Raw genomic sequence first — 57,671 nt, 5'->3', positions numbered from 1 at the left:
ATCCGCCGCACCCGTCAAGCCGTCCACGACCTGCGCCGACACGGCTACACCGTGCAGGCCGACATCCGTCTCGACCCATCCCTCTCGGCCGGCCCGCCGCGCCCCGCCCGGCCAAACGGACTCCAGGAGCGCCGCAGCCGTCTCGCCCAGGCCGCTGCCGGCCGGACGACGCAGCGCTCCGCACCGCCTACCACCTCCCCGCCGGCGGCCCGGCCGATCCCGCCGAAGCCCACCTACGCTCCGACCGTCCATCTGACGGCCACGACCGGCGGGCGGTCCCGATGACGCCCGCGAGCAGCCCGGCCCCTGACGGCCCCGCGCCGACACCTTTCGAACTGGCCACCGGAGCACGTGACTTCCGCTTGCGGATGGCGGTCATCGACCGTGAGACCGAGGCCGCGCTCGACATGACACGCGACCGTTACGGCCGCACAGTCCACGCGGGCGCCGCGGCAGCCGCACGAGCCCACCGCGACAAGGCGGCAGTGGAGGCGTACGCCACCCACCTCGCCCCGCACGCCGAGGCTCTCCTCGATACCGCCCGCCTCGCGCTGGACGAGTTGTCCCCCGCCCGGCACGTGGCCGGGTGGCGGGCCATCCTGGACGGCCTTGCCGCCTCCGCCGCAGAGATCCGCCGGGCCCTTGACCGGCCGGCCGCCCCGAACTCCCAGGCCGAACGCGCTCAGCACGCGGGGCTGTGGCCGCACCTCACCGCCTGGGCGGACCACAGCCTTATCGCCAGCAACCTCGCTGACCAGCGCGACGGCCAGCACCACAAGGCTCCGCTGGCCGACGAGGAACAGCAGATGTGGACCGAGAGGGCCCAGGCAGCCCAACGGCGCGGCGAACTGGAGCTGACCGAGTCGTGGTACGCCGCCGACGGGCAGCCGATCACCCTCGCATATCTGGTCGAGGACGACGACTCGACGGTGGTCGCACTGCGCGGCGATCCGGGGGTGCCGGGCTGGCAGGTGATCGGGCACTACGCCCACGAGTACGAGGCAGGGAAAGTACTGCCGGCAGCAGTCCCGCCCGGTGTGTTGCGCGCCGATGTCTCAGCGTTCAACCGGCCCGAGCCCGTCCCCGAGATCTCTCTGCAGGAACTCCTCCGGGACGTCGTCGAGGCTCAGCACGCCGGCGACGCCTCCAACGCCCTTCTCAGCGCCACCCAGCGCGGCTACGACGCAGGACCGATGGTCCGACTCCAAGAACTCCTCGAAATCAGCGGGCAGTTCGCCAGCGCGCTGGAGACCGCACAGGGACGCCAGATCGCCGCCCGGCTTTCGGCACTGAGCCGGCAGATCGAGTTCCTCACCCGCGAAGTCGAAGACGCGGCCGAGGACCTCGGCGCGACCGTCGCCGTCTTGCCCCCGCACCGCACCCCCGTGCTGCGCGCCCGCCCGCGCCCGGCCGTGGACACCACACCGCCCACGCCGCCACCGCGCGCCAGCACGGCCGCCCGCCACCGCTAGAACCTGAGAAAGCACCCGTTGTCCCCGACCGCACCCCCGGCCCCGGCACCGCGCATCACCTACAGCACGGTGCTGGGCAGCCCGTACGTCGCCCGCCTCCTCGGCGGCACCCTCATCGGCCGCCTGCCCAACGGCATGGCGCCCGTCGCGATCCTCCTGTGGGCCACCACGAGCGGTAGCAGCATCGCCTTCGGCGGGCTGCTCAGCGCCCTGTACGGGCTGTCCTCCTCGGTGGTGCAGCCGGTCAAGGGACGCCTCATGGACCGCCACGGCCAGACCGCCGTGCACCTTCCGGCCGCCATGCTCAGCGCGGCCCTCCTGGTCGCTCTTCCCCTGACCGGGCCGTACGGCGGGCCGGGCCTCGCCACGGCCATCGTCGTCGCCGACGGCCTGACGACCCCGTCCCTGGAGGCAGGGTTGCGAACCCTGTGGCCGAGCGTGCTGCCCGACGCCCGCCTCCGGCACGCCGCACTCGCCCTCGACACCGGCACGCAGGGCCTGCTGTACATCGTCGGCCCCCTGCTCGTCGCCGCCCTCGCGTCCGCCTACAACCCCACCGTCGCGCTCACCGTCACCGCCTTCCTTGGCCTGGTGGGCACCACCGTGGTCGTGCTCGCTCCACCATCGCGACGCTGGCGACCGACGCCGTCAGCCGAGACCAAGCGCGGTGCCGCTCGTCGGCTGACCAGCCCCGGCCTAGCGCTTCTGTTCCTCTCGCTCACCGGCATCGGGTTCGCGATCGGGGCCATGAACGTGTGGTCGATCGCCATGGCCGAGCACCACGAGCAGGACATGCTTTCGGGCATCATCCCCGCCGCGTTCTCGACCGGCAGCTTCCTGGGCGGCCTCGTCTATGGACGGCGCACCTGGAGTCGGACCACCGCCGACCGGCTGATCATCGCCAGCGCCGCGTTCCTTGCCGGGTGGCTCCCGCTGGCGGTCTTGCCCGCACCTTTCGCGGCCACTTCTGCGGTCGCCGTGCCCGGTGCGTTCCTGACCGTCGTGGTCGCCTGCGCATACGTGACCACCGACGTCCTCGCCCCGGCGGGCCGGACCAGCGAGGCGTACGCGTGGCTGATCCTCTCGATCGGCGTCGGGCAGTCCGCCGGTACCGCCCTGGCCGGACGCCTCGCCGAGCAGCCGCTCGCCAGCGCGGCGCTCCCCGCCGCCGGTGCGGCCTTCGCTCTCGCCGTCCTTCTCGCCGCGCGTCGACAGCTCCGCCCCGCCGGGCACCGGCCGCGCGGCCTGCACCGTCGCTCACTCCGAGGCCGGCACAAGACGCCCTGATCAGGGCGCACCTCCACCTTCAACCCCCTTTTGAGGAGATCGAATTATGGCCGTGCGTACGCACTGGACCGTGGAGCACGCCTGTTCCCACAGCGTGGATCATGACCTGTCCAACCGTCCCGCCGACAAGCGGGCAGGCTTTGCCCGTTGGCTGGCGTCGAAGGACTGCACCGACTGTTGGAAGGCGGCGCGCGACGCCGATTCTGAGTCCAAGGAGGAGTGGCTCGCGACCAAGCGTGCCGAGGAGCAGGAGGCAGCCGTCGCCTGGGCCAAGCAGTTCGACATGCCGGAGTTGGAGGGCCCGGAGAAGGCCCTGGACTGGGGCGAGCGCTCCCGCTACCAGCTGATGGCGGCCGCGCACACGGCCCTTGTCATCGAGGGCACTTGGGACGAGGCGGACTGGGCGGAGCTGGAAGAGAAGGCCCGCTCCGTTACCCGTGCCGGATGGTGGATCGACCAGCGCGATGCCGACGGCACTGACCTGCTCGAACTGCTCGATGCGGCCAGCGAGGCGGACCGCGGGACGGAGAACCCGTTCCGATGACGGCGGGGCAACATAGCCGGGAAACGCCGGTTAGCCAAACCGGCGTTCCTCCGGACTATTGATGCTCCCACCCCGCCAGCAATCGCGCGGAAGGAACTCATGTCCCAGCCCCCGCCCACCTCGGCGTTCGCACCCACGCCCGACCCGCTCACCACCGACCGGGACATCACCCACGGCCACTTCCAGGCCGGTGACACCGTCGTCGTCCTGAAGGGAGTGGCCGGCGGAGAACTGTGGGGCGACGCGATGCGCGTCGTGGCCCCCTCCTGGCACACCCCGACCGACGAGGACGGGTGGCGGTTGCGGGATGCGACCGGCGGCGCCCAGTCATACGTCACCGCCCACCCCCGCTACCTCGTGCATCTCTCACGCCGCTGCCCTGACTGCCTGATCTACCTCCGGGCCATGGAGGACACCCTCCTCGCACGGTTCGCCGACCGCGACGAGCTGATCGACTGCGGCTGGTACACCACCACCGCCCTGGGCCAGCTCGTGCACATCGCCGACATCCGGAACGGCCGGTGATCCCCCGCCTGCACGAGCGGACCCACCGATCCCACCACCCGCTCGAAGAAGCGCTGGGTCGGCCGGTCTCACCGAACGAGGGCCTGACGGAGCACACGATCGTCGCCCACTGGCCCGGCCTGGATTACTTCACCCTGGACGACGAGCAGAAGACCTGGACGTCCGTCCAGTGGGCCGAGCACCTCGAAGACCCCTGCCTGGAGCATCCGTTCGCCGCTAGCCCCGACGACGACCGGCGGGCGATCCTGCACCTCGATGTCCGCCTTCACCCCGACGACCGGGAGCTGACCGGACCGGAGTGGGCCGAGGTCGCTTACCGGCTCGCACGGGCCGCCGGCATCGAGATCCCCGGCAAGGAACATGGCTGCCGGTGGATCGCCGTCCAGGCCCAGCCCGGGCGCCTCGACCTGATCGCCAACCTGATCCACCTCGACGGCGCGTGGCACGCTCCTCCCTCCGACAAACTGCGGCGCCTGGCACATGAGGCGCGTCGCATCGAACAGGACCTCCACCTGATCCCTGTTCAATCCGACCCCCCTTCGCGGCCCGCCGTCCGCGCAGCGCTCACGGCGTCGGCCCAGCTCGCGACCATCCTCACGCAGCTCGCCGACGAACAGGACGGCCCGCTGGCCGCGGTCCGCGGAATCGTCGAGCACACCGCGCACCGGATAGCCCGCCAGCCGGGAGCAACCGGCACCGATACGGCGCACCGCCTGGAGCTGATCGCCCGCCGCCTCCACGCCATCCAGCAGGACCTGGACACCACCGCAACCCGCCTGGTCCAGCCCCGTGCCGTCCCGGCCTCAGCCGCCATCCGGCACAACACCCACCGATCACCGTAGGAAAACGTCTCCTTGCCCCGCACCGAACGCTTCCTGGACATCCGCCGCGACCCGCACTCCGACGAACTCCTCGCCCGCGGCGGCGACTTTGAGGCGCACAGCATCCTCCAGCGCGCGGGTTTCATCGCCGTCGTCCGCGTCCACGAGACGTACCACCGTGTCCCCACCGGCATGGCCGAGGACGACGAAGTCCGTCTCGCCACCGACGCCGTCGCCCGTCTGCGAGCAGCCGGATACCACGTCGACTGCGACGCGGACCTCGAAACCGACTCTCGTCCGGCCAGCTATCTACCCCTGGGCGCCTCGGTCGCGCATCTCGCCGAGCGCCTTCGAGAGGCCACCACCACGGCCGAGGCGGCCGATGCCCTGACCGAGCTGACCGCAGCCCACGACGGCATCCTCGCCGCGCTGGAGGAAGTCCTCACCGCAACCGCCGACTTCCACGACGGGCTCGGCCAGGCAGCCGACCCCTACATCGCACGGCGGCTGCGCTACCTCGCCGACGAGCACCTCCGCGTCGTCCGTAGCGACCTCTCCGAGACCCGCAATCAGCTCGCCGACCGGCATGCACCGCATCCCGGCCGCAGCGCCTGCACCGGGGAAGTCCCCTCGACCGAGCAAGAACGCTCTGCCGTGTGCGCCTGCCCGCCCCCGCCGCGCACCCTCCCGGCACCGCCGCCCCCGGTGGCCGCCGGGCTGCGCCGCTGACTCCCATCTCGCCCAAGGACACCATGCACGACCACGACACCTCCGAGCGCCTCGCCTCCTACGCCGACGTTCTCGCCGGCGAACTCCCCGACAGTTGGACCAGCTCCCACCTGCCGGCCGACGCCAAGGACGACCTCGCCGAACTCGCCGACCGCATCTGGGACCTGGACCTGGTCGCCGCCTCTCTCGCTGAACATCCCCTGCAGCAGGCCGCCGTCCTGAGCCGACCGGACGGCGCGCAGCTCGTCCTTCTGGACCGGCACGACGATCGCGACGGCTTCCTCATCGCCGCCGTCGCCCCGCACGCCCTGCCCGACGAGGCGTTCCGCGCCGTTCCCGAGCCCAACGGCATCGCCCTGGCCGATGACCCGTTCCTGAGCGCCGAGCAGGTCGCCGGCGACCTGCTCGCCCGTTACGACAGCGCCCTCGCCCAGGTCCGCCACAACGCTCTGGGCGGCGTCCAGCCCTCCCAGCCGGACCGGGTCGTCCTGACCTGGCAGCCGGACGGCAGCATCGCCACTGCCCCCGCCGACGACCGCGCCGACGCGGTCCTCTTGGCCCACGGCTTCGTTCAGGACCCGCAGAGTGGCATCTATCGCCTGAGTGGTGACGACACCCAGGCCCAGGCCCGCGCCCTGCGCGAGATCGGCCCGCGCCTGGACGCGCTCGGTATCGGCACCGCTCTGCAGCATCCCGCAGGCCGGACCGCGCCCGCCGCCGCGCCCGCTTCCGTGCCGCCCGTCCCGGCCGGTCCTCGTACGCCGGCCACCCGGTCTCGGTGAAGCAGAAGGAGGCCGACTTCTGGGTGCTGGAGTACGTCACCATCACCAAGGACCCCCGAACGGACCTGGTCGTGGCCATCGGCGGCACCGAAAGGGCCGCCGATATCCTCCAGCGAACCGGCGGCTTCCTCTCCGCTCCCGGGCCGCGCGGGGACTATCACCGGCTTCCCCACGGCCTGCCCGTCGAGCAGCAGCGCCTGAAGGCGACCGCTGCCTCGCACGCTCTGCTAGCCGCCGGGCACAGCGTCCACCTCGACCCCACGCTGAACATGCTGGTCGCACCGGACGGTGAACGTGAAGCCGCCCTGCGCTACCTGGCCGGACTCGCCGAGCGAGCCGCAGCCGCCACAACCACCAGCGAGCTGGCCGAGATCCTTACCGAGGTAGCTGCCCCCGTCCACGGGCTGCTGCCCCTCGCCAGAGAAGTCGTCGTCCGCGTCTGGATCGCCGCCAGCGACTTCCCAGGGGCCGCGCCCGCCGGTGAACCCGATCCCATTGAACGGCTCGGAAGCACCGCCACCTCCATGAGCGAGGCCGCGCACGCCATCCTCCACGCCCGCAACCACGCCGCCCGCCCCATGCCGCGGCCAGCCACCGCATCACCACCGCCGAGCCGCGTCCAGCCCGCGGAAGCCCGCCGCCGCTGACCACGGAGAACCACATGGCCAACCTGGCCGACGAATACGGCACGGATGTCGAGATCTACATCAAGGCCCTGACGACCACCATCCACGCCGACACCCCGACCGGCGCCCCCGCCCAGCTCCACGACCTACTGGAATGCCTCGGCCTGGAGCGCCACGCCTACCCGACGGACGCACCGCTCTACATCTGGCACACCGTGCCCGAGCACCTCGACGCCGACGAGCAGAGGCGGCTGGCAACCCGCGCCATTCTCACGCTGCTGGTGACCGGGTACGAGGTCAACTGCACGCCCGACGTCTTCGACGAACACGCCTACCAGCAGGCCGTGCAGGACCTGCGTAGCCGAGCCCGCCGCCCTGCCGCGCGGCAACCGGCACCGTCCACCTCCCCCTCGCCTCCAACGCCGGCCCGCCGCATGCCATAAGCGCCTGGGTGGCCCCGGCGCCGAGCCGGGGCCACCTGCCTCATCACCCGAATCCCGGAGAAACCCGTAGCTACCCGCACGCCCCCACCGATCAGCAACCGGCTCAAGCCCCGACTCGCCACGGCCCTCTTCCGCCGCTATCTGCGCGCCTGCATTCCGACCGGCCCCGACCACACCTCCCCCCTGGCCGGCGCCCGCCCGGAGGCAGTACTGGCCGAGACACAGCGCGTCGGACAGCACCACCACCACTGACCGTCCACCGACCCGGAGGAGCATGTCCCACCCCACCCCCTACCCGGTGAGACTGGCCGACGAGATCACCCGCCAGCTCGGCCAGCTCGCCGACCACCTCTCTCAGCTTCCCCCGCCCCAGGCCGCTCAGGTCATCGCCCGGGTGCTCGACCCGGACACCGGAGTCCTGGGCGGCGTCACTCACCTCGTCGCCACCGGCAGCGTGTTCGCCAAGGACCAGGCCGAGCGAGGCGCGCTCCCCGCGGAGGTGTGGCTTGCCCTGGGCCGTGCCTCGAACGAACTCGGCGACATGACCCTCGACCTGGACGAACACAAAGACACCCTCCAGCGCGTCGGCGCCCAGCCCGCCGTTACGGCGGCGAAGCCTCCGGCACCCGCACCGCTCGTCGTCCGGCGCCGCCGGTGAAGAAGAAGCAGTGGCAGGGCTGGGGACCCGGCGAGCAGGCCGAGCAGCACTACCTCGTACAGCCCCGCGCCCTGGCCGGCGGCGGCGACGTCCGGCACGTCTCGGAGTTCCTGCGCGCCTCCGGCTGGCGGGACAAGTCCAAGACGGGCGGCCCCCTGCAGATGGAGAGCCCGGACCGTACCGTCCGCATCGCCTACGACCCTTACATCCTGCCGGGCGGATGGACCATTCACGGCCGGGCTGACGGGGCGAGCGGCGAGTGGTCGGCGCACCTGGGCCGGCAAACGCCGGTGGAGATCGTCGCCGGCCTGACCGACTCCCTCACCCGCCCCCGCTCCGCCCACGCCCCCAACGTGTGGGCCCCGCTGCAGGAGCAGAACTGGCACGCGCGCTTCGAGGGCCAGGACTACATGGCGACGAGCCCCGACGGCACCGCGTGGATGCAGTACCGGCAGAGCCCCGACGGGGCGGCGATGTGGTGGACCGGAGCGCAGGACAAGCAGGGCAACGGCTGGACCGCCAACTTCACGCCGAACACCCCGATGCACCTGGTGCAAGCCTTCTCCACCGAACTCGCCAGCCCGGACCCCGTGATGCGCCCACGCGGACGCGTGCCGATGAGCGCGCAGATCCGTACCTGGTCGGTGTCCGTGAAGCCCTCCCAGCTCAGCGCGTGGCAGCAGGCCCGCATCACGGCCGCCCGCGCCGCCACCTGGGCCCGCAATAGCGCCCGCAGCACCAGGCCGCGCACCAACACCCGCCCCTACACCCCGGCCGGCGGCGCACGCACCCGCCGCTGACAGCAACAGCCCCGCCCCGCCCCGCCCCGAGGAGCCCGATGCCCGCACTCACCCCGGACACCATCCACACCCTGACCGAAACGCTCGCGGATCTCACCGACTACCTGCGCGAGAGCCCCGACCCCGCAGAAGCCCTCGCCCTCGTCGAGCCCCTCCTCGACGAGTACACGGGCCTGCCCGTCCAGCTCGCCGACACATTGCGCGCCCTCGCCCGCGCCGTGCAGGAGAACCCGGACACGCCGCGCACGGCGCAGGGCGACCTTCTGGTCACCGAGCTGCGCACGGCCGCATGGGAACTGGCCGACCAGCACACCCTCCACTACGTGCTGGACGATCTCCGCGATCTGTACGGCAGCTCGCCGACGAGCGAGCAGGGATGCTGCTGGTGCCGCTGAGCGAACGGCAGCTCGCCGCCTTCGCCGACAAGCACGCCACGCAGATCCCGTACGACACCAGCCCCCGCCACCTCGCCGGCCCCGGAGACGCCCGCCACGTCACCCACGGTCTGGCCGCCGCCGGATGGAACGCCGTCTCCGACCCCCTGAGCGCCGAGATCATCCTGGCGAGCCCTGACCTTCGCCACAGGCTGCAGTTCGACCCGCAGTCGCGCACCTCGGCGTGGTGGCGGCTACGGGCGGAGCCCGTCGGCACCGAGCTCGGCTGGTACGCCGAGTTCGGCGAGCACGTCCCCGCCGAAGTCCTCGCCGGCCTCACCGACGCGCTCGTCGCCCAGGCGCCCGCCGAGCCGACGAGCCCGCTGGCCGTGCTGGACGCCGCAGGCTGGCTTATCGACGGCCGCGGAATTGCCTACAGCGATCATCCAAGTTGCAAGGTGGAGCGCCTCCCCGAGAACGGCGCGGGCACGGTGCCCTGGCGCGAACAGGTGCGAGTCGCCTGGCACATCGAGGTGCGCGACCTCCCCACCGACATCGGCAGCCGCGGCGCTCACCTCTGGCACGCCGCCTTCCACAGTCACACGCCCGAGCACCTCGTGACCGCCTTCGTCACCGCGCTCGCCGACCCCGCACCGTTGCAGCGCGGCATGTTCGACCGCACTGCCACCTACGGCGTGACGCAGAAGCCCAGCCCCCTCACTCCTGAGCAGACGGTCCACGCGCACGCCACGCGAGTCAAAGCCCTCCGCGCCCGGGCCCGCCCCACGCGCCGCCAGCAGAAGAACCCCGTGACGGCCCCGGCCCACGCCAGCACCGCGCAGCCGGCCGCTCGCCGCTGAACCGACAGGACCCCTCCCATCTCCCGAGACCACCACACACACCGCGACTTCCTGCGCCACCTCGATCACTACGTGCAGGACAGCAAGAAGATCCTCGACGCCTGGGACGCCTACTCCGACGAGCACACCGACCTCGATGGCTGGCCTCACGACGACCACGCCTACGGCATGCGCAAGAGCCAGCGCGACGCCGACACCGCCGAGGCGTTCGAGACGCTTCGCTACGGCGCCCGGCACCTGCTGGCCACGGCCGAGACACAGCTGGCCCAACTGCCGGAGAACGCGGTCCAGAGCCGCTGGGTCTACCAACTGGGCGTCCTGCACACGGCCCTCGACCGACTCGACGAACTGCACGAGCAGTGGCTGCTCAACCGCGACGCCCTCCCCGCCACCGCCAGGCCCGGCGCGCCGGACTTTGACGACGCCCTCGCCGAACATCACGCCGAATCGTGGAGCTACCTCGACGACTGGGCCACCCACGGCAAAGCGCTCCGAGAAATCAACACCGCAGCCCGCCGGGCCCCTTCACCCCTGGTACCCACACCGGCCCTCACACCCTCCCGGCGAACCGCGGCACGGAAGTGACGATGCCCCCGACGCCCGAGACCGTCGAGGTCGACTTCATCACCCCGCGCCACCTCGCCGGCGGGGGCGATCCCGCCTGGGTCACCGTCCCTCTCCACCGCGCCAGCGGATGGAGTTACGGCGACGACCCCCTGATGCCGCGCGTCCTGCTCTCCAGCCCCGACCAGAAAGCCCTCCTGCGCCTGGAGCCCGATCCCGACGACCAGTGGTGGACCCTGCACCACGCCGCCGAGCCGAACCGGCCCGCCTGGTATGCCAGTTTCGGCGCCCGAACCCCCGTCGAGCTGATCGCCGCCGTCACCGACGCCCTCACCGATCCAGCCGCCCCGGCCTCCGACGCGCCGTGCGACCCGTACCGGACCCTCCGGCAGGTCGGCTGGTCACCGTACGGTGACGACGGCCTCGTTTCCCCCGACAAGACGGCGTACGTCGAGCGACTGGGAACACCTGCTGATCCGGGAGCCTGGTTCGTCACCGTCACCGTCGGCACGCACCAGAAGGTCTGGCAGGCCCGCTTCGGCGCTCACACGCCGCCACCCCTCGTCGCCGCGTTCACCGCCGCGCTCGCCGACCCGAGGCCAGTGCACCGCACCGACAGCGGGCGCAGTCTGCCGACCCTCGCCCCGGACATCGTCACCCGCAAGACCACCGATGTGCTCGCCGTGTACGTCGCCGGCGCGCTGGAAGACCGCGTCCGCTCCCTCAGTGCCCGGCACACCACCACGCCGACGGCCCCGATCCCCTCGCGGCAGGCGCCGCCCAGGCACGGCCGCAGCCGCTGACCCTCCCCTCCCCTCCCCACCCGGAAGCACGTAGCCCTTGCCTCCTTCCTCCTCCAGCAGCAACACCGACGGATACGACCTCGTCCTGCGCCTCCTGCTCGGCGTGCTCGCCGTCGTCGTCCCCCTGTCCCACCTGGCCTGGCTGTCCGGCAACATCACCGCCTACCTCACCGGCACCAACTGGGCCCCCTACCAACCGACCAAGGCGCTGCTCCATCCCGAGCAGGTCTGGCCCGCCGCAGGCGAAACGTCCCTGCTGATCGGCGCCCGCATCATCCCCTTTCTCCTGTTCCTCGCCCTCGGGGCGGGGGCGGGCGTCCTGTGGGCCCGGCACAAGAACCGAAGCGGCGGCCGGAAGAAAAAGATCACCGACATGGCCAAGGCCCGGGACATCGAGCCGCTGATGGCCAAGGCGATCACCGACAAAGCCCGCTCCCTGCGCCCCAGCCTGAAGGACAGCAAGCACATCGACGCGAAGGACACCGGCATCCTTCTCGGCAACCTGCAGCGCACCCGCCACGAGGTACGCATGGGGTTCGAGGACGTCGCCGTCGCGATCATGGCGCCCCGTTCCGGCAAGACCACCTCGCTCGCCATCCCGTCCATGCTCGGCGCACCCGGTCCGGTCCTGCTGACGTCGAACAAGGCCGCCGGAGACGCCTTCACCACCGCCTACGAGGCAAGGGCCCGGGCGGGGGCGGTGTGGACCATGGACCCGCAGCAGATCGCGCACGCCGCCCGCGAGATGTGGTGGAACCCCCTCGCCAGCGCGAAAAACCTGGACGGGGCGAACCGGCTCGCCGGACACTTCCTCGCCGCAAGCGTCGATGCGTCCCAGCAGGGCGACTTCTGGTCGAAGGCCGGCAGCAACATCCTGTCCCAACTTCTGCTGGCCGCAGCGCTCGACGAGCGGCCCATCACCGACATCATGCAGTGGCTCGCCTTCCCTGCCGACCGCACTCCGCTGGACATCCTGCGTGACCACGGTTTCGCCGCGGTCGCCGCTCAGCTCAAGGGGACTGTGGAGGGGCCGCCGGAGACCCGGGACGGCATCTACGAGACCGCCCGGCAGTACGCCTCCGCGCTCCTGAACGCGGAAATAGCCGCGTGGGTGACGCCGCAGAAGGACGTCCCGGAATTCCGGCCGGAGCGGTTCGTCACGTCCACCGACACGCTGTTCCTGCTCAGCAAGGACGGCGGAGGCGGGGCCTCGGCGCTGATCGCGGCGTGCGCCGATTCGGTGATGCGGGCCGCGACCGCGCAGGCCGAACGCGCCGGCGGGCGCCTGGATCCGCCCATGCTGGCGATCCTCGACGAGGCCGCCAACGTCTGCAAAATCTCAGACTTGCCCGACTTGTACTCGCACCTCGGCAGCCGCGGGATCATCCCGATCACCATCCTGCAGTCCTACCGCCAGGGCCAGAAGGTATGGGGGGACGCGGGCATGGACGCCATGTGGTCCGCCTCGACCGTCAAGGTTATCGGCAGCGGCATCGACGACCCCGACTTCGCCGACAAGCTCAGCCGCCTGATCGGCGACCACGACGTGGAGACCACGTCCACCTCGCACTCGGAGTCCGGCAAGAGCACGTCGGTGTCGATGCGGCAGGAACGGATCCTGCCCGCCGACGCGATCCGCGCCCTGCCCAAGGGAACCGCGCTCTGCTTCGCCACCGGCATGCGCGCCGCCATGCTCGACCTCCGGCCGTGGTACCGGGAGCCCGGCGCGGAGGAACTGTCCGCGGCGTCCGCCCGCGCGTCACAAGCAATCACCGCCCGCGCCGTCGCCAAGCACACGCCGACACAGTCCGACTTCGGGAAGGCCGCATGAGCGACGCCCCGCTGCACCTGGTGCCCGTCCGATCACGCCAGGCAAAGGACTTCGTGCGGACCTGGCACCGCCACCACCCGCCGCCCGCAAGGCAGATCTTCGCCGTCGGCGCCGCCAGCCGCGGCGCATCCACACTGGCCGCTCGGATCACCGACGCCCAGCAACTCTCCAGCACCGCCCTGCGGCTGTTTCTCGCCCTCAGCCCACAGGCGTCGCGGCCCTCACCTCCGGACTTGCTGCTCCTGCACCAAGTCGCGCAGATCGCCAAGGCCGCCCAGGACGCCGCCGCCGAATGGGCCGTGCTCCAGCAGGAACTCGGTGCCGAAGAGAACGCAGAGCAACTGGAAGAAGGCGTTCCTGACGGGTGTTCTCCCTGGGCCTGCCGGGGCAGCGAACCGGCGGTTTCGCAGGACGACTTCGGGTTGACCTGTTGATACTTGATCTATTTGCTGGACCGGGTGGTTGGAGCCACGCTCTCAACGTGCTCGGAGCGCGCGACGTAGGTCTGGAATGGGACGAGTGGGCCTGCAAAACCCGCGCTGCCGCGGGACAGTTGACCATTCGGACCGATGTGGCCCGGTATCCGGTCTGGATCTTCTCCGGGCGTGTTCTGGGGTTGATCGCGTCGCCTCCGTGCCAGGCGTGGTCGATGGCCGGCAAACGCCTCGGTCTGCTGGACCAGCCGCTGGTGCACCAGGCGGTCGCGGACCTCGCCGCCGGCCGGGACACCCGCGAGCAGCTGCTGGGCGCCTGCCGGGACGAGCGCTCGCTTTTGGCCGCCGAGCCCATGCGCTATCTGCACGCCCTCAACGCCACGGGCGAGCCCGAGTGGGTGGCCATGGAGGAGGTCCCTGACGTCCTTCCGCTGTGGCGGCAGTACGCGGCCATCCTGCGTACCTGGGGCTTCTCGGTGTGGACCGGGATCTTGAACGCGGCCGACTACGGGGTACCACAGACGAGGCGGCGGGCGATCCTGCTCGCCTCCCGTATCTCAACCGCTCAGCCGCCCCCGCCGACGCACGCCCAGGTCGCCGAGCCGGAGTCGTTGTTCGGGCCGGGCCGCGCCCGCTGGGTCAGCATGGCCCAGGCCCTGGGCTGGGGCGCCACCGACCGGCCCGTGCCCACCGTCTGCGCCGGCGGCGGACCCGGCGGCGGGCCCGAGCCGTTTCCCTCCGGCTCCCGCAAAACCTTGTCCGACGCCCGCGACCGCGGCACCTGGACCCCCAGGCTGGAGCGCCCCGTCCCGCAGCCTCGCAACGGAGGGCCTGGGCAGGCAGCCAGGCACGGCACCCCGCACTGCCGGGCTGCCGACCGCGCTGGGCCAGCCTGCAGCACTGATGCACAGCGCTGGGCGTGGTCCCTGCGGAGCAACAACCAGGCCAACGCCACCGTCCGCCGTGCGGACGAGCCGGCCGGGACGCTGTTCTTCGGGCACCGCGCGAACGAATGCACCTGGGTCGCCGAACCCGCCGCCCCAGGACCACAGCATGCGCCGACCTTGGTGATGCCGGAGCCGATCCGGATCACCGCCCGCGAGGCCGGGATCCTCCAGTCCTTTCCCGCCGACTACCCCTGGGCTGGCAACAAAGGCCAGCAGTTCTCCCAGATCGGCAACGCCGTTCCGCCACGCCTCGCCGCCCACCTTCTGGCACCGCACCTCGGCAAGACCCTCACCCCCGACGACTTCGCCCTGGCTGCCTGACAGCTGCGTGCCCGCGCTCTGCCCACGCCACGATCACCAAAGGGCACCCCTATGAACCACTCCACTCCCTGGTCCTCGGCACTGGCACACGCCCTCACTGCTGCCGGGCGAGGGCTGGCCGTCTTCCCTCTCGGGCCACTCAAGCAGCCAGTCATCCGCAACCCCCACCCCGACCGCGACTGTCGCGGCGGGTGCGGGCAGTTCGGCCACGGCGTCCACGACGCCTCCACCGACTCCGACACCGTGCGGGCCTTGTTCCGGGCCGCCCGCCGCGCCACCGGCTACGGCATCGCCTGCGGACGCCCCCCACACCACTTGATCGGACTCGACCTCGATCGCAAGAACGGTCTCGACGGCATCACCACCCTCACCTACCTGGCCACACAGAATGGCTTCCACCTCCCGGATACCGTCACCATCGCCACCCCGAGCGGGGGCCGCCACCTCTGGCTCGCCGCACCCCCAGACGCGGCCATCCCCAACTCGGCCAGCCGTCTGGGCCCCGGCATCGACGTCCGCGGCAGCGGCGGCTACCTGGTCGGCCCCGGCTCCGCCAGCCCGAAGGGCGCCTACCAGACGCTTCCAGGCCACCCCAGCGACCCCGCCCCGGCACCATTGGCGCTGCTGCGCCTCATACAACCATCCCGGCCTCCGGTCGCGACCCCACCGGCGCGCAGCATCGGGCCCCGCAGCATCGAACCCCTCGTGCGCTTCGTACGCGACTCACCGGACGGACAGCTCAACAACCGCCTGTACTGGGCGGCCTGCCGCGCCTACGAAGCAGCCAACGAACCCGACGCCGCCGCCGATGCCCTGCTTCAAGCCGCCATCGACGCCGGCCACCCCGAACGCGGCGCCGCCCGCACCATCGCCAGCGCACGCAATCGCGCCCACCCCAGCCCTGTAACCAGGCCCGCGGCGCCCAGGCCATCACGACCTGCGTCCCGAGCCCTCCATGCCCCGCTCCAGCCCTGACCCCTTTGGCCACCTCGACAAGCGCCCCAGGGTCGGGTCCTCTCATCGCCGCGCGCCTTCACGGATCTGGCAGCGCGGGAGTTCATGGATGACCTGGTCCGTCCCGTCGTCCCGCCAGGCGGCGAAGTAGTAGTACGTCGCGCTCTTCTGCGGCAGGTAGCACGGGAGAGGTAAGTGGATCGACTTGCCTTATGGGTGATGCGGGAGCTACCTTCAGAAGGTGAGTCCATCGACTTACCTTACGACTCGGCAAGGAACAATGAACATGACTCGTCTTGCGGGCAAGCGTGCCCTCATCACCGGCGGCACGAGCGGGATCGGTCTGGCGACCGCGCAGCGTTTCATCGCGGAGGGGGCCGACGTGCTGGTCACCGGCGTCACCCCGGCCAGCATCGACAAGGCGCGGCAGATCCTCGGGGACAAGGTGCCGGTGGTGCAGGCCGACGCACGCGATCTCGATGCGCAGCGCGGCCTGGCCAAGCAGGTGCGTGAGCACTTCGGGGAGCTGGACGTGGCGTTCCTGAACGCCGGCGTCTCGGACTGGCGGGCGTTCGAGGACCACACGGAGGACAGCTACGACCGGCTCTTCGACATCAACGTCAAGAGCGTCTTCTTCCTCACGCAGGCCCTGGTGCCGGTGCTGGCCAACCCGTCCTCGGTCATCCTCAACGCGTCCGCCAGCGTGCACGGCGGCTACGGGCAGGCGAACGCCTATGCTGCGACGAAGGCGGCTGTCAGCTCCCTGATGCGGTCGTGGAACGCGGACCTGCTCAAGTCGCACGGCATCCGGTTCAACGCGGTCAGTCCCGGCCCGGTGGACACCCCGCTCTACTCCAAGCTCGGGATCGAGGACCCCGCGGTGCAGGCGGCGGTCTTGGAGGGGATCAGCGCCGGCATCCCGCTGGGTCGCATGGGACTGCCGGAGGAGGTCGCGGAAGCCATCGTGTATCTGGCCTCCGATGTCTCCGCCTTCGCTGTGGGCCAGGACCTTATCCTGGACGGAGGCCAAACCGTCCTCTGACAGCAAGGACGCGGCCGGGAGATGGGCGAGAGGCGTGGGTATGTCGGTGGCGGGCCGAGCGGAAACCGGTGGCGACACGTGCCAGACCGGGTATCACGCGCAAATCAAAGAGGAGAACCGCGCGCGCATCATCCGCGCCGCCCGCGACCTCTTCCTCGCCCGGGGATACGACAAGACCTCCCTCGCCCAGATCGCCAGGCAGGCCCGTGTCTCCACCGGCACCCTCTTCAAGCGGTACCCCACCAAGGCAGCACTGTTCGCGGCCGTCACCTCCGAGCAATGGCAGCTGGATGTGGAGTACGCCGCGCCGCCCCCGCCCGGTGATCCCCGGTTCGGTCTGGACCACATCGGCCGCGACTACGCCTGCCTGGTCGCGCGGCCCGGCACGGCAGCGCTGTGCCGCCTCATCATCACCGAACTTCCCCAGATGCCGGAACTCGCCGACATCGTCGGCACCGGCTTCGCCATCGACCGCGGACCCTTCTTCGACCGGCTCCGCGACTACCTGGACGCCGAAGCACAGGCCGGCACCCTCGACTTCCGTTCGGCCGACGGACAGCCCCAGTCGGCATCCGCAGTGGCCGAACAGTTCCTCGGCATGATCTGCAGCCAGCTCCTGTGGCCTCAACTCGTACGGACCGACTTCGTCCCGCCCGACCCCACCGACACCACGATCGTGGACGAAGCCGTTGCCCTCATGCTCAACCGCTACAGCCCCGGACCACCGGTTCAGCTGCCATAACCCCGATACGTCCCCCTACCGGGACAGGTGCTGCACGTGCCCTCCCGGTACCGCTGGCGTACACCTCCGGCGTTGTGCCCGGTGACGCGAGCATCGACCAGTGATCGACGAGATCCTCCAGCACGTGCGAACCCGGGGCGATGCCTGCCCTGCTGCGACGGTGCTGACCTTCTGACCGATGGAGGTTTCACATGTCCCGATCCCAGCGCGACGCCCTGGATGCCATGCTCCGTTCCGCCCCCGGAGCGAGACGCCTCCCACTGTGGCGGAACAACGCAGCGGATTCAGCGCAGTTTTCACCCGACCCTCGCCCACGAGACCGGCACGCGCCAGGCCCGGCCGGGCCGCGAGCACCAGACCCGCCTCGCCGCCAAAGGGCCGGCAACTCCGGCGGTCACGGCCAGCCGCCCCGTCAGCCGTTCGCGCTGATCATCGGCCCGCACGAGCGGGGCAACATAGCGCGGGATCGCCGGTTGGCCAAACCGGCGATCCCGCGGACCATAGATAGTCCACCGCCACCCCCTGCCCGACCGTCGAAAGGCCCACGCCCACGACCGCAGATACAGCACGAAGCGCAGCCCGCCAGGTGACAGGCAGCGGCATCGACTCACGCCGCCGCGTAGCTCGCCCGGAACAGATCCTGCGCCCGCTCCACGTCCCTCGGCGTACGAAGCTGGACCTCCAGGTCGCCCGTCCCGTGGTGGCCGAGACCGGACACGTCCCGGGTGAAGCCCGGAACGAGGTCGACGTCCTTCGGGTCGACCTTCAGGTAGACCAGGAGCTTGGTGCGCTGCGGCGGGCACAGGCAGGCGAAGTTCCGCAGCCGCTGATAGGCCCGGTAGGTCTTGCGCTCCACGCGGTTCACGCCGTCCCCGAGCCCGAGCAGAACCTCGTCGACAGCGTTCGCCAACTCCATCATCGCCGCACCCTGGACATCGGCCGCTGCCCGGGCAACTGGCTGCCGCCGTGCCCGGCGGGCCACCTGCATGCCGCCGCTCACGGAGGCCACGGTCTCAAGCCCGAGCAGGTCGCTGCCGAAGAGCCGGTAGCGGACCAGGTCGATCGACCTGCGGTGCTCGCGTACGGCGTGCACGTCGTAGCGGGTGAAGTCGCCGGCGATACAGATCAGGCGCGGGCCGCTCCACAGCACCTGGGACGCGGCCGTTGCTCCGAGCCGGTCGCGGACCAGGTGCTCGAACTCGGCCCGGTGGTCCATCAGCCACGAGAGGTAGAACAAGCCCTGGTGGATGACGCCGGGATCGACGCCGCGCTTGGTCTCGACGATGACCGGCGACCCGTTCTCGTCCAACCCGAGCAAGTCGATTCGGCCCCCGTGGACCGGCCCGGTGCTGTACTCGCTCGCCAGGAACCGGGCGCCCAGCAGCGTCTCCATGTGCGCCTCGACGAGGCCCTGCACATCAGCCTCAACCTCAGCAAGACGCGGCGTGACCTCAGTCACGCCGCCATTCGTCGTGTCCGTGCGAAACAGCTTCAGGCCCGACACCTTCCCCTCCTCGGCTCGGAGATCACCAACGCCGCTGGAGTGCGGGATTGTTTCCGCGAGAGGCTACGGAGGCGTGAAGATGGTGTGAGATCCTACGTACGGCCCGGCCGGAGAGCGCTCGCGTCCCCCGATCACCGGGAATCCGTGATTCCCCCATACGTCCCCCGCGACCCGGGGGACAGCGCCCGGAAGCTGCGTTTACGCAGGTCAGCCCCCGTAGCTCAGTGGATAGAGCACGTGCCTTCTAAGCGCCTGCTCTGTCGCGCACAGTCGCCCGCAGGGCCGATCACCCTACGAGAGAACTCAAGGCTATTCAGCAATGAGAACGAGGAAACTCGCTGCGGATACCCAATACCACGTCCTCCCTCGCGCTGATGCCATTTCGCCAGCAGCCCGGACTGCGGGGATTCTATTTCAGCGGGCTCTTCGCTGCACGATGGTCCGGGTGCGCGCGCCGAGTTGGCCTCGTCATGCCGGGCAGTCGACTGAATACACCTGCGGGTCTACAACAGACAGAGTCGAAAACTCCCCGATTGTATCCAGGGCTAGAAGCCAAACCGCTCTGCAGTGGACCTTGCGGGCCGCTTCCAGCCACTCGCGACGTGAGACAACGTCTGCCGCTCGGAGGCTGGTTCCTGGCAGGCCGACTACAGGGGCGTCGACCTCGTCGGGAGCTTTCCTAGAGCTGGGACCTTTCCTCTGGGGCAACTGCCACCAACCCGCTTGATTGTCAGAGGGATTGGCTACGATGGTTGCAGTTGTCGAGATCTCGGAAGGCAGGGTGCGTCGATGCAGGGAGTCAGCTATCGCGGCGGGATGACCGCGAGCCTATAGGGGCGCCTGGCCGGCGCTCTCCTATGGCGACGCCCGTTGGGCGGCGACGCCGTGACCCCGATCCGGCGGTGGGTTGACACCTGCCCCGGCTCTGTGACGGCGCTCTGTCGAAGTTCCGGAGGGCTCCCTTGACTGCACCCGCTTCTACCTGCGACCACCGCATCTACCACGTTGTCGTCGTAGCTCTGACCTCCATGGTCACTGGGCTCGCCATCGGGATCGGCTCCGCCGTTCTCGGGCAGGCTCCGTTCACCGCTGCCGCGTCCGGTGCGGCTGCCCTGGCATTCACTTTTGGTGCAGGCATGAGCGTGGTTACGCACGTAAGCAAGCACCGGTAGCAAGGCCCTCGCACGGGGCTGCCCATCGGGGCCGCCCCAGGAGCGCTCGGCCTGAACGGTCCGCGCTGTCGGTGGGGTGCCATGGCGCTGCCGGGTCGACCTTGGCGTCTACCTGTCACCGAGAACTGCGGCCTGCAAAGCCGTAGCGCTGCCGCGTGACGCCATGCTCGCCATGAAGCGGGATTCGGAGCGCCACGCGAGGTACCCCTGGGCCGATCGGCCAGGCCGTAAGTCCTTTGTCATAACGAATTCGCCCCACTCTGGTTGTCAGTCCCGCCCACTAGAATCGCGCCCGAGGGTCGAGCCTGGCTTCCTGAACGAGTCGACAAGAAGGCAGCAGGCAAAAGCACCCGCGAGCAGACAGAGACGGGGACGGGGAGCCGCATGCTGGATGGCCGGTGGACGACGGTCACCGAGTCCGGGTACGAGCACGAGCGCCGAGGTCTTGAGGCGATCCGCAAGCGCTTGCTGGACGAGGAGCCGTGGCGGGCCTGGTCGAACTTCTCGTTCACCGCGAACAGCGGGCACGTCCGCGAAGTGGACCTTCTGGTGGTCGCGCCGGCCGGAGTCTTCCTGGTTGAGCTGAAGGACTGGCACGGCTCAGTCCACGGCGGTGGCAATGACTGGGTGCAGACCACGCCCAACGGCACCACCCGTCGGCATGGCAATCCCCTGCATCTGTCGAACCAGAAGGCCAAGGAGTTGGCGGGCCTGGTCAACGGGGTCGCCGGCCGTCCAGGGGACCGGTCGCGGATCTGGGTCGGTGAAGCGGTCTGCTTCACCGACGACCGGCTGCAGGTACAGCTTCCGGCAGCCGACATGAACGGTGTCTTCACCGTCAAGAAGCTGGTGGAGATGCTGGCCGTGCCGCCCGGCGACGGTCGTCGCCGGATCACTGCCGAGACGTCCCGCCGAGTCGACGCGGCCCTGAAACAGCTCCGCATCGCGCCGATCCGCCGCCAGCACGATGTGGGCTCCTATCTCCTGGACGCGAAGGCGTTCGACTCCGGGCCTACGTGGGCCGACTATCTGGGCCGCCACTCTCAGCTGCAGGACCTGGCGCGGGTGCGGGTCTTCCTTAGTGAGCGCGGGGCCTCCGACGAGGAGCGGCGCTCGGTGGAGCGGGCCGCCGCCCGTGAGGCCGCAATTCTCAGCCGGTTCAAACACCCGGGCGCCGTACAGCTGAAGACCTATCTACCTTCGGGTCATCCGGCTGGGCCGGCGATTCTCTTCGACTACCACCCGGAGACCCTGCGCCTGGACGACTATCTGGTGCAGCACGGAGAGCGCCTCGACCTGCAGGGCCGACTCGCACTGGTGCGGCAGCTGGCGGAGACGGTGCGTTCCGCCCACTCGCGGCGGATCCATCACCGGACGCTGTCCGCACACTCGGTGCATGTGATTCCGCGTGACCGCGGTCCACGTGGGCGGGAGCTCGGCGAGGAGCAGCGTTGGCTGCGGCCGTGGCCGCAGATCGCGGACTGGCAGATCGCCACCGGGCAGAGCGTGAGTCGTGGCCGGCCGCTGACTCTGGCTCCGACGAATGTGTCGGGCGTCCATGTCTCGGGCCAGGCCGATCCGTATCTGGCACCGGAGCTGAGGATCCCGAAGGCCGATCCGGTACGGCTCGATGTGTACGGCCTCGGTGTGCTCACGTATCTGCTGGTCACCGGGCAGGCACCGGGTGCGAGCCAGAGCGAGGTCATGGCGCGCCTGGAAGGCGGCGAGACTCTGCGTCCGAGCGCGCTGGTCGACGGACTGCATCCGGATGTCGACGATCTGGTGGAGGCTTCCACCGCATACGAGCCGGGACGGCGGCTGTCCACCGTCGACGACTTCCTGGAAATGCTGGAGTACGTCGAGCAGGCGTTCGTCGAGGAGATCGCGGACAGCTCGGACGCTGCGGCCGGCGCAGGTGGGGATGGGAACGGCGGGTCGGCTGCGAGCGACGGCGAGGAGCAGACCAAACCGGAGAAGGATCCGCTGGAGGCAGTGGCCGGGGATGTGCTGGGCAGGCGCTGGGAGGTCGTTCGCCGACTCGGTACGGGCTCGACTTCGCGGGCGTTCTTGGTGCGGGACCTGGAGGGCGAGCCGCGGCGGAGCGGCGCCCTGCCGGTGGCAGTGCTGAAGGTCGCACTGAGTGAGGCCAAGCATACGGTCCTGGACCGCGAGGCGGACGTCCTGGGCCGTATCCACCGGGACTCCAGCATCATCGCGCTGTACGAGCGGGAGCCGCTCACGCTGGCCGGGCGGCGAGTTCTGGTCCTGGACTACGTCGGCGACAGCCGGGAGTTGAAGGACCAGGACGCGAGCGCCGACAAGGGGCCGCGCCGCCGTGAGGACACCGTGGCCCGCCAGCTGCGGGACAACGGCCGCCTGGGCATGGACCAGTTGGAGGCGTACGGGAAGTACCTGTTCGGCGCGGTAGAGCACCTGGAGGCCGAGGGCATCTGGCACCGGGACCTGAAGCCGGACAACATCGCGATCCGCATCCGCCCCAACGGCACCCGCCAGCTGGTGCTGATCGACTTCTCACTGGCCGGATATCCCGCGAAGGAAATCGAGGCGGGCACCGAGGGCTACCTCGACCCCTTCGTCGGGATCATCACACGCGGATCGTACGACGGGCATGCCGAGCGGTACGCGCTGGCCGTGACGCTGCACGAGATGGCGGCGAACGAATTGCCCCGCTGGGGCGACGGTTCGGTCACCCCGCGACAGACGGATGCGAAGGAGTGGCCATTTCCGCAGCTCGCAGCCGACGCCTTCGAACCGGCCGTCCGCGACGGACTGGTGGCGTTCTTCCGCAAGGCTCTGGCCCGGGACGTGAAGGACCGCTTCTCGGACCTCAAGCCGATGGAGCGTGCCTGGCAGCGCATCTTCCTGGATGCACAGCGCACGACGGCGCCAAGCTCTGGGCACAGTGAGAAGCCGAGTCGCGGTGCGAAGGGCGGTGCCGACGCGGTCGCCCAGCCTGCGACGGAGCCTCGGATCGGGCGGGAGGACGACGACGTCTCCGCCGAGCAGGTCCGCGACCAGCAGGCAGAGCGCGCCGACCGGAAGACGCCACTGTCGGTGGCCGGTCTGACGGTCTCCGCACAGTCGCAGCTGTTCGCGATGGGGCTCAACAACGTCGGGGACGTCCTGGAGTACTCGGCCAAGAAGTTCCTCACCGCACCGGGCATGGGCTCGCGCACCCGCGAGGAGATCCAACGCCGGCAGAAGGAGTGGAACGTCCGGCTCGGCAAGGCTGCACCCTCACCGCTGAGCGCAGCAGCCCTCAAGGCTGCAAACCAGGAGCGCACCGCCCTGGAACGGGCAGCCGCCGACGCAATCGCCGCGGCCGGTGTGGACGTCACTGCCCCGCAGGTGCTGAGCGGCCTGAGCCTGGACGCGCTCGCCGCTCGTCTGGTGCCGAGGCCGTCCGGTGGCAACGCCCGTTCCAACGCCAAGGAGCGTGAAGCCGTACGCCTGCTCCTTCGCCTGCCCGACGACGAGGGGCGACTGCCCGGCGGCCTCGCGTGGGTGCGCCAGCGGGACGTCGCCGAAGCCGTGGGCCTGACCGCAGGCCGTATCCCGCAGATCGTGAAGAAGGCACGCGAGCGCTGGTACGAGGATGCCGCCCTCGGGCTGCTGCGCGATGAGCTGGTGGAGCTGCTCGCCGAGCGCGGCCGGGTCGCTCCGGTGATCGAACTTGCCGATGCACTGATCGTCCGGCGCGGCACCCAGCACGTGGAGCGGCGCGACCGGCGTGCGCTCGCGCTCTCTCTGTTGCGGGCGTTGGTGGAACGCGAGAGCCGAGCGCTGGTGGAGCGCGAAAGTGGGGACGACGAGTCCCCGCAGCTCTTCCGCTACTTCCACGCTCGGATGCCCAAGGGCGCCGACCCGGTGATCGGCCTGCTCGCCCTGGACGTCCGGGAGGGCGTGGACGGGCCGGACACCCCATCACTGCCCGCCCTGCAGGAGTACGCGCTGAACCTGGGCGCACGTGCCGACCGGCTCGCGGCGCTCGAGTCCCTGCCGACGGCGAGTACGGTCCTCACCGAACTGGACGCGGTGCGCCGGCCGCTGGGCAGCCTGGGCTGGGATGAGCGGCGCACCGCCGAGATCGCGGTCGCCGCCTCGACCCGAGCCGCGCTCACCCCGCGCCTGGAAATCTACCCGCGCGACCTGGACCTGGTACGCGCGCTGAGGATCACCCAGGCCGGTGTGGTCGCCGTGCAGCCCGGCGTCGAGGAAGACCGCCTTCCGGGCCTGACCGTGGACGCTCTGCACAAGCGGGTCGCGACCCGCTTCCCCGACCTGGGTACGGATCCACTGGTGCCGCGCGAGCTGCCCACGGGAAGCGCCCTGGTCCGCGCTCTCAAGGAGGCCGGCTTCGAGCTGAAGCTGGCCACCCGCTACGACAAGGTCCTGCGTCTCGTCCCTGACCGCCGGTCCGGGGACGCCACCGCCGGGCTGACTTCGGCGAGTTGGGGCGCCTCAGCAGCACGTCGCTCCGCACCCACCCAGTACGACGCGGACGCGGCCGTCGCCGCCGCCGTCAAGGCCAACCAGCGGCTTACACACTCGGCGCGACAGGACGGCTTCCGGGTCCTCACCGTGCCACAGCGACGGGCCGAGGACGCGGTGCGCTGGCTGACCGGTGAGCCGTTCGGCGCTCGGCCGGTATCCCTGACTGGGCTGTTCGTGGACGAACTGCGCAGCGTGGTCGGCGAGGCTGCCCGTCCCACCTGGGAGACCGTCCTCAAGGCGGACGCCGCCGAACCGGGCAGTCGGCCCCATCAGCAGCTGCGCATCCGCACCGACAAGGCGTGGGGGCGGATCGAGCCGCGGCTGCGGGAGCGGCTGGCGGAGGCGCGCGGTCCGCTGCTGCTCACCGACACCACGGTCCTGGCTCGGTACGACGCGCTGGACCTGCTGGGGCGGCTCGCGGAGGAGGCACGGCAGGGCGGCAACCCGCTGTGGCTTCTCGTCGCACAGTCCGATCCGGCACGGGCGCCGCGGTTGGCCGGGCAAAGTGTTCCGTACCAGGCGGGGTTCGACGAGTGGATCGTCGTGCCGGATGCCTGGGTCGCCCGCAAGCACCTCGCACTTGACGCCTGACCCTCGTCCCCTGATCTTCTTCCGCTCTCTCCCACTCTCCACAGGAGCCGTACGTGATCGACCGCAAGAGCCTCCTCGCCGACCTGCAGAAGCAGGTCAAGGCGGCAGAGACCGACCTCGAACAGCAGGTCAAGGCTGTCCCCGAGGTCGGGACGCGGCTGCGCGGCGAGTACGACCAGGCCCGGAAGCTGGGCCGTACGGCGGCGACATGGAACGCCTGGCTCGGAGAGCGGATCACACAGGTTGCGGTGGCCTGGGTGCTCGGCACGGTGTTCGTCCGGTTCAGCGAGGACAACCGGTTGATCGCCGAGCCGTACATCACGGCGCCGGATGTGGCGGGGCGGGAGACCGCACAGGCACGGTACGAGGAATATCTGGAGAAGGATTCCGACCCTACGTATCGAGGGTGGCTGGAGACGGCGTTCGCCGAGTTGGGGGCTGGGCAGGCGGGGCGGCTGCTCTTCGATCAGGAGCACAACCCGCTGTACCAGATTCCGCTTTCGCACGACGGCGCTGGCGTGCTGCTCGCGTTCTGGCGCGAGCAGCGCGCTGGCGAGGGTGCGGTCGGCGCGGGCGATGAGTCCGGTGGGGGCGGCTGCCCGGTGCTCGTGCACGACTTCAGCGATCCGCTGAGCGACGACGGCACCAAGGGGTGGGATACCCGGTTCCTCGGCGACCTTTACCAGGACCTGAGCGAGGCTGCCCGCAAGACGTACGCGCTACTGCAGACGCCGGAGTTCGTGGAGGAGTTCATCCTCGACCGGACGATGACCCCGGCAGTGCGGGAGTTCGGCTTCGAAGAACTGAAGATGATCGACCCGACATGTGGGTCGGGCCACTTCGTGCTCGGGGCGTTCCGGCGGCTGTTGCGAATGTGGGCGTCGCAGCGACCCGAAGTCGGCCCGTACGAACGGGTGCGGGCAGCGTTGGAGTCTGTGCATGGGGTAGACCTCAACCCGTTCGCGATCGCGGTTGCCCGTTTCCGGCTGCTGGTCGCGGCGATGGCTTCGAGCGACATGCGAACGTTCGCGGAGGCGCGGAAGTACGAGTGGCCGATCCAGCTCGCGGTGGGCGACTCGCTGCTGCCGACTGAGCACCGGCAGGAGGGTCTGTTCGGCGACGAGCAGCTGAGCCTCGGCGACAGCGTGGAATCGGGCGACGCCGAAGACCCTTACTACGCGCTGAGCACGGAGGACGTGTTCGAGTACCCGCAGATCCTGAACCGGGGCCGCTACCACGTGGTGGTTGGGAATCCTCCGTACATCACAGTCAAGGACAAGACACTCAACGAGCTGTATCGCAAGCTGTACGACGCGTGCGCGGGTACTTACGCGCTGTCCGTCCCGTTCGCGCAGCGCTTTTTCGAGCTTGCGGTTCGGGGCGAAGAGAAGTCCGGACTCGGCTACGGCATGGTCGGCCAGATCACGGCCAACTCGTTCATGAAGAGGGAGTTCGGGACGAAGCTGATCGAGAGTTTCTTCCGGGATCAGGTCGAACTGACAGAGGTCATCGACACATCGGGGGCCTACATCCCGGGGCATGGGACGCCGACGGTCATCCTCGTCGGCCGCCCGCTGGATTACATGGGCGCTCGCCGGGCCACCATCCGCACGATCCGTAGCGTTCAGGGGGAACCAGCCGCTCCGGAGAAGGCGGAGGATGGACTCGTCTGGCGGGCGATCGTCGAGCAGGTCGACGTGCCAGGGAGTTCAACCCGATGGGTATCCGTTGATGACCTTGGTCGAGTGGGTCTCTTCGATAAGCAGCCCTGGATCCTGGCTGCTGGCGGCCTGGAAATTAACCGCGCTATCGGCCGCCACGCAACTGCCAAGCTTGAAGAGCTGCAGCGATCTATCGGCAGGTACGCACATACCGGAAACGATCCTTCCTACTTCGCACCCTCGCGAACCTGGAACCGTTTGGGTGTTACCAACGCGCACGTAGTGCCCCTGATTACCGGAGAAGACGTCCGGGACTGGAACCTGAATCCGACGACAGAAGCGCTGTTCCCATACGGTGATTCCCTGCGCGCTGAGTTGACGAGCGATACCGAGCACACCCTCTGGCGTAACCGCACACCTCTACGGAGGCGCCAGGAGCTCGGAGGGACCCCCGAGGAAATCGGACTCAAATGGTACGAATGGAGTCGCTGGCACCCGGAGCGTTTCTCGGACCCCATGGGAATTTCCTTTCCTTTCGTAGCCACGCACAACCATTTTGCACTGACTCGCGGCGGCAATGTATTCAATCGCCACGCGCCCGTAATCAAACTACGGGAGGGGTCCACAGAAGGGGATTACGTAAAAGTACTGGGGCTGCTTAACAGCTCCACAGCCGGGTTCTGGCTCAAGATGGTGAGCCATGACAAGGGCAGCCAAGGCGTAAACGAGGGCTACAAGTCGCACGTTTGGGAACGGTTCTACGAGTTCACCGGAACCAAGCTCCAGGAATTCCCCCTCCCCACGGACTATCCCACCGCCCTCGCCACCGAACTTGAGACCCTCGCCCAGACACTCTCCGCGACGACCCCCACCGCCTTGGTCACGGACTCCGTCCCCACGCCTCTCGCCCTCCGCAAGGCGCAAGACGCCTACAAATCCACCCGCGCCCGAATGATCGCCCTCCAAGAGGAGCTCGACTGGCAGGTCTACTCCCTCTACAATCTTCACTCCGAGGACCTGCGTCTGCCCGGCCTAGAGGCCGTGCCGGAACTCGCCCTCGGCGAGCGAGCCTTCGAGATCGTGCTCGCACGCCGAGTCGCCGCCGGGGAGGCCAGTGACGAGTGGTTCAAGCGGCACGGGTCCACCCCCCTCACCGAGATCCCCACCCACTGGCCCGCCGACTACCGCGCCCTCGTCCAGAAGCGCATCGACGTCATCGAGTCGAACCGCGCCATCGGCATGGTGGAACGCCCCGAGTACAAACGGCGCTGGGCCACCGAGGGCTGGGACTCCATGCGCCAGCAGGCGCTGAAGTCCTGGCTACTCGACCGGATCGAGGACCGCACCCACTGGTTCGACGTCAACGACAACCCGACCGTCACCACCCTCGCCCGGCTCGCCGAAAGCCTGTCCGCCGACGAGGACTTCACCTCCGTCGCCGAGCTGTACGCGCCCCGGCAGGACCTCGTGAAGACCGTACGGGAGCTGCTCGCCGAGGAGCACGTGCCGTTCATCCCGGCCCTTCGCTACAAGCCGGCCGGGCTGAAGAAGCGCGCCGACTGGGAGCACGTCTGGGGCCTCCAGCGTGAGGAGGACGCCGCGCCCGACGAGCCCGCCAAGCGCAAGATCCGTGAGCGGATTCCCGTACCGCCGAAGTACACCTCCGCGGACTTCCTGAAGCCGAGCTACTGGCGTGCGCGCGGCAAGCTCGACGTGCCCAAGGAGCGGTTCGTGTCGTACGGCACGGTCAACGCGCAGTCGCCGGAGCTGTATGGGTGGGCCGGCTGGGATCACCTGGAGCAGGCCCTCGCGCTCGCCTCGTACATCCAGCAGGCCGGGCTCAGCGAGGACGAACTCGTGCCGTATCTGGCCGGGTTGTTGGAGCTGCAGCCGTGGCTGGAGCAGTGGTACGGCGAGTACGACCCGGACTTCGGAGCGTCCCCGGCCGCCGAGATCCTGGCGTTCCGACAGTCAAAGCAAGGTGAGACCGGGCTGACAGACGACGCGCTGCGGGCCTGGCGCCCGGCGGCTGCCACCCGCGGACACGGCGCGAAGAAGACCGCCGCCCCGAAGAAGCGCGCCAGCGCGAAGGCCACCGCCCAGCTGTCCGACACTGACACCATCACCGACGCCACAACCGATGCCACCGCCGGCACCGACTCCGACTGAGCAGGGCGAGGAGAAGCAGACCCACCATGGCGTTCATGAGCAAGAACAACTCTCGCCCCGAAGACCGGCCGCTGCTGCGCGAGTTGATCGATATCCCAGAGTCGGTGTCCACCTCCGACTTCGTACTAAAGCTGAATGAGGCGGTCACCCCCGAGGGGGTCGAGGCTGCGCTCAAGGATTACGTCGTCACCGACCGGCTGCTCGGCAATTTCGACGAGGCCCTCGATCTGATCAAGTCGGCGCTGGACAGTCACTCGTCCAAGGCCGCCTATCTGCACGGGTCGTTCGGTTCCGGTAAGTCGCACTTCATGGCGGTGCTGTATGCGCTGCTGTCGCGGAATCAGGCGGCTCGGGCCCGCGCGGATCTCGACCCCGTACGCACGCGGCACTCCTGGCTGGACTCCGACGATCGCAAGTTCCTGCTGGTGCCCTACCACATGCTGGGCTCCAAGTCCCTGGAGCAGCGCGTGCTCGGCAAGTACGTGGAGCACGTACGCAAGCTGCACCCCGGCTGCCCGTTGCCGCAGGTCTATCTGACCGACGGGCTCTTCGAGGACTTCGCCGAGCAGCGCCGGCGGAACGGCGACGAGCGGGTGATCGAGCAGCTCGCCGACGCCGGGGGTGGCCAGGAGGACGAGTGGGGCGACTCGTTCGCCTGGACGACCGAGCTGCTCGATCAGGCGGTCGCCGCGCAGGAGGAGCACGACAACACCAAGAGTCTCGACCTGGAAAGCCCCTCCACACCACAGGACTTGAGGGCCCGGCTGGTTCAGGATCTCACCCAGACCCTGTTCCCCTCGTTCGCGCGGAACGCCTCCGAGGACGCCGACGGGTTCGTCTCCCTGGACAAGGGGCTCGGCATCATCGCCGCGCACGCCAAGGAACTCAACTACGACGGCCTCGTCCTGTTCATGGACGAGTTGATCCTGTGGCTGGCCTCCCGTATCCACGACCAGAAGTTCGTCTCCCGCGAAGCCGACAAGATCACGAACTTTGTGGAGGGTGCCGACGAACGGCGAGCCATCCCGGTGGTGTCGTTCATCGCCCGCCAGCGCGATCTGCGTGAGCTGGTCGGCGAGGAGATGTCGGGGGCCGCCGAGGCCGCCGTGCAGGACACCTTGAAGTTCAGTGGCGGGCGCTTCGACAAGGTGGTGCTCGAGGACCGGAACCTTCCGCAGATCGCACAGGCCCGGCTGCTCAAGCCCGCCACCGACGAGGCCGAGGCGAAGGTGGAGGCCGCATTCGCCGAGGCCAAGAAGCTCGGCCCCGACGTGTGGGACACCCTGCTCGGTCACGACAAGTCGACCACCGGGGCGGACGAGACCGCGTTCCGGCGGACGTATCCGTTCCCGCCGGCGTTCATGGACACCCTGGTGCACATCTCGGCCGCGCTGCAGCGCTCCCGTACCGGCCTGAAGTTGATGAGCCAGCTGCTCGTCGATCACCGCGACGACTGGCGGCTCGGGCAGCTCGTGCCGCTCGGTGATCTGTACCCGGCGATCGCCGGGGGCGGCGACAAGGCGTTCAGCGGGGAGACCAGTGTCCACTTCGAGGCCGCCGACAAGCTGTACCGGGACAAGCTGCGCCCGTATCTACTGAAAGCCAACCAGGTCACCGAGGATCAGGTCGAGGCGTACCGCCGCCACCCCGAGACCCTCAACGATCCCCAGCTCACGGCCCGCTGCCGGGACTTCACCGGTGACATTCGGCTGCTGCAGACGCTGCTACTTTCCGCGCTGGCGCCGAGTGTTCCCGCTCTTGCCGACCTCACGCTCGCGCGGCTGCACGCCCTCAATCACGGCTCCATCACCACCCGCATCGCGGGTACCGAGGTCGGCCGCCTTGAGCACAAGGCCAAGGAATGGGCGGTGAACTTCCCGGAGATAAAGGTCACCGGTACCGGGCCGGGCGCGGTGGTACGGCTGGAGCTCACCGGCGTCGACCTCGACGCCGTCCTCGCCAACGCCCAGGTCCACAACAACCAGGGCAACCGCCGTACCAAAATGCGCGCCCTGCTCAAGGACGCGCTCGGCGTCAGCGACGGGCCCGGCGGCTTCGACGCGTACGACGTGCTCGGCCTGGTGTGGAAGGGGACCGAGCGGCAGGTCGAGGTGGTCTTCGGGAACGTCGCCGATCCTGACTCCCTGCCCGAGACCACTCTGCGTCCCAGTCAGGACGACGCCTGGCGCCTCGTCGTCGACTTCCCTTACGACGAGGGCGAGTTCGGCCCGATGGATGACTTGCAGCGGCTGCGCGCCCTGCGGGAGAAACCGGGCGGTGACTCGCGGACCCTTGCCTGGCTTCCCACTCATCTGACGGATGCCTCCCGCGCCGACTTCGAGCGTCTCGTCGTCATCGACAAGGCCCTCGCGGACGAAGCCCGCTTCGACGCCGAGTACGCGCGGAGCCTCAACGCGGACGACAAGGAGCGCGCCAAGGGCATGCTCCAGTCGCAACTCCTCGTCCTCACTGAGCGGGTCAACCTGTCCCTGCGGCAGGCGTACGGGCTCGCGCAGAAGCAGGAAGGGGTGGTCGACCTCAGCTTCGAGAACCATCTGGTCGCCCAGCAGGACGTACCCGATCTGCGGCCCCCGCTCGGCGCGCCGTTGGAGTCCGCCGCCCGCGACCTGGTCGGCAAGCTGCTTGCCCAGCAGTACCCCGCGCATCCCAATCTGGACCCCGAGGGCACAGGCAGGCCCGTGAAGCCTGCCGAGATCAAGGCCGTCTTCGAGTACGTACGCAAGGCCGCCGAGGACCGTGACGGGCAAGTCGAGGTCGAGGCCAAGGACCGCAAGGTCATGGCGCGGATCGCGGGCGGGCTCGGGCTCGGCGCCATGCGGGAGGCGTACTACCGGCAGTCCACCGCCTGGCCCGACCACTTCAACGCCCAGGCCCGCCGGGACGGCGTCGCCGAGCCGACCCTGGTCAAGCTGTCCGACTGGAGTGAGCTGCCCGATCGGCGTGGACTGCCAGAGCCGCTGCAGCGGTTGGTTGCCGCCGCGTATGCGGAGATGACCGACCGAGTGTGGGTGCGTGGCGGAGCGCCCATCGAACCCGCGCCCGCACCACACGAGCTGAAGCGGGACTACGCCCTGCGCGAGCAGCAGCTGCCCAGCGAGAGCGACTGGGACGAGGCACGCAAGCGCTTCGAGCCGATGCTCGGGAAGCGGGCGCCGCAGTTGCGGCGCGGGCGGATCGTCAACCAGTTCGCCGGGCAGATAAGGCAGGCTGCCGCCGCGCTCGCGCAGGACACCGGACGGCTCGTCGGGGAGCTGGAGAAGCATCGCGACTTCCTGCGGCTCAGCGACGACTCGCCCCGGCTCGTTCTCGCCCGGCGTGCGCAGGAGTTGGTCAAGGCGGTGACCGAGGCCGGGATCGATGCGAAGTCCGTGGTGGACCGGCTCGCCCGCTTCGACCTCGGCGACTTCACCGCACATCGCTTCGGCATGTCGCTGATGAGTTCCGGGAAGGTCGCCAGCGCTCTGCAGAACACCGTCTGGGACCAGTTGAGCCTGGCCGATACCCTCGGGGTGGACGGTGCGGCGGTCCTGGAGCGGGTGCGGGACGCGGCCGCCGGCGATCCCGGTGACTACCCGGATCTGCCGGGAGTATTGACCGCCGCCGGCCGGGAGGTGCTGTCCCTGCTGAGGTCCCGGCGGACCGCGGCCGAGCAGCCCCAGCCGCCCGTCGAACTGCCGCCCAGCTCCGAGAGCGTGGATCTGAACACCGGTTCAGCCCACCCGCAGGTACTGCCGGAGCCAGGGCCGGGGCCGGGGCCTCGTACTCCATCGCGATCCGCAGCCCGCTCCGGTGGCGGGCGTACCACCGCCGCCCGAGCCGCCGCCGAACTGCAGGCGGAGATCGCGGCGCTCGCGGCCGAGAACCCGAACGCCACCGTCGAGGTCGTCTGGAAGGTCGTCGACTGATGTCCGACACGGTCACCACAGCCCCTGCGGCCGTCGGCCCCGCCCGGCTGTCCGCAGGAACCGTCCGTCAGTACGTCGCCGCCCGCAGCCGGCTCGGCGACGGCACGGCCCGCGTAATGCTGTTGCGGGCCGCTCCCTCTTGGGACGCGCCCGCGGTGCAGCGAACTGCCGGCGGACTGCAGGCACGGGTGGCCGTGGGTCCCTCGGTGCTCGCCGTACACGAGCAGATCCTGGGTCACCTTGACGCGCCGGAACCCGTCGATCCCAAGGTCCTGATTGTCCTCACCGATCGCGAGGACACCGACCTCGACCCGGGGCTGCTCGCCCGCGTTTACGGCGGCAGGATCCGGTCTGTCGACAACTGGGAAGTCGTACAGGAAGCGTTCGACGCGCGCGGCCTCGACGGGCGGCTGCGCGGCGAGAAGTGGGCGGCCGAAGCACTCCTCGACGCTGCGGCAACCCGGGGCTGGCCCTCGCTCGGTCGGGGCCTGCTCTCCCGCGACGAGGCCCTCACCCGGCTGGCCCGGCGGCGCCTGAGGATCGGCCGCCATGACACGAATCCGCTTGGCCGTCCGGCCGCACACGACGACGGGGACCGCATCGATCCGGTCGCACTGTTCCAGTGGACCCTCACCCCCGGCGGCCCGGATCTTCTGCGCGACCTGCGCGGCCCGGAAAGGACCGGTCTGGCCCGCTTCCTCTCGGAGCCCGAACAGGGCGGGTCCGCCGGCCGGATCGTCACCGCCCTGGTGGACGCCGAACACGGGGCGGACGCAGCGGCGTACGCGGTGGTGTGCGCTGCGCTGTGGGGGCACGCGGAAGCCGACCACGACCTGTACCGGGCGCGCGGGCGGGCCGAGCGGTGGCTCGGCGAGGCACCACCTGCCCAGGGTGACGATCTCGACAGGCTTCTGACCTCCTTCGGTCAGAGCGGCGAGGCGTACGTCCGCAGCCTGGTCGACCGGGGAGAGCACCGGCTCGCCGACCCCGTCCTGACTCGGGCCGCCCAGCTCGTCACGCAATTCGGGGCACAGGCTGCCGCTTCGGCCAGCCCTTTGCTCGAATCCGGACTCGACACACGCTTCACCACCGCGGGCCACGCACTCTCCGACGGAGATGCAGAGAAGGTCACAGTCGCCATCACCGCACTGGTCGAGCATGCACTCGCCGCGGACGGCACCAACCGGGCCCGTATCCAGCGGGTACGGATGGCTGCACGGTTGCGGCGGTGGCTCACGGCCGAGCCCGGATCCGAGATCGCCTCGGTGGCCGACGGCACCGCCCGTCAGATCCGCGAACTCGGCTGGGTGGACCGTGCCTTGGAGCACCTGGAGGCGGGCGGCGACGCAGACGCTGCACTCTCTGATGCGTACAGCCGGATCGGCACCCAGGTGCGCGAGCGGCGCAAGGAACTGGACCGAACCTTCTCCGAGCGGCTCGCGGTGTGGACCGCCGATGGCACCGATCCCCGCTCCATGCTCACCGTGGAGAGCTTGCTCAGTCGCGTGGTCACGCCTGTCGTCGAGAGTCCAGGCCGGCGGGTCTTGCTGCTCCTCATCGACGGCATGAGTGCAGCGATCGCCGCCGAGCTCGGCGAAGAACTGCGTGACCAGTGGGCCGAGTTCGACCCCCACACCGAAGCGACCGGCCTACCGGTCCGGCGCGCGGTGGCTGCCGCGCTGCCCACCCTGACCACCATCTCTCGCACCTCGCTGTTCGCGGGCACCCTGATGAAGGGCGACCAGAATGACGAGAAGCGGCTCTTCCCTCTCCATTCCTGCTGGAACGGGGCCCCGGCTGCCGTATTCCACAAGGACGACCTGCGCGGCCCCGACACCGGCTCGCCCTTCTCAACCGCTCTCTCCGAGGCGCTGTCCGACGAGCGCACCCACGTCGCGGTCGTCCTCAACACCGTGGACGACCGGCTCGGCAAGGAGCAGAAGCTCGGCGACGGCGCATGGGCGGCGAAGGAGATCGGCGGCCTGGAGCCGCTGCTGCGCGCCGCCCGTGCGAACGATATGACCGTGCTCATCACCTCGGACCACGGCCATGTCGTGGAGCGGCGCGGCAGCAAGCTCGATGCGGCCAGCGGCACCGTCGGCTCGGCACGCCATCGCACCCCTGGCGGACCTGTGGCACCCGCCGAGATCGAGCTGTCCGGGCCCCGAGTCGTCTGGCCGGAACCAGGAGCGCGAATCGTCGCCCTGCGCGACCACGACGCCCGGTACACCGCGCTAAAGGCGGGCTATCACGGCGGAGCGACACTCGCCGAGTTCACCATCCCGCTGCTCGCCCTGCTGCCGTTTGGCGCCGAGCCGCCCGCAGGTTGGCGCGAGCTGGGCGACCCTGCGCCCGTGTGGTGGGAGGAGGGCACCGAGGCCGCAGACGAAGTGGAGGCGGAAGCCGCTTCCGCCCATGACACTGCCACAGTGCGCCCGCAGCGTAAGCAGTCCAAGAAGTCCGCCCTGCCTGTGCCCGAGGGTGTCATCGGCCTCTTCGGCGAAGAGGAGGTGGCGCCCCCGGCACCGCAGGCACCTACTGAGCCCTCGCAGTGGACGACTACCGATCCGGCGAAGGAGACGGCGACCGCACCCGCCCCGGCAGCGGACCCCGCCACCGCGCTGGTGGAGCGACTCATGTCCACCGAGCTGTACCAGGCGCAGCTGGGCCTGCTCGCCCGTCCGCCGCGCGACAAAACGCTCCTCCCGAAGGCGCTCACCGCACTCGTCGAGGCGGGCACCCTGTCGATGACCGCCCTCGCCGAGCGCGCCGGCCAGCCAGCCACCCGCGCCCCCGGCTTCGCCGCGACGCTCGCCCAGCTCCTCAATTACGACGGGGCCCAGATCCTGGAGATCCTCCCCGACAACCGCACCTTGCGCCTACACCGGGCCCAGCTGGTCGAGCAGTTCGGCCTGTGAACCGGCACCGCCGACCCAGCCACTCGTCGAACCGACGGGACCGTGTCATGCCGGATGGGAGACTGTTCGGGTGAACGGGTTTGGATCTTCAGCCTCCGGTGCCGCCGCCCCTATCGGGGCCGTACGCCGACGCGCCGTGGTGGACGCGCTGCGGCGCGGAGCCGTCCCCGAGAGCGGACTCGACCTGCTCGCCACCGGACTCGGCCGGTTCGAGCAAGCCATCGACGAGGAACTGGACACCGTCGCCGCCGGCGGCTCGGTTTTCAAGGCCGTACGCGGTGAGTACGGCTCCGGCAAGACCTTCTTCACCCGCTGGCTCGGCGAGCGCGCCAAGCGGCGCACCTTTGCTGTGGCCGAAGTACAGGTGTCGGAGACCGAAACACCCCTGCACAAGCTCGAGACCGTCTACCGGCGACTCACCGAACGCCTGAGCACCGCGAGCTTCCCACCCAGCGCCCTGCGTCCGGTCGCCGATGCCTGGTTCTACGCGCTGGAAGAGGACGCCCTCGCGGACGGCTCGGGCGAGGAGGAGCTGGCGCAGGCGGTGGACCGGCTGCTCACCGCCCGTCTGGCCGAGGTGTCCCGGCATGCACCCGCTTTCGCCACCGCTCTGCGCGGATACAAGCAGTCCCTGGACGCCGGCGACGAGGCCACTGCCGCCGCGGTGATGGCTTGGCTCGGCGGCCAACCGCACGTCGCAGCAGCCGCCCGGCGCAGCGCAGGTGTGCGCGGCGACCTCGACCACTTCGGCGCCTTCGGTTTCCTGCAGGGCCTGCTCACCGTGCTCCGGGACGCCGGACACGCGGGACTCATCCTCGTCCTGGACGAGGTGGAAACCTTGCAAAGGGTCCGCTCCGACGCCCGCGACAAGGCACTCAACGCCCTGCGCCAGCTCATCGACGAGGTCCACTCCGGCCGTTTCCCCGGCCTGTATCTCGTCATCACTGGCACCCCCGCCTTCTACGACGGGCAGCAAGGCGTCCAGCGTCTGGCCCCGCTCGCCCAGCGGCTCGCCACGGACTTCACCACCGACCCGCGCTTCGACAACCCCCGGGCCGTCCAGATCCGCCTACCAGGATTCACCGAGGAATCGCTGGTCGGGCTCGGCTCCACCATCCGTGACCTGTATGCCGAAGGATCCCAGTCCCCCGATCGCATCAAGCAGCTCGCCGATGACGCGTACCTCACCGACCTGGCTCGAGCTGTGGGCGGGGCCCTCGGTGGGAAGGTCGGAGTCGCACCGCGGCTGTACCTGAAGAAGCTGGTTGGGGACGTACTCGACCGGATCGACCAGTTCGACGACTTCGACCCGCGCACGCACTACAAGCTGACCGTGGCAAGCGGTGACCTCACCGCCACCGAGCGGAACTTCGCCGCGCCGGCACCGGCCGCCTCGGCGGACGATCTCGACCTGGACCTTTGAGGGCCGACTCGCCGAAGCCCCATCCTCCGGAGTCCCGAACTCTGACGACCATCGCAGGAGTCACCGACGTGCAGGAGCAGCCCAGCGGTACCGACCCGGTGGACCGCCTCGACCCGGTGGTCCTGCACCACATCGTCAACACTCTTGGCTGGCCCGATTTGCGCCCCCTGCAGAAGGCTGCCGTAGGCCCGCTGATGGATGGCGAAGACGCGATCCTGCTCGCGCCGACCGCTGGCGGGAAAACCGAAGCCGCCACGTTCCCCCTGCTCTCCGCCATGCGGGAGAAGCGTTGGACCGGCACCTCCGTGCTCTACCTCGCCCCGCTCAAAGCGCTCCTGAACAACCTGGTGCACCGGGTCGACAGCTACGCCCAGTGGCTGGGACGCCGAGCCGCCCTCTGGCATGGCGACACCCCCGAGTCCGTACGCCGCCGCATCCGCACCGACTCCCCCGACTTCCTGCTCACCACGCCCGAGTCACTCGAGGCGATGCTGATCAGCGTCAAGACCGACCACGCCCACATGTTGGGAGGGGTACGGGCTGTCGTCGTCGACGAGGTGCACGCCTTCGCAGGGGACGACCGCGGCTGGCACCTGCTCGCCGTACTGGAACGCCTGGAGCGGCTGGCCGGCCATCGCATCCAGCGCGTCGGCCTCTCAGCCACCGTCGGCAATCCCGACACGCTCCTCACCTGGCTCCAGGGCGCAAGCCCCGCCGACCGGCCCGGCCGAGTCGTCGCACCCGGCGTCACCCTGCCCGCAACCACCGACACCGCGAGCGCCACCGAACTCCCGCGCCCCGCAGGGGATGTGGAGCTCGACTACGTCGGCTCTCTCGCCAACGCAGCCAAGGTGATCTCCGCTCTGCACCAGGGCGAGAAGCGGCTCGTCTTCTGCGACTCCCGCAAACAGGTGGAGGAACTCGGCGCCGCACTCCGCGCCCGCGACGTCACCGTGTTCCTCTCTCATGCCTCGCTCTCCACCGACGAACGCGCCCGTTCCGAGCAGGCGTTCGCGGAAGCACGCGACTGCGTCATCGTCTCCACCTCCACCCTGGAGCTCGGCATCGACGTCGGCGACCTCGACCGCGTCATCCAGATCGACTCCCCCGGCAGCGTGGCCTCCTTCCTGCAGCGAATCGGCCGCACCGGACGCCGCGCCGGCACATCCCGCAACTGCCTGTTTCTCGCCACCCGCCCCGACATGCTGCTCCAAGCAGCCGGCCTGCTCTCCCTCTGGGCCCGCGGGTGGGTGGAACCCGTCACCCCTCCACCCTCTCCCCGCCATCTCGTCGCACAACAACTCCTCGCTGTCACCCTGCAGGAACATCGCATCGGCGACCGACTCTGGCCCGAGCAATGGAACGGCCTCGCACCCTTCGACCGCTCCGCCTCTCCGCTCCTGTCACACCTGGTCTCCGAGGGCTTCCTCGACAGCGACGGCGGCATGCTGTTCATCGGCCCCGAGGCCGAAAAGCACTTCGGCCGACGTCACTTCATGGAGCTGACCGCCTCCTTCACCGCACCCCCTGAATTCACCGTGCTCGCCGGGCGTACCGAGATCGGCACCACGGACCCGTCCGTCCTCACTGAGGAGCGCCCTGGTCCACGGCGACTGCTCCTGGCCGGCCGCAGCTGGCAAGTCACCTTCATCGACTGGGCACGGCGCCGCGCCTTCGTCGAACCGGTCGAGGACGGTGGCGTCGCCAAATGGCAGGGCAGCGAGGCCCGCGGTCTCTCGTACGCACTGACCCGTGCCATGCGCGATGTTCTGCTCGGCAGCGACCCCGACGTCAAGCTCACCCGCCGCGCCACAGCGACCCTCGCCGAACTCCGCATGGACCGCGCACCTCACGAAGTACACCCGGCGGGCACCCTGTTGGTCCGAGACGCAGACGCCGCCCGCTGGTGGACCTGGACCGGCTACCGCGCCAACGCCACCCTCGCATCTTCCCTCGGCAACCTCGCAGACCCGGTGCAGCGCCCCACCGACACTCACATCCGGCTCCGCCAGGACCTCTCCCTCGCAGACTGGAAAGCCGCACGAGCCGAACTCCCCGACTCCCTCACGCTGCCCACGGTCGACCCTCGCGCCGTACGCGGCCTGAAGTTCTCGGTGGCCCTGCCTCCCCGTATCGCCACCGCCACCCTCGCCGAACGCCTCGCCGACTTCGACGGCGCCCTCGCCGCAGCCCAGGAGCCCGTACGGGTCGAATGGGGCGGTTGATGGCTGAGTAAGTGGCTACATTGCTCCACTTCTTAGCCTCTACTGCCCTCGACCAAGGCATCCCGGTGCACGAGGTATCCCGCTGCCTCGGTCGATAATCAATCAGGCCACGATCGATGTGCCCGGGCACCTCGTCCCGACTTCTTGGAGCGGTGCCGGTCGGTCATCCAGGCCGCTCTGCGGCCGTGTCGTCTATGTGTGGCGAGGCCGGCGCTCCGGCAGACGGACGCTAAGCCCCACTATCGGAGAGGTCTGACAACGCAGCCCTGGCCGTATTGGGTTTGCGCCAGCTTTCGTTTCCCACCGTGTTCGTTTCCGGTCACACCTTCGTGCCGCCTTGGCCATTACACCAGGTCAGGAATGGGCTCCAGCATGATGGGAGCCGGTGACTTTTAGGCCGAAAATGACTCTTGCCCTTAACCGGTGTCAGTGGGTGGGTTCATCATCATCTGCCATGACGCAGGAACCATCACAGGCCGCGAAGCGACCGTCCACGGTGGGGGCGAGTTCAGGGGCCCCGACGACAAAGCTCGTCGGTGATCTGACCACGACTGCCTTGCGAGCGGCCCGCGCCTTTGCCACCCGGCACGAGGAGCCTGCCGCATGGCGCGAGGTGTCACGGATGCACGGAGTATTCCTGAGCCTGCTCCCTCCTGCGGCAGCTCCCCCGACGCCCTCAGATTTGATTGCCGCCTTGCGACACCCCATGCGGGCATGGGTCCCGCTGCGATGGGATCTCGTTCCGAGCGAGCTCGGCTCGTTCAGCGTCTTGGGCCACGATGACCTGTTGACCGGCGAGGCAATCGAGTACGGATCCGATTACAGCGAGGCCCTCTTCGAGAACCACGAAGCAGGAATCGACTGGGTGCCACGGTGGGCTCAGCAGACCTTTGAGAAGGTCGAGCGCTCCGTCTATCTGGTTCTCTCGTCCGCGGGACAGAACGAGTACGTCGCCACACGGCAGATGCTGATCGAGGTGCCAGCAGGCACCGTTGAGCAGGTCAGCGACGAACTGCACGAGCGCGGAGCCCTGCACACCGAGGCATACGAACCGCTACCGCCTGATCGACAGTTCGTCTCCGGACAGGATGCCTGGTACGTGCCCTGCCCGGTATGCCGGTGGCCGATGCACGTGCGCGGCTCTCTGCTGGCGTGCCGGTATCCGCAGCATGTCGGACAGTTCACCATCACGCAGGAGCACGACATTGACGGGGCGCCGCGTGTGCGCGGACCCTTGCCGGCCATCGCAGCCCATTCAGCCGAGGCAGTGTGTCTGCACGAAGCCATCTGGCGCTACATCACGATTCCCGGCATCACCGAGGTGTCACTGATGGACTGGCTGGCCGAGCAGGCCGGCATCGACGTCGACGCGATCACGAAGTGGCCGCACAAGGACCGGTGGGACATCAGCGTCCGGGCTGGCAGCAGCACCTTCGAGGTGGACCTCAAGGACACCAGGTCCCCGTCCCAGATCGTCGCCAGGCCGCCGCGAGCCCGGCACGTGGTCGTGCCCGACTACCGGTCCTGGCAGGTCGCGCAGCTGCGCCGGTCCCTGCCGGCCGGGCGTTACGAGGTCCGGACCGTCCGCGCGTTCAAAACCCTTGTCGGCAAGGCTCTCAAGGAGGCGCAGTGAACGGTCGCCCTTTTGCCACGATGAGCGTGCAGCGCTTGAGCACTGTGGCCGCGCTCGCCTTGGCCGCCCGACTGTTTCCCGACCGCAGTGACAACTCCTTCCGGCACGCGACTGCGATCCGGGACGCGCACTTCCTTGTCTCCGGGCACACGCATTTGTGGAACGGCTATCCCGATCTGTCGTCTGAGGACACGCGGCGAGTCACCCGGCTCCTGCTGCACCGCACCGGGCGGCTGGCGATCCTGAGCGCCTTTCGTCGCGCCGTCGAGGAGCTGTTCAACTCGACCGAGATTCCGGAGGGGTTCGCTCTCCTGGATGACGAGCTCTACCTGGTGACTGAGTCGGTCCACCAGCGGCTTGCCGCGCTGGTGAATGAGATCCTGGAGGTCCTGGATGACCGTGCCGCCTCGCTCGACGAGGGGCGCAGCCGCCCGCTGGCCTTTGAGGGGCACTTCCGTATCGGCACGCAGATCCCGGATCCGAGTCGGCCAGGCAACGGGGTCATCCAGGCCCACTACGTCCTCGATGTGCCCCACGTCGAGACGCCGTTGCCGGACTTCGGCAAGCCTCGCGAGTGCCCCATGCTGTCCGTGCCGGTCGAGGCCCTTCGGTCGATTGCCGAATCGCTGGATCGAGCCTTCGGCCAAAGTCACCGACGTCAGAGTCTGAACCGGCTCTTCCAGTACATCCGTCACGCCGACGGCTCCTTACTCACCGAAAAGGACCTGGTGCTCAACGCCGGGCTCATCAGGGTGCTCAGCGCGTGCACCGGCTCCGGCAAGAGTGTTCTGGCGAAGTTGTTGGCCGAATGGGGGGTCCTGAACGGCTATGTGACCGGGATCGTGGTGCCACGCAATGACAGCGTGCTCGCCTTCACCCACGCACTACGCGTGGAACTCAAAGAGCTGGGTCGCACTGACGCGGTGGTTGTGCCGCTGATCTCACCGAACAGCATGCAGGCAGAGGCGGAGAAGGCCGCTCGCAGTCACCTGGAGGAGGGCCGGCTCGATGAGGCGGATCAGGCGTTTTCCGAGTTCGCCTACGGCTGCGGCATGCAGGCGAGGTCCACCAACACCCAGGACGTCGACCTGTGGCAGCCCGGGCGCGAGCGCTGCTCGGACTTCGTAGGTATCGACGCGGACACCGGCGAGGTCCGTCGCCACCGCTGCCCCTGGTACGCCCACTGCGGCAAACACCGCCACCAGCTGGCACTCGACAGCGCGAGCATTATCGTCACCAACCACATCAACCTCATGTCCGGCCGCCTCCATGTCCCGGTGCTGGCCGAGGGGAAGCTGCGCAACCACATGAGCGTCGAGGAGGCACTGCTGCGCCTCACCCATCTCCTGCTCATCGACGAGGCAGACGCCTTCCAGGCCACCGGGTTCGCCAAGAGCGCCCATCACGTCACCCTCGCGCGCTACGGCAGCCGGCAGCCCAGTGCCCTGCAAGAACTTCACGACCAGTTCAGCGTCCGGGCCGGCGCATTGATGTACGAGCTCGAGCGCTACATCCACCCCAAGATCACCCAGGCGCGATTCTTGTCGGAGAGCTACGTGAGCAACGCAGCCAACGGACGCATCGCCCAACGCGGCCCCAACGAACGCAACCGCCAGCAACTCGCGCGCCGCCGATTGATCATCCCGCGTCGTTGGGATGCCTGGTGCACCGCGCGTCTGTGGCGCACTCCGGAGGATTCCTCACCCACTCACGAACAGATCGATACTTTCCGCAAGCTGTTCAACCCGAGCGAGGAAGCCCAGCTCACGGAGGCGACCGTCCCGGCCATCCCCGGCCTCGATGACAGCAGCCAGGACCATCTGACCCGGCTGCGCAGCGAACTGCTCGACACCACGGCCCTGCGCGAGGGCGCCGATCCCGTCTTCGACGGCGCGCACGCACGGATCGCCACTGCCACAACCCCACTGCTGGACCCGGCACTTGACGATGACGACCGTGAACTCCTGGTCGACCTCCTGGTGCGACGGGCCTACCTGGAGCAGATCCGAGCCCAAATCGAATACGTGACCCGCTTCGGCACTTCCCTGAAGGCATCCGGTATCACCGCGGCCAACCAGCTGGCTGAGATGCTCGACGACAACAAGCAATGGCACGCCGCCCCGTACGGTCCGCTGGGCGCACCCGTCTTCGGCTTCACCGCCATCCACGACATCGAGGACAAGCATCGCACCGAACTCGCCCTGACCTCCTTTGCCGGCGATCCTCACGCCTACACCGCCCAGCTCGGCGACACCACCGCGCTGGCACTGTGCGGGCAACGCCGCATTGTGCTGGGACTCTCGGCGACTGCGCACATGCCCGGCGGCACCATGCACCACCTCATCACTCCACCGACCTGGTACGTGCCCGATGACATCACCGGCTCCCTGGTACTGAAGTCGCTGCCCCTGGTGGACGAGCGCAACAATCCCATCCGGATCTCCGGTACATCAGACATCCACCGGGACCAGGCCCACCAGCAGATGGGCCGCGCCCTGTGGTCCCACATCGTGCAGCATCTGAAGAAGCTGGGCAGCCGGGCGAGCACCGCGCACCGGGCCCGCATCCTCGTCGCCTGCACCTCCTACGTCGGCGCCGGACAGCTCGCCGAAGGCATGATTTCCGCCGGCGCGGACCCGGACAGCATTGCCGTCGCCGCCCGCGTCGAGAGCGAGAGCGCCGTACCGGCGCACTTCCGGCGACGCCCCGCCTGGCATGAGATCCCCTCGGATGCTCTGGAACGCTTCCCCCACCACAACAGTGCCAAGATCCTCATCGCACCACTCGCCATTGCCGAACGCGGACTGAACATGGTCGACCACAACGGGCGCTCCCTGGTCGGCGAAGTCATCCTCGCTGTCCGCCCGATCCCGCTGATGGACGAACCCGCCCAGCTCCTCGCGCTCATCTCCAGCCGCGCCTACAGCGCCCTGAGCCGCTCGCAAGATCCCGCCGAAATGCTGCGCGAACTCTCCCGCACCTCCAGCGCAGTCCACGAAGAGCTCTTCCGCAGCCACCACTTCTTCCAGTCCCTGCCCAACCAGGTGCGCCTGTCGATCGTCGCCGAAATGCTCATCGGCATCATCCAGCTCGGCGGCCGCGTACGGCGAGGCGGCGACCAAGGCGTCCTCTACCTCGCCGACCACGCCTTCCACAACACCGCAAGCGGCAGCGACCTGCCGCGACTCATCCGAGAACTGCGCCACGGCTGGGCCAAGACCGGGCAGCTCGAACTCCTGCAGAACATCTACGGAAACACCCTCACCGCGATCTTCAACTTCGCCGACGAAAGGACCAACCACTGATGGCCGCCGGCCCCACCCGCCTCTACACCGCCGACTTCCCCCTCAGCCCTGAACTGATGGGACAGGTGTGGTTCTACCCGCTCACCCCCGAGTTCGAGGACTTGTGGGAAGTCTGCGAACGCCAGTGGGACCCCGACGAAGGCTTCCGCACCCCGCACGGTGCCCTGCGCGTGGCCCTGGGCACCGCAACCGGACGCATGATCGTCTTCACGATCTCGCGGCGACGCAGCACCGGGCCCGACGAGGCACAGAGCCTGATCGTCGCCGACGGCCCTCTAGATGCCAAGCTCACCAAGCGCTGCTTCGACACGTGGCAGAAGTTGCACTTCCCCAACCTCAAGCACCAACTCCTCAGCGAGCACATCGACTTCCGCAACACGGCCTGCCGCCCCCTCACCGACGTCCTGCAGCGCGACGACGGCGGCTACATCACCGGGCCCTGGTGGTGGAAGGACGCCGCAGGCTGGGCCGCCATCCAGCAACTGGCAGCCCGCCCCATGACCGACCAGCAGCACCCCGACCAGCCAGCCACGTCCTTCCGAGTGGCGCTCGCCCACGACGCCAAACGACTCGTAGCCTGGGACTACCCCTACTACCGCACCATCTACCAGGGCCGAGCCAACGAACGCACCGGCTGGGCGATGGCCTACGTCTCGGTCACCGGAGAAACCCAACGCGGCCTGCCCGACCCCATCTTGCGCTTCGACTGCCACGTCACCCGCGTCGCCGACCACTGGCGCAACGTCAAAACCGTCATGCTCAAGCACCCCCAGTTCGACACCCTGCTGCGCGTCCCGGTCCGCCATCTCCCCCACACCGGCCCCGACGGCGAAAAGATCACCGACAAGGACGGGCGCTTCACCTGGAAGACAACTTTCCGCGGACACACCGCGGCCATCGTCCAGGCGTGCGGCCTCAAACCCGTCACGTTGCCAGTCAACGCCGACGGCGCTCTCGACCGTGTCCGTGCGGTCTTCCGCAACAAGGGCAAGCACCTGGTCGGCAAGGGCGTCGGCGCCTACTTCACCCTGCGTATGACCACCCACATCGCCGAGGCCCTCGGCGTCCAACCGATCATCTACGACGCCTCCCGCCACACCATCCCGGGCAAGAGCATCACCAGCGGCCCCATCCCCCGCGGCAAGCTGCCACAGGCCGTGGAGGCAGCCGGATGGAAGTCAGTGCGCCTGGTGGCGGTGTACTCCGCAGACAGCACCCCGCACCGGCTCCTGCGTCAACTCCGGGCGGACTACGGGATTGCGACACCTGCCGCACTGGCCGACCGGGCAACGGCTTTCGATGGGCAGATCGTCGACGTCGCCCCCACCATCACACTGGAATTCCGGAAGATCCCCGAGCTGACCATGCACGGCCGCCATGACCGCGCAGCACTCATCCGCAGCCACAGCGCCCTCCAGGTCAGCGACCCCGACCAACTCATCGCCGTCATCTGCGAGACCACCTGGGACGGCAAGCCCGTCCCCCACGACGGCAAGCCCGCCACCCGCAAGGCACTCGGAGCCACCAGGATCGTCAGCCAGTTCCTCGTCAAGACCGACGCCCCGCCTCGCGAAGAGGACACCGACTTTCCCGCCAGCGCGGCCCTGCGCCACATCTTCCAGGACGCCGGCATCATCGACGACCGTCTCTCTCGTGCCATCTGCGCCACGCCCGAGGTGTCCATGGACGCGCCGCTGACAGAGCCCGTAACCGTGGTCGGCATCCACATGCGCCGACACGTCTACAAGCGAGTACGAGGCCAGGGCTACCGCAGCCCCAAACTCGTCGCCTGCCTCGTCGCGATGCACTTCACGCCCGACGCTCAAACCCCGCCGTACACCGAGATGTACCAAAACGGGCAATGGCTGCGCATCGCGGAGGGGCGTGCCCTCTTCCACTCCTCAGAGATCGGCAGCGAACGCTGGGGGCGCAACGGCGACGGTGCTCGGGCCGTCCGAGACCACATCGAGACCGCCCTCGACAACCTCGTCCTGCCCGAGGGCAGCAACCGTGTCGTCCTCGTCCTGGACAAGGAAGGCAGCCGCAGCATCTACCCGGCCCTCGACGACAATCCCTTCCGCACCGCGCCGCACCCCGGACGCGGTCTCGCTCACGACGGCATCGACGTCGCCACCGTACGCATCGCCTTCGGACACCATGCAGCGCGGCCGGCAACCGTCTACCGCGACGGTGTCGACAACCTCACCACCATGAACCCCACCTACCGGCGCACTCTCATCTTCGAGAAGCATCACCCCCACGAGACCGTGTGGATGCTCACGCAACAATCACGTCAGCAAGCCGGAAACTCGCCCATGCTGCGCGAGGGCAACAAGCGAACCCGCGACGACTTCAGCACCCTCACCTACAACCCCATGAACAAGGACCTCCACGCCACCAGCCGCATCGAGCTCACCGTCCCCACGCCAGGCAGCTGGCGCCCCGGCGACCTCGTCGCGTTCATCGCCCGGCAATGCGACCAGGCCGTCGCGTGGGATCACCGCACGCTACGTCCGGCCCCGCTCCATCTCGCCTACAAGACCGACCAGGACCATCCCGACTTCCGCAGCCACGATCCTGGTGACGGCGAGGCGCAAGATGACGAAGATGACCTTTCATAGCCATACATGGACAGGGCCAGCCGAGCTCACTCCCGCTGGACAATGCAGTGGTGCACCACCAGCAGTCGGAAGCCTGCTTGACGTTCCGCACTCTCGTAAGTTGAAGTTCCCCCGAGATGCGGAGGAAGTTGACAGCTGGTCAGATGGGGCTCATGAGAGGACCTGTGACCATGGCTGCACCCCGGAAATACTCGCTCGAGTTGCGTGAGCGTGCGGTACGGATGTACCGCACCACCGAGCCGAAGCCCCAGATCAAGAAGCTGGCCGTCGACCTCGGCGTGCATCCCGAGGCCCTGCGCGGCTGGATCCGGCAGGCCGAGGCGGACGCCGGCGAACGCGACGACCGTCTCACCACTGATGAACGCGCCGAACTCGCGACCCTGCGCAAGGAGAACGCCCAGCTCAAGCGGGCCAATGACGTCTTGCGGACGGCCTCAGCTTTTTTCGCGGCACAACTCGACCCGACCCGGCCCAGGTGACGGCGCTCGTTGACGAGCATCCCCGTCTGGGAGTCGAGTACGTCCTGCGGGAACTGCACATCGCCTCCACCACCTACTATCGCTGGCGCCGTGCGGAGAAGGAGCCGTGCGAACGGCGGCGCCGCGACGTCGAGCTGACCGAGCGGATCAAGGAGATCCACGCGGATTCCGGCGGGAACTACGGCTCGCCGCGTGTGCACGCCGTCCTCAAACGCGAGGGCGTCCACGTGGGCCGCAAGCGGGTCGAGCGCCTGATGCGCGAGGCCGACATCGCGGGAATCAGCCCGCGGCGGAAGGGCTTCACGCGCCGCGACCCCAAGGCCACCCTCGCCCCGGACCTGGTCAACCGGGACTTCACCGCACCGGCACCGAACCGATTGTGGGTCACCGACCTCACGATGATCTCCACCGGCGAGGGACCGTTGTGGCTCTCGGCGATCAGGGACGCCTTCTCCCGCCGGGTGGTCGCGTGGGAGACCTCCGCCCGCGCGGACGCCGACCTGGTCCTGACCACGCTGGAGTACGCGCTCGCGTCCCGCGAGGTCGAGCCCGGCAAGCTCATCCACCACGCCGACCACGGCTGTCAGTACACATCCATCAAGCTCACAACCCGGCTGTTGCGAGCTGGAGTCGAGGCGTCCATGGGCTCCGTCGGGGACTCGTACGACAACGCCCTCGCGGAGAACCTCTGGATGCTCATCAAAACCGAGGGCCTCCGTGGCCGCACCTTCACCACAAGGGCCGAGGCGAACCTCGCGCTCTTCGAGTACATCGACGGCTTCTATAACTCCCGCCGCATCCAGGAACGCCTCGGCTTCCTCAGCCCGATCGAGTTCGAGGAGAAGTACTACGCCGAGCAGGCGACGGCCGAACCAACGAATCTGAACACCCGTCACCCCCTGCCGACCAGCTGATCAGCGGCTCCCGCATGACGGGGGAACCTCAAGTACCGACACCGCTTAGCGTCAGGAGCCCCTCAACGCCCGGCCACACTCATGTAGTCAATAGTGCGCCTGGCCAGCACAACTAAACACCTGACGCCCAATCAGAACGAGCTTAAAATGAGCGTCATCTCAGCGTCAAGATATGTCCCGTAACGCCCACACCGAACATAATGCGCACGAGCAAAACCGCAGTTCAGGAGCTTTTAGCTGCCGGTTCAGAGATCGCGACGCACTCCACATGATGGGTCTGCCGCGGACTGTCACGGAACCGCCTGGACACCCTCTACAACCTGGTATCTCATAGCGGGACCGTACTCGTCAGGCGAGGTCAGCTGCATCAGATCTGATCGACCCAGCCTATTCACGGCAGCACGAAGGTCACGCTATGCCTCGCCCGTGTCACTGCGACGTAGAACTTCGCCTGCTCATTGAGGACGTTGAAGTCGCGGGTCTTGTAGTAGGTGATCATGGGCTTCGTCGGGAAGATGAGCACCCGGTCGTAGGTGCTGCCCTTCGAGGCGCCCATGTTTATCGCCTCAAGATTGCCCGTCTTGGTACGCCGGTCCCACCGCAATACGACCGGCGAGTACTGCGCTACGTACCCCGGCACGTCCGACCCTCGGATGTCGAAGACGCCGTCATGCCCTGTCAGTTCTGCGTTCTTCGAGATGGTGCGGGGCAGCTTCGGGTAAAGGTCGTCTGCGAAGTCGCAGATGGCCTGGTTGCAGCGGAAACTCTCCACGCGGCTGTCGATGACGCAGACGTCCGTGCGCTCGTTGAACCAGTCGACGATGGCGCTTCCCCGGTACCGACTGTTCCTCGCGGCGGTATTGGTCGCGAACGTCGCCTGTCGGGGGTCACCCACCATCGTGAGACCGACAGGCGACTTCATCAGAGCGTCCAGTAGATCGAGGTCGTACCCTGCCATATCTTGGATTTCGTCGACGTAGATGTGGTCGTACATCCCCGTAAGGCGGTCCACGACCCTGCCACCACTTCGCTCGTTGGCCTCGTGCGCCAAGGCCGCGACCTCATTGCGGTACACGGCGCCAGCGGTATCGAGGTAGTACTGCTTCGGCTTGTCCTTGCGGGTGAACCGGGCTCGCTGCCCCAGGAAGTTAAGGCCACCCATCAGGCCGGTCTCGCCCAGAACGCAACTCTGGTAGGGGCGAGCGCACTGGTTCATCAGGAAGGTGAACCAGCCCATGACCGTGACGTGACCCGGCAGGATGCCGGTGCCTTCGCTCAGCCTGTTCACGATCTGGCTGAGGTTCTCATTGGTGTAGGTCGTCACAAGGACCCGCTTCGTCGGGTCACCGAGGACCCGGTCGATAATGTGCTGGGTCTTGTGCGAGCCGGCCGCCGCGATGATGGCCTGGTTGTTAGGAGACCGCATCGATGGCCTCCGTGATGTACGACGGCATCGTGACGGTCTGGTCGCTCTCGAAGATGGCCAGCGCGCAGTCAGTCTTGTGCTTGCTCATGTAGTCGAGCAGGGCGGTGTCAGTCCTATGGCTCTGTCCGAGGACGGCGTTCAGATCAGTGAGGCCGTTCACCTTGAATAGCTGCGGCTCCAGGGTCTTGTACGTCGCGTCCTCGCCGACGTGGACACTGATGTTGGGTTGAGCGGTATACCGGCTGTACCGCTGCTGCACATCCCGGGCGTCGTTCCCATCGTTGTCCGTAACAACGGCGACGATGTTCTGCGGCAGCAGCATCGCGATATCAAGGAACCGCTTGAAGGAGAGCCCTGAGGGGCCACGAAGTTTCCGGACAGGGGTCCAATAGGGTTTGTCCTGAACAAGGAAACGAGGAAGAAGTGGCGCCACCCAGTAAGTACTCGCCGGAGTTCCGTGAGGAAGCCGTCCAGATCGCATTGAGGTCAAGCAAGACGATCTCCGAAGTCGCCCGGGAGCTTGAGCTGAACTCGGAGACGCTACGCGGCTGGGTGAAGAAGTACCAGAAGCAGCAGGAACCGGCCCCCGATGCGGAACTGACGGTGAACGAGCGGGCGCGCCTGAAGGAACTCGAGCGCCGCAACCGCGAGCTGGAGATGGAAGTTACCTTCCTGAAAAAAGCCGCGGTGAGGTCAATGGGTCGGTGCAACATCCCAGGTAGAACGGCTACTGGAGGTGTTGCTGGGTGGCGAGGATCGGGCGTCCGGGGTTGTCGGACGAGCAGAAGCGTGAAGTGTGGCGGCGATGGCGTGACGGGCAGTCGCTGAGCGAGATCGGGCGTGCGCTGGGCAAGGTGCCCGGGTCAATCCACGGAGTGGTCGCGGCGAACGGCGGTTTCGTCCCGGCGGTCAGGACCCGATCGGCCGGAGTGCTGTCGCTGGCGGAGCGGGAGGAGATCTCCCGGGGTCTGGCCGCCGGCGACTCCTTCCGGGCGATCGCGGGCCGGGTGGGGCGGGCGCCGTCCACGATCAGCCGCGAGGTGGGGCGTCACGGCGGGCGTGAGAAGTACCGGGCTGCTCGCGCGGACGAGGGGGCCTGGGGCAATGCCCGGCGCCCGAAGTCCTGTCTGCTGCAACAGAGTCCGGCCCTGCGGGACACGGTCGCGGGCAAACTGAAGGAGGACTGGTCGCCGCGTCAGATCGCAGGCTGGCTCGCCCGCACGTTCGCGCCCAAGGACGGTATGTATGTGTCTCACGAGACGATCTACAAGAGCCTGTTCATCCAGGCTCGAGGCGTACTGAAGAAGGAGCTCGTCTCCCATCTGCGCCGCCGACGCACGATGCGCCGCTCGAAGAACGCCTCCACCGCAGGTCAGCAGCGCGGCTGCATCCGTGACGCGGTCTCCATCCGCGAGCGTCCGGCCGAGGCCGAGGACCGGGCTGTTCCCGGCCACTGGGAAGGCGACCTGATCACCGGTGCGAAGAACAGTCATATCGCGACACTGGTCGAACGGCACTCCCGCTACGTCATGCTCGTCCGGGTCGCAGGCAAGGACACCACCAGTGTGATCTCCGCACTGAGTCATCAAGTCCGTTATCTGCCCGATGGGTTGATGACTTCACTGACCTGGGACCGGGGTACTGAGCTGGCCGACCACAAGCGGTTCACGATGGCCACCGACGTCAAGGTCTACTTCGCCGATCCGAAAAGCCCCTGGCAGCGGGGATCGAATGAGAACACCAATGGACTCCTCCGCCAGTACTTTCCCAAGGGAACCGACCTGTCCGGATACTCCCAGGCCGAGTTGGATGCCGTCGCCCTCAAGCTGAACACCCGCCCCCGGCAGACCCTCGGGTTCGAAACTCCCGCTGATAGGCTCGCGGCAGCTGTTGCATCAACCGGTTGACTCCGCCGCAGCGTACTTCGCGAAGGATCCCCGGTAGCAAGCAAGTACGAGTTCATCGATGAGATGCGGCTCGGCACCGAGAAGTACGCATACAGCGTCGAGTTCATGTGCGCCCGCCTCGGCGTCTCCAGATCCGGCTACTACGACTGGAGATCCCGCCCGGAATCCGCGACAGCTCAGCGGCGCGAAGAACTCAAATTGCTCATCGAGAAAGCCTTCGACATGTCCGACAGCACCTACGGGCACCGGCGCATCCAGGCCCAGCTGCACCGCTGGGGCGTCGCCGCGGGCGTGGAACTGGTCCGCCGCCTCATGCGCGAACTGGGTCTGGTGCCCTGCCTGCCACGGCCGAAGAGGTTCAACCTCACTCAGGCTGCGGCCGGCCAGGTGCCGGACCTCGTCGGCCGCGACTTCACCGCGGATGCGCCCGGCGAAAAGCTCGTCGGCGACATTACCTATATCGCGACCGGGGAAGGCTGGTTGTACCTCGCGACGGTCATCGACTGCTGCACGAAGGAAGTCATCGGTTACGCGATGGACGACCACTATCAAACCCCACTGATATCCAGGGCAATCCGCAACGCGGCACGGAACAGGCAGCTCTCGGCCGGTGCGATATTTCACTCCGATCGCGGAAGTAACTACATGTCAGCCGAGTTCGGGAAGACGCTCGACCGGTTCGGTCTCCGCAGGTCTTCCGGCCGCACCGGGATCTGCTTCGACAACGCCATGGCCGAATCATTTTTCGGCGCCCTGAAGAACGAGCGTGTATCCAGGGTGACTTACCTGACCCGCGAGGCCGCCCGACAGGACATCACTCGCTACATCGAATTCTGGTACAATCGCAAACGCCTCCACTCGGCGGTGGGTTACCGCCCTCCGCACGAAGTCCACGCCGAGTACGCAAAGTTGCGAATCGCCGCGTGAAATGAACGGCCAGAAGCCTGTCCGGAAAACGCGTGGCCCCTCACCCGCGGACGTTGATGACGTCGATGCCACTCTCAGCTGGAAGCTTGCCGCCATGCGTGTCCATGTGGGCTCGCTGGATGACCAGTTCATCCGACGGGCCCTCGACGAGGATCGACCGCTTCGCTAGTACTAGACGGAGGGTGTCGTATCCCGAAAGCTTCCGGAAGTACTCCTGCGTGCCGGCCGGAAGGCGATCAAGGCGGACGCCTGCGGAGGAGGACAACAGGACGAGCTTCTCCAGTCCGAGCTTGTTCAGCACGAAGGAGCTGTGCGTGGTAATGAAGACCTGACGGTCCTTGCACTTATCGCTGATCTTGTGGATCAGCTTGCCCAGGTTCGGGAACGAGAGGTGGTTCTCCGGCTCTTCGACGAGCACAATATGCGCGTCATCGACCTTCTTATTGAGGGCCAACAGGATTTTGAGTGTGCTCTGCTCGCCCTTGCCGACGAACTGGTAGGGAAGATCGTCCAGGTGCGGCACGATGCCACTTTCCCAGCTCGACTTCTGCGAGACGTCGATGTTCAGCGTCAGCTGGCGGTCACTGACGTCGTTCGGGGCGCCTCGCAGGTCCCCATTGATCTTTACGATCGAAGCATCTTCTGCGAAGGTCTCTCGAAGACTCCGGTACGCCCGCGCCAGTTTCACGCGCTCGTCTGCGTCCAGATAGTCATTCAGGATGTGTCGCATGTAGTAGTCGACACCGCTTTGCAGGTGGATGGTGGCAGCATCGATCAAGGAAGCGGTAGCCGGGATGCTGCGGAACGTGACCCCGTTCCCGTCAAATGAAAGCCATTCAACCTTGTAGTACTCAGTGGGGATCAGTCGGACCTTGTCAGGCCGCTTGATGAACTCCTTGTACTCCGCCTCGTAGTCCGAGTTCAAAGCGACTCGGATACGGACGCCAGGTTCATCTACCTTCAGGAGGTTGTTAGTCCCCTTGAGGCCAGCCGTCTCGGAGGACGTTTCCAGGAAGAGGTCGATGATGATTTCAGGAGGCGCAACCGGGCGCCCGACCTCCAACGCTGCGATCCACTCAGCAACGGCATCTTGGTGGAACAGATATGGTGACAGGTCCTGGTAAAGCGGGCGTCCGCGCAGCTTACCGGTCAGGCCGAGCTCGATAGCATCCAGAATCGTCGACTTACCCGCATCGTTGTCCCCCACCAAGATGTTCATCTTGGGGTCGAAGTCGAGAGTAAAGTCCCGGAATATTCGGTAGTTGCGAATGACGATCTTGGAAAGCATGTACCCCCCTGGTACGAAACTTCCTTTGCACGAAGACCAGTGCTGAATTAGGTCAGTGGCACCAAGCTCCCCACGAGGCCCCACTACACCCTCTCGAACAAGTGGCACGGGAGCATAGCAGGCGTCACGCTAGCTCCAGGAAGAAGGCGCCTTAATCGAACAAGTTCTCTATTTATGGATCGCCACTCCGGTGTGGATCTTCTCCGTCGCCATTTAGCTGATGGGTGACCGCAGTAGCCGTAGCTGACAAAATTGACGCACCGGTAACAATAAGCGCCTGCAAATATCGGTAGAGGCGCTTCGTTGTGTGCCGGGCTACCGATTCCGAGGCGCAGGCCAGTTGTGGTCGGCTGGTTGCGCGGGGAGCCAACCGTGGTGGCCGCTCCGCTGGAACGGGATCCGCTCGTGATCCATCGGCCACCGCTGACCGCCCCCGCTGCGTCACCTGGCGCCAGAGCCCCCTGCCCGGTTCGGGTGCGAGGTGTCGCGTTGCCGCCCGACATGTCAGTCCCCAGTGCCACAGTGGGCGCAGCACACCCAGCACCCCTTACCCGAGGAGCCGACCGTGGCCCAGAGCACCACCTTCCGCACCAGCACCAAGCAGGACACCCTCGCCGACCACGTTGTGGAGTTTCTCAGCCGGGTCTCGCGCGCACTCCGGAACTTGGCCGACTCGGCTGACCACGCGGCGAAGATGGTGCGGAAAGCGGACGCGGCACGGCGAAGCTGAACCGGCACACCCAGGTAGGCCAGCAGACGTGCTCTCCGTGGCTAACTAGGCCCGAAGGTGTGGCAGGCGGCCGTCGGCTGCCCGGGGCAACGGCACCCCGACCAGAGCCCGACGTAGCCGAGCGACATCGATCCGGCCCTGGTTCAGCCCGGAGTAGAGGGCACGTGTCCACGCCGGTGCTCGAGGGCGAGGGCCAGGTCCACGAGCGTGCGGACCGGACCGTCCTTGCACAGCAACGCGTCGCACAGCTCGAACAGGGCATCACCGCGCGAAAGCAGGCAGGAGTACAACTCGGTCCGGAATGCCGTCACCGCTGCGAACGCGTCCCGTTGAACCCCGTGCTCAACCCGTTCCACGATCTGACCTCCACGCGCCACGCCGACCTCTCCTCGCAGGATCACGCCCCGGCCTCACGGACATGCCGTGAACAGGGGAAACCCTGAACAAATTCGAGCCCGTTCGACGGTGGGCCACAACGTCAAGCTCAGCTCCGAGCAGCGCTCTACACGGTGGTCCTCGCGCCCCCCGATGTCAGTGCGGCGGGATACCGTCCTCGTCACGCTGAGGTGAGGGGAGAACCATGGCGAGGAACGCCCGGGCCGAGCAGCTGCGGGAGTACGGCCGGTCCGTGCTGGAGGGGGCCCGGTCGGAGCAAGTCCTGCGCATGGCACGGCAGGTGAACGCCGTGTCGTACACGAGCGCGCGGGAGTACGCCGGCCGCTCGCTCTTCGAGTTGCTGCAGAACGGCTACGACGCGCATCCGAGGGACCGCCGCGACGGACGGGTCCATGTCCTGCTGGACGAGGCGGAGGGCGAGTGGGGGACGTTGTACGTCGCCAACGGCGGGACGCCCTTCACCTGGCGTGACGTCGAGCGGGTCTGCGAGCTCGCGCAGAGCTCGAAGGAGGTCGGTGAGGGCATCGGAAACAAGGGCGTCGGGTTCCGCAGCATCTTGCTGATCAGCGAGGCACCCGAGATCTACAGCGCAGACCCCGACAGCCCGCTCAGCCCGGAATTGGACGGGTACTGCTTCCGCTTCGCGCAGAAGGTCGACGTGGAGGAGTTCCTCGCCGGTGAGGACAACGCCCACGAGGCGGCCGCCAAGTATCCGCCGCTCCAGGCGCCCCTGCCGCTGGACGACGTGCCCGCGACCTGTCGGCAGCTCGCCGCCCAGGGGTACGTAACCATCGTCCGGCTGCCCTTGCTGAGCGAGGCCGCACGGGCCGAGGTCCGGCTACGGATGCGCGAGCTCGCCGGGGCGAAGGTACCCGTGATGCTGTTCCTCGACCGGCTCGCTGGCCTGACGCTGGAACGGCGGGCTGCCGATGGCGAGTCGGGCGACCGCCAAGAGGCGCACGAGCGGTACGAGCTGACCCGCTCCGAGGAGCGCTTCGTTGTGGAGCCGGACGGCGCCGGGCACGGATTCCCCGTCTCCTGCGCGACCGTGGACCTGGGGCCGTCCGGCACCTTTCTCGTAGCCCGGGGCACCGTGGAGAAGGAACGGCTGAACAGCACGCTCGCCGAGGCCGTGGGTTCCGGGCTCCTCGACGACACGTGGCAGGAGTGGAAGCGGTCCGCCGTCGTCGAGGTCGCGCTCCCGCTGCCCGCCCCGCGCCGACCGCGACGTGGGCAGATCTACACCTTCCTGCCGATGGGCGAGGACCAGGCCGCGCCGTTCCCGGGGCACGTGAACGCCCCGTTCTTCACCAAGTTCGACCGCACCGGGCTTCCCTCCGACAACCCCCTCAACGTGCTGCTGCTCGACGCGGTCGCCGAGACCTGTCTGGCGGCCGCCGCGGTACTGCGTACCGTGCCCGAGCCATCGATGGGGCAACTCGCCGTGGACCTGGTGAGCTGGGAGAGTGAGAAGGGCTCTGCGGGGCGGCTGCGCGCGGCCGCTCTGCGCGTGCACGGGAGCGAACTCGCCGACGTACCACTCGTGCCCGTTCTCGCCGCAGACGGCGCCCCGCCGGAGGCGGGCTGGGCCCCGCCCCGGGGCGCGGTCCTGTGGCCAGACCTCGACCTGGCCGTCCTCACGGCACACCGTGCGTACGAGGCCGGGATCGTGGTGGCGGACCCCGAGATCGGCGGCGACCGGCTGAAACGGCTGGCCACCCTGTGCAAGGCCCTCGCGTGCCCATGGGAGCCGGGCCCGGAGATCCTCGCCGAGTACGTGGAACGGATCGTCGGGGGCCTCCCCCGGTCCGGTGAGTCCTCAGAGCAGTGGAGCGCGCTGTACGAGGACCTGGCCGCCCTCTTCGAGGACGACGGGCACGTCCTGCACGGCAGGCAGTTGCTGCTCGCGGAGGACTGCACACTGCGGCACACCAACCGTCCCCTCGGCAGAGCGGGGACGGGCACAAGTACACGTACACAGGGCAAGGTGAGCGGTCAGGGTGCCCGCCGCGAGGCGTTCTTCCAGCCGGTGCGTACGGAGGCGAACCAGACCGAGGCCCCGTCCGTCCCCGCCCTGCTCGGCAAGCGGTTGTTCTCCCTGCACCCGGGGCTGGTCTGGAAGGACCGCGGCGAGCGTACGCGCGGGCGGGCCGCCCGCGCCTTCCTCGAGCAGGAGGGGCTCGTCCGGCCGTACGACACGAGGGGCCTGCTGGACCACGTGCGGCAGGCGCTCAGCGCGAGCACCGATCTCCGGCTGCGGCTCCAGACTCTGCGGTTCGTCTTCCGGCTGTGGCAGCCGCAGCGTTCGCTGAGCGGGACGGAGATCTCCTCGCTTGGACTGTACGTACCGTCGGCGGACGGCCGACTGATCAGGGCGAGCGG

General features: G+C 68.4%; 41 protein-coding genes and 3 pseudogenes (2 of these 44 cut by a window edge). 38 read left to right on the top strand and 6 right to left on the bottom strand.

The window, feature by feature from the left end; genetic code table 11:
• The 20 genes from OG747_RS40740 to OG747_RS40645 form a co-directional block, all read left to right on the top strand.
• Positions 1 to 285 carry the 3' portion of a hypothetical protein gene (locus OG747_RS40740; protein ID WP_405884363.1) on the top strand. 174 nt of this gene lie to the left of the window's left edge, so the window shows 285 of its 459 coding nt (coding positions 175-459); its start codon lies off the left edge, out of view; the stop codon is at positions 283 to 285.
• Positions 282 to 1,472, top strand: coding sequence for a hypothetical protein (locus OG747_RS40735; protein WP_405884362.1), 1,191 nt, complete (start codon positions 282 to 284; stop codon positions 1,470 to 1,472). Before OG747_RS40740 ends, OG747_RS40735 begins: the two co-directional genes overlap by 4 nt.
• Positions 1,473 to 1,490: 18 nt before the next feature.
• Positions 1,491 to 2,759: an MFS transporter gene (locus OG747_RS40730; protein WP_405884361.1), complete on the top strand. Its 1,269-nt coding sequence runs from the start codon at positions 1,491 to 1,493 to the stop codon at positions 2,757 to 2,759.
• Positions 2,760 to 2,805: 46 nt separating this feature from the next.
• Positions 2,806 to 3,303 carry a hypothetical protein gene (locus OG747_RS40725; protein ID WP_405884360.1) on the top strand — a complete coding sequence of 166 codons (498 nt, stop codon included), beginning with the start codon at positions 2,806 to 2,808 and terminating at the stop codon, positions 3,301 to 3,303.
• Positions 3,304 to 3,402: 99 nt separating this feature from the next.
• Positions 3,403 to 3,828: a hypothetical protein gene (locus OG747_RS40720; RefSeq protein WP_405884359.1), complete on the top strand. Its 426-nt coding sequence runs from the start codon at positions 3,403 to 3,405 to the stop codon at positions 3,826 to 3,828.
• On the top strand, positions 3,825 to 4,670 hold the full coding sequence (locus OG747_RS40715; protein WP_405884358.1) for a relaxase/mobilization nuclease: 846 nt from the start codon (positions 3,825 to 3,827) through the stop codon (positions 4,668 to 4,670). Before OG747_RS40720 ends, OG747_RS40715 begins: the two co-directional genes overlap by 4 nt.
• Positions 4,671 to 4,682: 12 nt before the next feature.
• Positions 4,683 to 5,378: a hypothetical protein gene (locus OG747_RS40710; protein ID WP_405884357.1), complete on the top strand. Its 696-nt coding sequence runs from the start codon at positions 4,683 to 4,685 to the stop codon at positions 5,376 to 5,378.
• A 23-nt stretch (positions 5,379 to 5,401) separates the two neighbouring features.
• Positions 5,402 to 6,160 (top strand): hypothetical protein, encoded by a 759-nt coding sequence (locus OG747_RS40705; protein WP_405885966.1) that lies wholly within the window; start codon positions 5,402 to 5,404, stop codon positions 6,158 to 6,160.
• Positions 6,157 to 6,807: a hypothetical protein gene (locus OG747_RS40700; protein ID WP_405884356.1), complete on the top strand. Its 651-nt coding sequence runs from the start codon at positions 6,157 to 6,159 to the stop codon at positions 6,805 to 6,807. The genes OG747_RS40705 and OG747_RS40700 overlap by 4 nt, the downstream gene beginning before the upstream one ends.
• Positions 6,808 to 6,821: 14 nt before the next feature.
• Complete coding sequence (locus tag OG747_RS40695; protein WP_405884355.1) at positions 6,822 to 7,229, top strand: hypothetical protein; 408 nt, start codon at positions 6,822 to 6,824, stop codon at positions 7,227 to 7,229.
• Positions 7,230 to 7,503: 274 nt separating this feature from the next.
• Complete coding sequence (locus OG747_RS40690) at positions 7,504 to 7,887, top strand: hypothetical protein (RefSeq protein WP_405884354.1); 384 nt, start codon at positions 7,504 to 7,506, stop codon at positions 7,885 to 7,887.
• Positions 7,884 to 8,687: a DUF317 domain-containing protein gene (locus OG747_RS40685; protein WP_405884353.1), complete on the top strand. Its 804-nt coding sequence runs from the start codon at positions 7,884 to 7,886 to the stop codon at positions 8,685 to 8,687. Before OG747_RS40690 ends, OG747_RS40685 begins: the two co-directional genes overlap by 4 nt.
• A 38-nt stretch (positions 8,688 to 8,725) precedes the next feature.
• On the top strand, positions 8,726 to 9,082 hold the full coding sequence (locus tag OG747_RS40680; RefSeq protein ID WP_405884352.1) for a hypothetical protein: 357 nt from the start codon (positions 8,726 to 8,728) through the stop codon (positions 9,080 to 9,082).
• Positions 9,064 to 9,921 (top strand): DUF317 domain-containing protein, encoded by an 858-nt coding sequence (locus OG747_RS40675; protein WP_405884351.1) that lies wholly within the window; start codon positions 9,064 to 9,066, stop codon positions 9,919 to 9,921. The genes OG747_RS40680 and OG747_RS40675 overlap by 19 nt, the downstream gene beginning before the upstream one ends.
• A 72-nt stretch (positions 9,922 to 9,993) precedes the next feature.
• The gene (locus OG747_RS40670; protein ID WP_405884350.1) at positions 9,994 to 10,506 is read left to right on the top strand and encodes a hypothetical protein; all 513 of its coding nucleotides are present in this window, start codon (positions 9,994 to 9,996) and stop codon (positions 10,504 to 10,506) included.
• Between the two features lie 2 nt (positions 10,507 to 10,508).
• A complete protein-coding gene (locus OG747_RS40665) occupies positions 10,509 to 11,288 on the top strand; it encodes a DUF317 domain-containing protein (RefSeq protein ID WP_405884349.1) in 780 nt (259 codons plus the stop codon).
• A gap of 37 nt (positions 11,289 to 11,325) precedes the next feature.
• Complete coding sequence (locus tag OG747_RS40660; protein WP_405884348.1) at positions 11,326 to 13,119, top strand: type IV secretory system conjugative DNA transfer family protein; 1,794 nt, start codon at positions 11,326 to 11,328, stop codon at positions 13,117 to 13,119.
• On the top strand, positions 13,116 to 13,553 hold the full coding sequence (locus tag OG747_RS40655) for a hypothetical protein (protein ID WP_405884347.1): 438 nt from the start codon (positions 13,116 to 13,118) through the stop codon (positions 13,551 to 13,553). Before OG747_RS40660 ends, OG747_RS40655 begins: the two co-directional genes overlap by 4 nt.
• The gene (locus OG747_RS40650) at positions 13,550 to 14,821 is read left to right on the top strand and encodes a DNA cytosine methyltransferase (protein WP_405884346.1); all 1,272 of its coding nucleotides are present in this window, start codon (positions 13,550 to 13,552) and stop codon (positions 14,819 to 14,821) included. The genes OG747_RS40655 and OG747_RS40650 overlap by 4 nt, the downstream gene beginning before the upstream one ends.
• A gap of 51 nt (positions 14,822 to 14,872) precedes the next feature.
• Positions 14,873 to 15,796: a bifunctional DNA primase/polymerase gene (locus OG747_RS40645; RefSeq protein ID WP_405884345.1), complete on the top strand. Its 924-nt coding sequence runs from the start codon at positions 14,873 to 14,875 to the stop codon at positions 15,794 to 15,796.
• A gap of 45 nt (positions 15,797 to 15,841) precedes the next feature.
• On the opposite strand, the pseudogene OG747_RS40640 reads toward OG747_RS40645, so the two are convergent.
• Positions 15,842 to 15,964, bottom strand: a pseudogene (locus OG747_RS40640) (IS5/IS1182 family transposase); the annotation flags it as partial.
• Positions 15,965 to 16,061: 97 nt separating this feature from the next.
• Here OG747_RS40640 and OG747_RS40635 point away from each other — a divergent pair.
• Positions 16,062 to 16,817: an SDR family oxidoreductase gene (locus tag OG747_RS40635; protein ID WP_405884344.1), complete on the top strand. Its 756-nt coding sequence runs from the start codon at positions 16,062 to 16,064 to the stop codon at positions 16,815 to 16,817.
• 40 nt (positions 16,818 to 16,857) lie between these two features.
• Positions 16,858 to 17,559 carry a TetR/AcrR family transcriptional regulator gene (locus tag OG747_RS40630; protein WP_405884343.1) on the top strand — a complete coding sequence of 234 codons (702 nt, stop codon included), beginning with the start codon at positions 16,858 to 16,860 and terminating at the stop codon, positions 17,557 to 17,559.
• A gap of 607 nt (positions 17,560 to 18,166) precedes the next feature.
• Here the strand turns inward: OG747_RS40630 and OG747_RS40625 are convergent.
• A complete protein-coding gene (locus OG747_RS40625) occupies positions 18,167 to 19,063 on the bottom strand; it encodes a DUF5655 domain-containing protein (RefSeq protein WP_405884342.1) in 897 nt (298 codons plus the stop codon).
• A gap of 1,556 nt (positions 19,064 to 20,619) precedes the next feature.
• On the opposite strand from OG747_RS40625, the gene pglW reads away from it, so the two are divergent.
• The 11 genes from pglW to OG747_RS40570 all read left to right on the top strand — a co-directional run bounded on the left by pglW (position 20,620) and on the right by OG747_RS40570 (position 48,615).
• Positions 20,620 to 25,341 (top strand): BREX system serine/threonine kinase PglW, encoded by a 4,722-nt coding sequence (gene pglW / locus OG747_RS40620; RefSeq protein WP_405884341.1) that lies wholly within the window; start codon positions 20,620 to 20,622, stop codon positions 25,339 to 25,341.
• A gap of 53 nt (positions 25,342 to 25,394) precedes the next feature.
• The gene (gene pglX / locus OG747_RS40615) at positions 25,395 to 29,171 is read left to right on the top strand and encodes a BREX-2 system adenine-specific DNA-methyltransferase PglX (protein ID WP_405884340.1); all 3,777 of its coding nucleotides are present in this window, start codon (positions 25,395 to 25,397) and stop codon (positions 29,169 to 29,171) included.
• 26 nt (positions 29,172 to 29,197) lie between these two features.
• Positions 29,198 to 33,097: a phage resistance protein gene (locus OG747_RS40610; RefSeq protein WP_405884339.1), complete on the top strand. Its 3,900-nt coding sequence runs from the start codon at positions 29,198 to 29,200 to the stop codon at positions 33,095 to 33,097.
• Positions 33,097 to 36,015: a BREX-2 system phosphatase PglZ gene (gene pglZ / locus OG747_RS40605; protein ID WP_405884338.1), complete on the top strand. Its 2,919-nt coding sequence runs from the start codon at positions 33,097 to 33,099 to the stop codon at positions 36,013 to 36,015. Before OG747_RS40610 ends, pglZ begins: the two co-directional genes overlap by 1 nt.
• Before the next feature lie 70 nt (positions 36,016 to 36,085).
• On the top strand, positions 36,086 to 37,438 hold the full coding sequence (brxD, locus tag OG747_RS40600) for a BREX system ATP-binding protein BrxD (protein ID WP_326818695.1): 1,353 nt from the start codon (positions 36,086 to 36,088) through the stop codon (positions 37,436 to 37,438).
• A 68-nt stretch (positions 37,439 to 37,506) separates the two neighbouring features.
• On the top strand, positions 37,507 to 39,663 hold the full coding sequence (locus tag OG747_RS40595; protein ID WP_405884337.1) for a DEAD/DEAH box helicase: 2,157 nt from the start codon (positions 37,507 to 37,509) through the stop codon (positions 39,661 to 39,663).
• A 454-nt stretch (positions 39,664 to 40,117) separates the two neighbouring features.
• The gene (locus tag OG747_RS40590) at positions 40,118 to 41,296 is read left to right on the top strand and encodes a hypothetical protein (protein ID WP_405884336.1); all 1,179 of its coding nucleotides are present in this window, start codon (positions 40,118 to 40,120) and stop codon (positions 41,294 to 41,296) included.
• Positions 41,297 to 41,322: 26 nt separating this feature from the next.
• Positions 41,323 to 44,601: a hypothetical protein gene (locus OG747_RS40585; protein WP_405885965.1), complete on the top strand. Its 3,279-nt coding sequence runs from the start codon at positions 41,323 to 41,325 to the stop codon at positions 44,599 to 44,601.
• Complete coding sequence (locus OG747_RS40580; protein WP_405884335.1) at positions 44,601 to 47,222, top strand: RNaseH domain-containing protein; 2,622 nt, start codon at positions 44,601 to 44,603, stop codon at positions 47,220 to 47,222. Before OG747_RS40585 ends, OG747_RS40580 begins: the two co-directional genes overlap by 1 nt.
• Positions 47,223 to 47,392: 170 nt before the next feature.
• Positions 47,393 to 47,701, top strand: a complete 309-nt coding sequence (locus tag OG747_RS40575; protein ID WP_328512883.1) for a transposase — start codon at positions 47,393 to 47,395, stop codon at positions 47,699 to 47,701.
• Positions 47,698 to 48,615 (top strand): IS3 family transposase, encoded by a 918-nt coding sequence (locus tag OG747_RS40570; protein ID WP_328512882.1) that lies wholly within the window; start codon positions 47,698 to 47,700, stop codon positions 48,613 to 48,615. The genes OG747_RS40575 and OG747_RS40570 overlap by 4 nt, the downstream gene beginning before the upstream one ends.
• A gap of 391 nt (positions 48,616 to 49,006) precedes the next feature.
• Here the strand turns inward: OG747_RS40570 and OG747_RS40565 are convergent, their stop codons facing one another.
• Positions 49,007 to 50,041 carry a UvrD-helicase domain-containing protein gene (locus tag OG747_RS40565; protein ID WP_405884334.1) on the bottom strand — a complete coding sequence of 345 codons (1,035 nt, stop codon included), beginning with the start codon at positions 50,039 to 50,041 and terminating at the stop codon, positions 49,007 to 49,009.
• On the bottom strand, positions 50,028 to 50,363 hold the full coding sequence (locus OG747_RS40560) for a hypothetical protein (protein WP_405884333.1): 336 nt from the start codon (positions 50,361 to 50,363) through the stop codon (positions 50,028 to 50,030). Before OG747_RS40560 ends, OG747_RS40565 begins: the two co-directional genes overlap by 14 nt.
• Before the next feature lie 101 nt (positions 50,364 to 50,464).
• On the opposite strand from OG747_RS40560, the gene OG747_RS40555 reads away from it, so the two are divergent.
• From OG747_RS40555 to OG747_RS40545, 3 genes and pseudogenes are all read left to right on the top strand, one after another.
• Positions 50,465 to 50,869, top strand: coding sequence for a transposase (locus OG747_RS40555; protein WP_405884332.1), 405 nt, complete (start codon positions 50,465 to 50,467; stop codon positions 50,867 to 50,869).
• Complete coding sequence (locus OG747_RS40550; RefSeq protein WP_266637914.1) at positions 50,788 to 51,948, top strand: IS30 family transposase; 1,161 nt, start codon at positions 50,788 to 50,790, stop codon at positions 51,946 to 51,948. Before OG747_RS40555 ends, OG747_RS40550 begins: the two co-directional genes overlap by 82 nt.
• Positions 51,949 to 51,978: 30 nt before the next feature.
• Positions 51,979 to 52,875 (top strand): annotated as a pseudogene (locus OG747_RS40545) (IS3 family transposase); the annotation flags it as partial.
• A 40-nt stretch (positions 52,876 to 52,915) separates the two neighbouring features.
• Here OG747_RS40545 and OG747_RS40540 read toward each other — a convergent pair.
• Positions 52,916 to 54,163, bottom strand: a complete 1,248-nt coding sequence (locus OG747_RS40540; protein WP_405884331.1) for an ATP-dependent nuclease — start codon at positions 54,161 to 54,163, stop codon at positions 52,916 to 52,918.
• A gap of 565 nt (positions 54,164 to 54,728) precedes the next feature.
• Between OG747_RS40540 and OG747_RS40535 the strand changes: the two genes are divergently transcribed.
• Positions 54,729 to 54,893 carry a hypothetical protein gene (locus tag OG747_RS40535; protein ID WP_391033435.1) on the top strand — a complete coding sequence of 55 codons (165 nt, stop codon included), beginning with the start codon at positions 54,729 to 54,731 and terminating at the stop codon, positions 54,891 to 54,893.
• Positions 54,894 to 54,956: 63 nt separating this feature from the next.
• On the opposite strand, the pseudogene OG747_RS40530 reads toward OG747_RS40535, so the two are convergent.
• Positions 54,957 to 55,249, bottom strand: a pseudogene (locus OG747_RS40530) (transposase); the annotation flags it as partial.
• A gap of 224 nt (positions 55,250 to 55,473) precedes the next feature.
• Here OG747_RS40530 and OG747_RS40525 point away from each other — a divergent pair.
• Positions 55,474 to 57,671 carry the 5' portion of a sacsin N-terminal ATP-binding-like domain-containing protein gene (locus OG747_RS40525; protein ID WP_405884330.1) on the top strand. The gene runs 3,214 nt beyond the window's last position, so the window shows 2,198 of its 5,412 coding nt (coding positions 1-2,198); it begins with the start codon at positions 55,474 to 55,476; its stop codon lies beyond the right edge, outside the window.

Source organism: Streptomyces sp. NBC_01384, from assembly GCF_045040035.1.
GTDB lineage: Bacteria > Actinomycetota > Actinomycetes > Streptomycetales > Streptomycetaceae > Streptomyces.
This window is presented reverse-complemented; position numbering and strand designations above follow the sequence as displayed.

What these genes read in the sequence shown, in the direction of transcription:
- OG747_RS40725 (WP_405884360.1), top strand. Translation starts at nt 2,806, where the DNA reads ATGGCCGTGCGTACGCACTGGACCGTGGAGCACGCCTGTTCCCACAGC.
- OG747_RS40565 (WP_405884334.1), bottom strand. Translation starts at nt 50,041, where the DNA reads ATGCGGTCTCCTAACAACCAGGCCATCATCGCGGCGGCCGGCTCGCAC.
- OG747_RS40560 (WP_405884333.1), bottom strand. Translation starts at nt 50,363, where the DNA reads ATGCTGCTGCCGCAGAACATCGTCGCCGTTGTTACGGACAACGATGGG.
- OG747_RS40575 (WP_328512883.1), top strand. Translation starts at nt 47,393, where the DNA reads ATGGCTGCACCCCGGAAATACTCGCTCGAGTTGCGTGAGCGTGCGGTA.
- OG747_RS40655 (WP_405884347.1), top strand. Translation starts at nt 13,116, where the DNA reads ATGAGCGACGCCCCGCTGCACCTGGTGCCCGTCCGATCACGCCAGGCA.
- OG747_RS40735 (WP_405884362.1), top strand. Translation starts at nt 282, where the DNA reads ATGACGCCCGCGAGCAGCCCGGCCCCTGACGGCCCCGCGCCGACACCT.
- OG747_RS40590 (WP_405884336.1), top strand. Translation starts at nt 40,118, where the DNA reads ATGACGCAGGAACCATCACAGGCCGCGAAGCGACCGTCCACGGTGGGG.
- OG747_RS40695 (WP_405884355.1), top strand. Translation starts at nt 6,822, where the DNA reads ATGGCCAACCTGGCCGACGAATACGGCACGGATGTCGAGATCTACATC.
- OG747_RS40665 (WP_405884349.1), top strand. Translation starts at nt 10,509, where the DNA reads ATGCCCCCGACGCCCGAGACCGTCGAGGTCGACTTCATCACCCCGCGC.
- OG747_RS40680 (WP_405884352.1), top strand. Translation starts at nt 8,726, where the DNA reads ATGCCCGCACTCACCCCGGACACCATCCACACCCTGACCGAAACGCTC.
- OG747_RS40635 (WP_405884344.1), top strand. Translation starts at nt 16,062, where the DNA reads ATGACTCGTCTTGCGGGCAAGCGTGCCCTCATCACCGGCGGCACGAGC.
- pglW (WP_405884341.1), top strand. Translation starts at nt 20,620, where the DNA reads ATGCTGGATGGCCGGTGGACGACGGTCACCGAGTCCGGGTACGAGCAC.
- pglZ (WP_405884338.1), top strand. Translation starts at nt 33,097, where the DNA reads ATGTCCGACACGGTCACCACAGCCCCTGCGGCCGTCGGCCCCGCCCGG.
- OG747_RS40630 (WP_405884343.1), top strand. Translation starts at nt 16,858, where the DNA reads ATGTCGGTGGCGGGCCGAGCGGAAACCGGTGGCGACACGTGCCAGACC.
- OG747_RS40645 (WP_405884345.1), top strand. Translation starts at nt 14,873, where the DNA reads ATGAACCACTCCACTCCCTGGTCCTCGGCACTGGCACACGCCCTCACT.
- OG747_RS40540 (WP_405884331.1), bottom strand. Translation starts at nt 54,163, where the DNA reads ATGCTTTCCAAGATCGTCATTCGCAACTACCGAATATTCCGGGACTTT.
- OG747_RS40580 (WP_405884335.1), top strand. Translation starts at nt 44,601, where the DNA reads ATGGCCGCCGGCCCCACCCGCCTCTACACCGCCGACTTCCCCCTCAGC.
- OG747_RS40720 (WP_405884359.1), top strand. Translation starts at nt 3,403, where the DNA reads ATGTCCCAGCCCCCGCCCACCTCGGCGTTCGCACCCACGCCCGACCCG.
- OG747_RS40690 (WP_405884354.1), top strand. Translation starts at nt 7,504, where the DNA reads ATGTCCCACCCCACCCCCTACCCGGTGAGACTGGCCGACGAGATCACC.
- OG747_RS40705 (WP_405885966.1), top strand. Translation starts at nt 5,402, where the DNA reads ATGCACGACCACGACACCTCCGAGCGCCTCGCCTCCTACGCCGACGTT.
- OG747_RS40675 (WP_405884351.1), top strand. Translation starts at nt 9,064, where the DNA reads ATGCTGCTGGTGCCGCTGAGCGAACGGCAGCTCGCCGCCTTCGCCGAC.
- OG747_RS40610 (WP_405884339.1), top strand. Translation starts at nt 29,198, where the DNA reads ATGGCGTTCATGAGCAAGAACAACTCTCGCCCCGAAGACCGGCCGCTG.